Annotated in this window: 47 protein-coding genes, 3 tRNA genes and 1 pseudogene (1 of these 51 running past the window's edge); 18 read left to right on the top strand and 33 right to left on the bottom strand. The window is 65.0% G+C overall.

Going from position 1 to position 57443, the window contains the following annotated elements:
• Window positions 1-1226, top strand: the 3' portion of a protein-coding gene (locus tag Q4610_RS11615) for an ABCB family ABC transporter ATP-binding protein/permease (RefSeq protein WP_304536118.1). The gene continues 619 nt to the left of window position 1, outside the view; 1226 of the gene's 1845 nt are visible here — the last part of the coding sequence; the start codon falls outside the window, past its left edge; it ends in the stop codon at window positions 1224-1226.
• Window positions 1227-1317: 91 nt separating this feature from the next.
• Here Q4610_RS11615 and Q4610_RS11610 read toward each other — a convergent pair whose 3' ends face one another.
• The 3 genes from Q4610_RS11610 to Q4610_RS11600 form a co-directional block, all read right to left on the bottom strand.
• Window positions 1318-1935, bottom strand: coding sequence for a hypothetical protein (locus Q4610_RS11610; RefSeq protein ID WP_304536117.1), 618 nt, complete (start codon window positions 1933-1935; stop codon window positions 1318-1320).
• A gap of 62 nt (window positions 1936-1997) precedes the next feature.
• Window positions 1998-2399 carry an acyl-CoA thioesterase gene (locus Q4610_RS11605; RefSeq protein ID WP_304536116.1) on the bottom strand — a complete coding sequence of 134 codons (402 nt, stop codon included), beginning with the start codon at window positions 2397-2399 and terminating at the stop codon, window positions 1998-2000.
• Window positions 2399-4471: a S9 family peptidase gene (locus Q4610_RS11600; protein WP_304536115.1), complete on the bottom strand. Its 2073-nt coding sequence runs from the start codon at window positions 4469-4471 to the stop codon at window positions 2399-2401. Before Q4610_RS11600 ends, Q4610_RS11605 begins: the two co-directional genes overlap by 1 nt.
• 113 nt (window positions 4472-4584) lie before the next feature.
• Between Q4610_RS11600 and Q4610_RS11595 the strand changes: the two genes are divergently transcribed.
• Window positions 4585-6366 carry an aminopeptidase P family protein gene (locus Q4610_RS11595; RefSeq protein ID WP_304536114.1) on the top strand — a complete coding sequence of 594 codons (1782 nt, stop codon included), beginning with the start codon at window positions 4585-4587 and terminating at the stop codon, window positions 6364-6366.
• A gap of 3 nt (window positions 6367-6369) precedes the next feature.
• Here Q4610_RS11595 and Q4610_RS11590 read toward each other — a convergent pair whose 3' ends face one another.
• Window positions 6370-6534, bottom strand: coding sequence for a hypothetical protein (locus Q4610_RS11590; RefSeq protein WP_304536113.1), 165 nt, complete (start codon window positions 6532-6534; stop codon window positions 6370-6372).
• 90 nt (window positions 6535-6624) lie between these two features.
• Between Q4610_RS11590 and Q4610_RS11585 the strand changes: the two genes are divergently transcribed.
• Window positions 6625-6699 (top strand) — tRNA-Thr (locus Q4610_RS11585).
• A 482-nt stretch (window positions 6700-7181) separates the two neighbouring features.
• Here the strand turns inward: Q4610_RS11585 and guaA are convergent.
• The 8 genes from guaA to rpsM form a co-directional block, all read right to left on the bottom strand.
• Entirely contained in the window at window positions 7182-8741 is a 1560-nt protein-coding gene (gene guaA, locus Q4610_RS11580) for a glutamine-hydrolyzing GMP synthase (protein ID WP_304536112.1), read from the bottom strand.
• A gap of 43 nt (window positions 8742-8784) precedes the next feature.
• The gene (locus Q4610_RS11575; RefSeq protein WP_304536111.1) at window positions 8785-10032 is read right to left on the bottom strand and encodes a TCR/Tet family MFS transporter; all 1248 of its coding nucleotides are present in this window, start codon (window positions 10030-10032) and stop codon (window positions 8785-8787) included.
• Between the two features lie 156 nt (window positions 10033-10188).
• The gene (locus Q4610_RS11570; protein WP_304536110.1) at window positions 10189-10812 is read right to left on the bottom strand and encodes a hypothetical protein; all 624 of its coding nucleotides are present in this window, start codon (window positions 10810-10812) and stop codon (window positions 10189-10191) included.
• A gap of 109 nt (window positions 10813-10921) precedes the next feature.
• Window positions 10922-13084, bottom strand: a complete 2163-nt coding sequence (locus Q4610_RS11565; RefSeq protein WP_304536109.1) for a prolyl oligopeptidase family serine peptidase — start codon at window positions 13082-13084, stop codon at window positions 10922-10924.
• 106 nt (window positions 13085-13190) lie between these two features.
• Window positions 13191-13613 (bottom strand): 50S ribosomal protein L17, encoded by a 423-nt coding sequence (rplQ, locus tag Q4610_RS11560; protein WP_304536108.1) that lies wholly within the window; start codon window positions 13611-13613, stop codon window positions 13191-13193.
• A 122-nt stretch (window positions 13614-13735) separates the two neighbouring features.
• The gene (locus Q4610_RS11555) at window positions 13736-14797 is read right to left on the bottom strand and encodes a DNA-directed RNA polymerase subunit alpha (RefSeq protein ID WP_304536107.1); all 1062 of its coding nucleotides are present in this window, start codon (window positions 14795-14797) and stop codon (window positions 13736-13738) included.
• A 120-nt stretch (window positions 14798-14917) separates the two neighbouring features.
• On the bottom strand, window positions 14918-15307 hold the full coding sequence (rpsK, locus tag Q4610_RS11550; RefSeq protein ID WP_004208752.1) for a 30S ribosomal protein S11: 390 nt from the start codon (window positions 15305-15307) through the stop codon (window positions 14918-14920).
• Between the two features lie 76 nt (window positions 15308-15383).
• A complete protein-coding gene (gene rpsM / locus Q4610_RS11545; protein ID WP_304536106.1) occupies window positions 15384-15752 on the bottom strand; it encodes a 30S ribosomal protein S13 in 369 nt (122 codons plus the stop codon).
• A gap of 277 nt (window positions 15753-16029) precedes the next feature.
• Between rpsM and Q4610_RS11540 the strand changes: the two genes are divergently transcribed.
• Window positions 16030-16593: a hypothetical protein gene (locus Q4610_RS11540; RefSeq protein WP_304536105.1), complete on the top strand. Its 564-nt coding sequence runs from the start codon at window positions 16030-16032 to the stop codon at window positions 16591-16593.
• 469 nt (window positions 16594-17062) lie between these two features.
• Here Q4610_RS11540 and Q4610_RS11535 read toward each other — a convergent pair whose 3' ends face one another.
• The 7 genes from Q4610_RS11535 to Q4610_RS11505 all read right to left on the bottom strand — a co-directional run bounded on the left by Q4610_RS11535 (window position 17063) and on the right by Q4610_RS11505 (window position 23451).
• Window positions 17063-18424 (bottom strand): sensor histidine kinase, encoded by a 1362-nt coding sequence (locus tag Q4610_RS11535; RefSeq protein ID WP_304536104.1) that lies wholly within the window; start codon window positions 18422-18424, stop codon window positions 17063-17065.
• The gene (locus Q4610_RS11530; protein ID WP_304536103.1) at window positions 18421-19140 is read right to left on the bottom strand and encodes a response regulator; all 720 of its coding nucleotides are present in this window, start codon (window positions 19138-19140) and stop codon (window positions 18421-18423) included. The genes Q4610_RS11535 and Q4610_RS11530 overlap by 4 nt, the downstream gene beginning before the upstream one ends.
• Window positions 19141-19288: 148 nt before the next feature.
• Entirely contained in the window at window positions 19289-19924 is a 636-nt protein-coding gene (locus Q4610_RS11525) for an EF-hand domain-containing protein (protein WP_304536102.1), read from the bottom strand.
• Window positions 19925-20054: 130 nt separating this feature from the next.
• Window positions 20055-20708 (bottom strand): methyl-accepting chemotaxis protein, encoded by a 654-nt coding sequence (locus Q4610_RS11520; protein WP_304536101.1) that lies wholly within the window; start codon window positions 20706-20708, stop codon window positions 20055-20057.
• Window positions 20709-20778: 70 nt separating this feature from the next.
• The gene (locus tag Q4610_RS11515; protein ID WP_304536100.1) at window positions 20779-21996 is read right to left on the bottom strand and encodes an argininosuccinate synthase; all 1218 of its coding nucleotides are present in this window, start codon (window positions 21994-21996) and stop codon (window positions 20779-20781) included.
• Window positions 21997-22135: 139 nt separating this feature from the next.
• Window positions 22136-23098, bottom strand: coding sequence for a hypothetical protein (locus Q4610_RS11510; RefSeq protein ID WP_304536099.1), 963 nt, complete (start codon window positions 23096-23098; stop codon window positions 22136-22138).
• A 155-nt stretch (window positions 23099-23253) separates the two neighbouring features.
• Window positions 23254-23451, bottom strand: coding sequence for a DUF4169 family protein (locus Q4610_RS11505; RefSeq protein WP_304536098.1), 198 nt, complete (start codon window positions 23449-23451; stop codon window positions 23254-23256).
• Window positions 23452-23540: 89 nt separating this feature from the next.
• Between Q4610_RS11505 and Q4610_RS11500 the strand changes: the two genes are divergently transcribed.
• Complete coding sequence (locus Q4610_RS11500) at window positions 23541-24527, top strand: LacI family DNA-binding transcriptional regulator (protein WP_304536097.1); 987 nt, start codon at window positions 23541-23543, stop codon at window positions 24525-24527.
• Between the two features lie 14 nt (window positions 24528-24541).
• On the opposite strand, the gene Q4610_RS11495 is transcribed toward Q4610_RS11500, so the two are convergent.
• The 4 genes and pseudogenes from Q4610_RS11495 to Q4610_RS11480 all read right to left on the bottom strand — a co-directional run bounded on the left by Q4610_RS11495 (window position 24542) and on the right by Q4610_RS11480 (window position 29521).
• Window positions 24542-24615, bottom strand: a tRNA-Gly gene (locus Q4610_RS11495).
• Window positions 24616-24895: 280 nt separating this feature from the next.
• A pseudogene (locus tag Q4610_RS11490) lies at window positions 24896-26935 on the bottom strand (TonB-dependent receptor).
• Window positions 26936-27042: 107 nt separating this feature from the next.
• Complete coding sequence (locus tag Q4610_RS11485; RefSeq protein ID WP_304536096.1) at window positions 27043-28443, bottom strand: porin; 1401 nt, start codon at window positions 28441-28443, stop codon at window positions 27043-27045.
• Window positions 28444-28552: 109 nt separating this feature from the next.
• The gene (locus Q4610_RS11480) at window positions 28553-29521 is read right to left on the bottom strand and encodes a PQQ-dependent catabolism-associated beta-propeller protein (protein ID WP_304536095.1); all 969 of its coding nucleotides are present in this window, start codon (window positions 29519-29521) and stop codon (window positions 28553-28555) included.
• Window positions 29522-29664: 143 nt separating this feature from the next.
• Between Q4610_RS11480 and pedF the strand changes: the two genes are divergently transcribed.
• The 4 genes from pedF (at window position 29665) to Q4610_RS11460 (ending at window position 33614) form a co-directional block, all read left to right on the top strand.
• Window positions 29665-30093 (top strand): cytochrome c-550 PedF, encoded by a 429-nt coding sequence (pedF, locus tag Q4610_RS11475; protein ID WP_304536094.1) that lies wholly within the window; start codon window positions 29665-29667, stop codon window positions 30091-30093.
• A gap of 5 nt (window positions 30094-30098) precedes the next feature.
• Entirely contained in the window at window positions 30099-30965 is an 867-nt protein-coding gene (locus Q4610_RS11470; RefSeq protein ID WP_304536093.1) for a substrate-binding periplasmic protein, read from the top strand.
• Window positions 30966-31076: 111 nt separating this feature from the next.
• On the top strand, window positions 31077-32819 hold the full coding sequence (locus Q4610_RS11465; protein WP_304536092.1) for a methanol/ethanol family PQQ-dependent dehydrogenase: 1743 nt from the start codon (window positions 31077-31079) through the stop codon (window positions 32817-32819).
• A gap of 12 nt (window positions 32820-32831) precedes the next feature.
• Window positions 32832-33614, top strand: coding sequence for a response regulator (locus tag Q4610_RS11460; RefSeq protein ID WP_304536091.1), 783 nt, complete (start codon window positions 32832-32834; stop codon window positions 33612-33614).
• A 25-nt stretch (window positions 33615-33639) separates the two neighbouring features.
• Here Q4610_RS11460 and Q4610_RS11455 read toward each other — a convergent pair whose 3' ends face one another.
• From Q4610_RS11455 to Q4610_RS11430, 6 genes are all read right to left on the bottom strand, one after another.
• Window positions 33640-35868, bottom strand: a complete 2229-nt coding sequence (locus Q4610_RS11455; RefSeq protein ID WP_304536090.1) for a hybrid sensor histidine kinase/response regulator — start codon at window positions 35866-35868, stop codon at window positions 33640-33642.
• Window positions 35865-37007, bottom strand: a complete 1143-nt coding sequence (locus Q4610_RS11450; protein WP_304536089.1) for an FIST N-terminal domain-containing protein — start codon at window positions 37005-37007, stop codon at window positions 35865-35867. Before Q4610_RS11450 ends, Q4610_RS11455 begins: the two co-directional genes overlap by 4 nt.
• Before the next feature lie 85 nt (window positions 37008-37092).
• Window positions 37093-37497 (bottom strand): DUF779 domain-containing protein, encoded by a 405-nt coding sequence (locus tag Q4610_RS11445; protein WP_304536088.1) that lies wholly within the window; start codon window positions 37495-37497, stop codon window positions 37093-37095.
• Between the two features lie 108 nt (window positions 37498-37605).
• Window positions 37606-39126 carry an aldehyde dehydrogenase gene (gene adh / locus Q4610_RS11440; RefSeq protein ID WP_304536087.1) on the bottom strand — a complete coding sequence of 507 codons (1521 nt, stop codon included), beginning with the start codon at window positions 39124-39126 and terminating at the stop codon, window positions 37606-37608.
• 46 nt (window positions 39127-39172) lie between these two features.
• Entirely contained in the window at window positions 39173-39592 is a 420-nt protein-coding gene (locus Q4610_RS11435; protein WP_304536283.1) for a pseudoazurin, read from the bottom strand.
• 116 nt (window positions 39593-39708) lie between these two features.
• Window positions 39709-40251: a rhodanese-like domain-containing protein gene (locus tag Q4610_RS11430; RefSeq protein ID WP_304536086.1), complete on the bottom strand. Its 543-nt coding sequence runs from the start codon at window positions 40249-40251 to the stop codon at window positions 39709-39711.
• Between the two features lie 82 nt (window positions 40252-40333).
• On the opposite strand from Q4610_RS11430, the gene Q4610_RS11425 reads away from it, so the two are divergent.
• Together Q4610_RS11425 and Q4610_RS11420 are read left to right on the top strand one after the other, a co-directional pair.
• The gene (locus tag Q4610_RS11425; protein WP_425262557.1) at window positions 40334-41146 is read left to right on the top strand and encodes a quinoprotein dehydrogenase-associated SoxYZ-like carrier; all 813 of its coding nucleotides are present in this window, start codon (window positions 40334-40336) and stop codon (window positions 41144-41146) included.
• Window positions 41143-42096 carry a quinoprotein relay system zinc metallohydrolase 1 gene (locus Q4610_RS11420; RefSeq protein ID WP_304536085.1) on the top strand — a complete coding sequence of 318 codons (954 nt, stop codon included), beginning with the start codon at window positions 41143-41145 and terminating at the stop codon, window positions 42094-42096. Before Q4610_RS11425 ends, Q4610_RS11420 begins: the two co-directional genes overlap by 4 nt.
• A 257-nt stretch (window positions 42097-42353) precedes the next feature.
• On the opposite strand, the gene Q4610_RS11415 is transcribed toward Q4610_RS11420, so the two are convergent.
• The 4 genes from Q4610_RS11415 to paoA form a co-directional block, all read right to left on the bottom strand.
• Window positions 42354-44684 (bottom strand): TonB-dependent receptor, encoded by a 2331-nt coding sequence (locus tag Q4610_RS11415; RefSeq protein WP_304536084.1) that lies wholly within the window; start codon window positions 44682-44684, stop codon window positions 42354-42356.
• 82 nt (window positions 44685-44766) lie between these two features.
• Window positions 44767-46974: an aldehyde oxidoreductase molybdenum-binding subunit PaoC gene (gene paoC, locus Q4610_RS11410; protein ID WP_304536083.1), complete on the bottom strand. Its 2208-nt coding sequence runs from the start codon at window positions 46972-46974 to the stop codon at window positions 44767-44769.
• Window positions 46971-47927 carry an FAD binding domain-containing protein gene (locus Q4610_RS11405; protein WP_304536082.1) on the bottom strand — a complete coding sequence of 319 codons (957 nt, stop codon included), beginning with the start codon at window positions 47925-47927 and terminating at the stop codon, window positions 46971-46973. Before Q4610_RS11405 ends, paoC begins: the two co-directional genes overlap by 4 nt.
• Complete coding sequence (gene paoA, locus Q4610_RS11400) at window positions 47924-48553, bottom strand: aldehyde dehydrogenase iron-sulfur subunit PaoA (RefSeq protein WP_304536081.1); 630 nt, start codon at window positions 48551-48553, stop codon at window positions 47924-47926. The genes Q4610_RS11405 and paoA overlap by 4 nt, the downstream gene beginning before the upstream one ends.
• A 315-nt stretch (window positions 48554-48868) precedes the next feature.
• Here paoA and Q4610_RS11395 point away from each other — a divergent pair.
• The 7 genes from Q4610_RS11395 to Q4610_RS11370 all read left to right on the top strand — a co-directional run bounded on the left by Q4610_RS11395 (window position 48869) and on the right by Q4610_RS11370 (window position 57302).
• Window positions 48869-48943: transfer RNA gene (locus tag Q4610_RS11395), tRNA-Gly, on the top strand.
• A gap of 245 nt (window positions 48944-49188) precedes the next feature.
• Complete coding sequence (locus Q4610_RS21820; protein WP_425262556.1) at window positions 49189-50181, top strand: YkgJ family cysteine cluster protein; 993 nt, start codon at window positions 49189-49191, stop codon at window positions 50179-50181.
• Between the two features lie 328 nt (window positions 50182-50509).
• Window positions 50510-51703, top strand: coding sequence for a DUF932 domain-containing protein (locus Q4610_RS11390; RefSeq protein WP_304536080.1), 1194 nt, complete (start codon window positions 50510-50512; stop codon window positions 51701-51703).
• A 130-nt stretch (window positions 51704-51833) separates the two neighbouring features.
• Window positions 51834-53921 (top strand): ParB/RepB/Spo0J family partition protein, encoded by a 2088-nt coding sequence (locus Q4610_RS11385; RefSeq protein ID WP_304536079.1) that lies wholly within the window; start codon window positions 51834-51836, stop codon window positions 53919-53921.
• Between the two features lie 67 nt (window positions 53922-53988).
• A complete protein-coding gene (locus tag Q4610_RS11380; RefSeq protein WP_304536078.1) occupies window positions 53989-54507 on the top strand; it encodes a hypothetical protein in 519 nt (172 codons plus the stop codon).
• Entirely contained in the window at window positions 54494-54709 is a 216-nt protein-coding gene (locus tag Q4610_RS11375; RefSeq protein WP_304536077.1) for a DUF6117 family protein, read from the top strand. The genes Q4610_RS11380 and Q4610_RS11375 overlap by 14 nt, the downstream gene beginning before the upstream one ends.
• Window positions 54710-54752: 43 nt before the next feature.
• Window positions 54753-57302 carry a strawberry notch-like NTP hydrolase domain-containing protein gene (locus Q4610_RS11370; RefSeq protein ID WP_304536076.1) on the top strand — a complete coding sequence of 850 codons (2550 nt, stop codon included), beginning with the start codon at window positions 54753-54755 and terminating at the stop codon, window positions 57300-57302.
• Window positions 57303-57443: the final 141 nt, after the last annotated feature.

The following is a 57443-nucleotide window of genomic DNA, read 5'->3' as shown; positions in this document are numbered from 1 at the left end:
GCGACATGGTGGACATGGACACCAACGCCGTTGCGCATGCCGTCGATAGCCTGCTGAATTTCGAGACGGTCAAATATTTCGGCGCCGAACAGCGCGAAGCGACCCGCTATGGCACGGCCATGCGGCGCTACGCCCGCGCGGCGGTGAAGAGCGAGAACAGCCTTGCCTGGCTCAATATCGGCCAGTCGCTGATCACCAACCTGATGATGGCGGGCGCCATGGCCTATACCGTCTGGGGCTGGAGCGCCGGAAAATTCACAACCGGCGACGTGGTGCTGGTGAACACTCTTCTGGCCCAGCTTTTCCGCCCGCTCGACCTGCTCGGCATGGTCTATCGCACCATCCGGCAGGGTCTGATCGACATGGAGGCGATGTACAAGCTGATCGACACGCCGCAGGAAATTGCCGATGCGGATGGCGCACCGGATCTGCAAGCGCGCGGCGGCGCCGTCCGCTTCGACCATGTCCGTTTCGGCTATGACCCGGAACGCGAAATCCTGCACGATGTCAGCTTCACCGTGCCAGCGGGCCGGACGCTGGCGATCGTCGGGCCATCGGGCGCGGGCAAATCGACCATCGCCCGCATCCTGTTCCGCTTCTATGATATACAGGGTGGGAAGGTCACGATCGACGGGCAGGATATAGCGGGCGTGACGCAGGCGTCGCTGCGCGCCGCGATCGGCATCGTGCCGCAGGACATGGTGCTGTTCAACGACACGGTGGGCTATAATATCGGCTATGGCCGCGAAGGCGCGAGCCAGCAGGAGATCGAGGCGGCGGCCAGGGCGGCATCGATCCACGACTTCATACTCAGCCTGCCGCAGGGATACGACACCCGCGTCGGCGAACGCGGCCTTAAATTGTCGGGCGGTGAGAAACAGCGTGTCGCGATCGCCCGCACGCTGCTCAAAGATCCCCCGGTGCTCGTGCTGGACGAGGCGACCAGCGCGCTCGACAGTCGCACCGAAACCGAAATTCAGACCGTGCTGCGCGACATGACCGCCAAGCGCACGACATTGGTGGTGGCGCACCGCCTGTCCACCGTGGTCGACGCGGACGAAATCATCGTGCTGGACAAGGGCGTGATCGTGGAACGTGGCCGTCATGCCGATCTGGTCAGGGCCAACGGGCTTTATGCGCTGATGTGGACGCGCCAGGCGGCAGAGCGGGAAGCGGTTCCGGTCGAGCCGGGGATCGCAGACATATTCGAAATGGTGGATCGCTGAGTGACACCACGCCACCCGGCGATCCACGGTAGTTTATTGATTTTACGCGATTTCCCAGGCATCAGATGATGTCATCTGATGAGAAATCTCTCTAGTTCTGCGTCGTGACCGTGGTGGTGGTTCGCTCTGCAACCGTCGCGCGCGGCGCGGTGGTGGTTGTCTTGCGCACGATCTTGCGCTTGGGCGCACTGCTGCGCGCCGTGGCGGGCGCAGCCTTCACCGTTTCGGTCGTCACCGTCGTGGTGGCTGGCTTGGCGGCGGCGAGGGCGGCGGCATTACGCGCTGCCTGTGCATCGGCGGCGGCGGAGGCGGCGGCCTGCTCGGCGATAGCGGCGCGGGCGTTGGCGGCATCGGCCTGCTGCTGGGCATTTACCGTGGCTTCGGCCTGAACCTGCGCGTTGGCGTCCATGCGCTGCTGGCCTTCACCGATCGCGGTGTCGGCGGCCTGCTGCGCGTCGAGCGCTGACGCGATCGCCTTCTGCTCCTTGCCACTCTTCAATTCTTCCTGCGCCAGACGCAGGGCGGCTTGCGCCCGCGCCATCAACTCAGGCGAAGCGTTGAGCTTCGCGGCTGCATCGACCTTGCCCTGCGCCTGGGCGATGGCGGCCAGAGCGCGTTCCTCGTCACCGGCAAAGGCCGGGGTGGCGGTCAGGCTAAGGGCGGTAGCGGCCAGCAAGCCGCCCATGGTAGACCCGAAGATATTCTTCATATTTCTCTCCTGTCACTGAAGATGACGGGCAGAGAAACGTGTGCCTTTGTCTGTAAGTTCCTTTATCTGGCGTTCAGGAAAGGGGCAGCGACTTGTACGGGCACCCGCATCAGGCGCCCCGTTTCCTTCTCGATCATTGCCCAGGTCGATCGTGCGGCGACCTTTACCTTGCCATCCGGCCCAGTGAATTCGATCAGCCGGTCGAACCGGGCGCCGCGCGGCGGATCGGGAATCCAGGTACGCGCCGTCACCGTCTCCCCTGCCGTTACATTGCCGCGATAATCGATCTCGTGCCGGGTCACGACCCAGATATAGGCATCGACATGGGCAGGATCGGCATCGCGCGTCCAGTGCTCGACCGACACCTGCTCCATCCATTGCACCCACACCGCATTGTTCACATGACCCAGCACGTCGATATGTTCAGGCAGCGCCATGATCTGTTTGGTGAAGGGGGACGCCATCAGTTCGCCATGCCCAATTGCCACAGGATGAAGGCGAACTCCTCCGCCGTCTCATGCAGGCTTTCAAAGCGCCCTGACTTGCCGCCATGACCCGCGCCCATATTGGTCTTGAGCAGCAGCATATTGTCGTCGGTCTTGGTCGCTCGCAGCTTCGCCACCCATTTGGCTGGCTCCCAATAGGTCACGCGCGGATCGTTCAGGCCCGCCGTCACCATCAGCGGCGGATAGTCCTGCGCCTTGACATGGGTGTAGGGATCGTAAGACCGGATCGTATGGAATGCGGCTTCATCCGCGATCGGATTGCCCCATTCGGGCCATTCGCCCGGCGTCAGGGGCAGCGTCTCGTCCAGCATGGTGTTGAGCACGTCGACAAAGGGCACATGCGCCACCACCGCGCCCCACAGGTCGGGGTCGGAGTTGATCACCGCGCCCATCAGTTCGCCGCCGGCCGATCCGCCCGAAATGCTGATCCGGCCCTTGGCCGTATAGCCGAGATCGATCAGCCTCTTGGCCACATCGACGAAATCGGTGAAGGTGTTGACGCGCTTGTCCAGCTTCCCATCCAGATACCATTGCTGGCCCAGGTCATCGCCACCGCGGATATGCGCCAGCGCAAAGGCGAAGCCGCGATCGAGCAGCGACAGGCGACTGGTCGAAAAGCCCGGCTCCATCGCCAGCCCATAGGCGCCATAGCCATAAAGATGCAGTGGCGCGCTGCCGTCGCGGGGCAGGCCGGCAGGATAGACGATCGATACCGGGATTTGCGTGCCGTCGCGCGCCGCGATCATCAGCCGCTCGGTGGCATAGCGGCTGGCGTCATAGCCTGACGGGATAGCCTGGACCTTCAGCACCTCCAGTTCACCTGTTTCCAGATGATAGTCGTAAATGGTGTCAGGCGTGACCATCGATTCATAACCGATCCGCAACCGGGTCACGTCATATTCGGGATTGTCGTCCAGGCTCGCCGAATAGCTGGCTTCGGGGAAAGGGATGCGCTTTGGCGTATGGGTCGCGTAATCACGCAGTTCGATCTGGTCCAGCCCGTCCTGCCGTCCTTCGGTGACGTAAAAGCCTTTGAAGAGCGTGAAATCGGTCAGATAGAAATTTTGCGAGGGGGCGATCACTTCCGTCCACTGGTCGGGCGCGTCGAGCGTCGCCTTCACCAGCCGGAAGTTGGGATCCGTGTCGTTGGTCTTGATGTAGAGTGTGCCCTCATGCTCATCGACATCATATTCGCGGCCCGGCTTGCGCGCCGCGACCAGTAACGGCTTGGCGGTGGGGTCGTCGGACGGGATCAGCCAGGCTTCGCTCGTCACATGGTCGCCGGTCGCGATGACGATCCACTTTTCCGAGGAGGTAAGGCCGATCGAGACACGGAACCCCTCATCATCCTCGTGGAACAGCTCGACGTCGCTCGCCACATCTTGGCCCAGCCAGTGCAGCCGCGCATTGTCGGTCCGCCAGTTTTCGTTGGCAAGACCATACAATAATCCCCTGCTATCCGCCGTCCACACCAGCGACGATAATGTGTCGGGGATCACCTCAGGCAGGGTTTCGCCGGAAAACAGGTCCTTGATCCGCGCCTCGAACCTCTCCGACCCGTCAGTGTCGATCGCGTAGGCAAGGTAGCGGCCATCCGGGCTGACCGACATCGCGCCTAGCCGGAAATAGTCATGCCCCTCCGCCAGCGCGGGTTCGTCCAGGATCAACTGGTCATCACCGCCATTAACCGGCTTGCGATACCATTTGCGATATTGCGCGCCGGTTTCGAAGGCGCGCCAATAGATATAGTCGCCATCCTTTTGCGGAACCGACTGGTCATCCTCCTTGATCCGTCCCTTCATTTCCTGGAACAGCGTGTCGAGCAGGGGCTTGTGCGGCGCCATCGCCTTCTCGAACCAGGCGTTTTCCGCCTCCAGATAGGCGAGCACCTGCCTGTCCTGAACGTCGGGATAGTTCGGATCGCGCAGCCATGCGTAAGGATCGTCCACCGTGACGCCATGATGCGTGAAGCTGTGCGGGCGGCGCTCCGCGACAGGGGGCAGGGGCGTAGGCTGCATGTGATCGGTCATCAATTATCCATGGGTTTATACAGGGCCATGCGCTGGCATAAGCGCGCTTGCCTCTCTATGTTGTCGGCATGATGGCCGACGCAAGAGGCCCGACATGATCCAAGGGAAATTTGATGTCCAGTTATGAAGATCGCCTCAAGGCCCTGCGCGCGCAACTTGTGCGTCAGAGGCTCGATGGTTTCGTGGTGCCGCTGACCGACGAGCATATGAGCGAATATGTCGGCGCCTATGCCCAGCGGCTCGCCTGGCTGACAGGATTTCAAGGGTCTGCGGGCAGCGCCGTGGTGCTGCCGGAGGAAGCGGCGATTTTCGTCGACGGTCGTTATACGCTGCAAGTGCGCGAGCAGGTGGACGGCGCCCATTGGCAATATGAAAGCGTACCCCAGACATCGATCGCCGCCTGGCTGAAGGATCATGCCGGGCAGGGCGCGCGCATCGGCTATGATCCCTGGCTCCACACTCGCGGCTGGGTCAGCCAAGCGACGCAGGCACTGGCCCTGAAAGGGGCGGAACTGGTCGCGGTCGACACCAACCCTGTCGATGCCATCTGGCCCGATCGCCCGGCGCGCAGCGGTGCCAAGCTGGTGGTGCATGACGATCGCTTCGCCGGTCAGTCGGCGGCGGAAAAGCGTGCCGCGATGGCGGACTGGCTGACGGAGAAAAAGGCCGATGCGGTGGTGCTGTCCGCGCTCGATTCGATCGCCTGGACCTTCAACATCCGGGGCAAGGATGTGGATCGCACCCCCGTCGCGCTTGCCTATGCTATCGTTCATGCCGATGCCACCGCCGACCTTTATGTCGCGCCGGAGAAAATGGATGAGGCTGTCGCCCAGCATCTGGGCAATGCGGTGCGGGTCAGGGACGGTGTGAACTTCGCGACGGCGCTCCGGGATTTCGGCGGAAAAACGGTGGTCGCCGATCCTGAGCGGGCTGTCGCAGCGATCTTCAATCATCTTGATGAAGGTGGCGCGACCGTGCTGTCGCTGCGCGATCCTGCCGTCCTGCCCAAGGCGATCAAAAATGCCACCGAAATCGCCGGTCACAAGGCGGCGCAGGCGCGCGATGGCGCGGCCTTGAGCCGCTTTCTCCACTGGATCGCGGTCGAAGCGCCCAAGGGTGGCCTCACCGAATTGGACGCATCCGACCGGCTGGAAGCCTTCCGCAAGGAAACCGGCCTGCTGGAGGATCTGTCGTTCGACACGATCAGCGGCGCGGGGCCGAACGGCGCGGTGGTCCATTACCGTGTCGAGGAAAAGACGAACCGCCCGATCGAGACGGGCACGCTGTATCTGGTTGATTCGGGTGGCCAGTATCGCGATGGCACCACTGACGTTACCCGCACCGTGGCGATCGGCACGCCCACCGAAGAAATGCGCCGTCGCTTCACACTGGTCTTGAAAGGCCATGTCGCGCTTGCCCGCGCCATATTCCCGAAAGGCACGCGGGGCGGCCAGCTTGATGTCCTCGCGCGGCAATATCTCTGGGCCGAAGGGCTGGATTACGCCCATGGCACCGGCCATGGCGTCGGCAGCTTCCTGTCGGTGCATGAAGGGCCGCAGCGGATCGCCACATTCGGTGGCGGCGATGAACCGCTCGTGGCGGGCATGCTCCTCTCCAACGAGCCGGGCTATTACAAGACCGGCGAATATGGCATCCGCATCGAAAATCTGGTGCTGGTCGAGGAACGGGCGATCCCCGGCGCGGAAAAGGCCATGTTGGGGTTCGAAACATTGACCTATGCACCGCTTGATCGTGCCCTGATCGCCACCGACCTGCTGAGTGGCGACGAGCGCGCCTGGATCGACGCCTATCATGCCAGGGTGCTGGCCCTGGTCGCCCCGCAACTGGAGGGCGATGCGGGCGTCTGGCTCCAGGCTGCGTGCGCGCCTCTCTAAGGATCAGTCCTTGGGTTTTTCGGGAGGGGGCGGCATCGCTTCCTCCCGCGAAGCCTCCCGCATCTGCGCCTTGCGCCGGCGCAGATTGTCGCGCAACGCCTGCGCCAGTCGCGCCTTTTTCTCATCCTGTGTTTCAGTCATGTCCGGCGCATAAGCAAAATGTGCCATCGGCCGCAACCCGCCTTGACATCGGGCCGGGGGGCGGCCATAGGCCCGGCCTCCGAAGCGCGAACAGCGGCTTCGGGCGAAGAAAAAAGTGCTGCCGTAGCTCAGTGGTAGAGCGCATCCTTGGTAAGGCTGAGGTCGTGAGTTCAATCCTCACCGGCAGCACCATTTCTTCCTTTATTCAAAATCGCTTAAGGCTGCTGTGCTGCTGCTGACTGTCTTGTGTTAGCGCTTATGTCGCTTGCGACCGCGAAGAAGGCCGCACGCGCCGACGCTTTTCGTTTCCTGGAAGCCGCGCTTTTCGCGCTGCGCCTCCTGTGAAGGGGCGCGAGCCTCAGCAATAGCGCGCCGCGCCTCGGTCAGCTTCTCACACAGCCCACTATATCGCCAGCCTGTAAACGGGCCTGGCGCATCGCTCATTGTTCCAGGTTTCCCAATATGTTACTGGAAAAGGACGCCGGCATAGGCGCTGATATGCCTGACGCTATCCACATGTTTGCGATGAGAAAAAAAGTCCATCCGGTCGCTATGCCGCCACCCCGACGGTTTATCCCCGACAGGTGGCAAAATATGGCGAAATTTTTCCTGTATTTTTAGTGATTTGCGTCTCATCCGCAGCGTAGTTTCGAATACGCCCGGATGGACAAGAATCATTCCCACTCGATCGTGCCCGGCGGCTTGCTGGTGAAGTCGTAGACGACGCGGTTGATGCCCTTGACTTCGTTGATGATGCGGGTCGCGACGCGGCTCAAGAAGGCGGCGTCGAAGGGATAGATGTCGGCGGTCATGCCGTCGGTCGAGGTGACGGCGCGCAGGGCGCAGACGCTGTCATAGGTGCGCAGGTCGCCCATGACGCCCACGGTGCGGACCGGCAACAGCACGGCGAAGGCCTGCCAGATCGCGTCATAGAGCCCGGCATTGCGGATTTCCTCCAGATAGACGGCGTCCGCCTTGCGCAGGATGTCGCAGCGGTCCTTGGTCACTTCACCGGGGATGCGGATCGCCAGGCCAGGGCCGGGGAAGGGGTGGCGGCCCACGAAAATGTCGGGCAGGCCCAGTTCCTTGCCCAGCACGCGCACTTCGTCCTTGAACAGTTCGCGCAACGGCTCGACCAGTTGCATGTTCATGCGTTCGGGCAGGCCGCCGACATTGTGGTGCGACTTGATCGTCACCGAAGGGCCGCCGGTGAAGGACACGCTCTCGATCACGTCGGGATAGAGCGTGCCTTGCGCCAGGAAATCGGCGCCGCCGATCGTCGCGGCTTCCTCCTCGAACACGGCGATGAATTCGCCGCCGATGAACTTGCGCTTCTTTTCGGGATCGGTCAGGCCCGCAAGGCCGCCCAGGAAACGCTCCTCCGCGTTCACATGCACGAGCTTGATGCCATAATGTTCGCGGAACAGGCTGACCACCTGTTCGGCCTCGCCCAGGCGCATCAGGCCATGGTCGACGAACACGCAGGTCAATTGGTCGCCGATCGCTTCGTGGATGAGGACCGCCGCCACGGCGCTATCGACGCCGCCCGACAGGCCGCAGATCACCCGGCCTTCACCCACCTGGGCGCGGATGTCGGCGATCTTGGTCGCGCGGAACTCTGCCATGGTCCAGTCGCCGGCCAGGCCGCAGACATGGCGCACGAAATTGGCGAGCAGCTTGCCGCCATCGGGGGTGTGGACGACTTCGGGATGGAACTGGGTGGCGTAGAACCGCCTGGCTTCGTTGGCGGTGACGGCGAAGGGCGCGCCTTCGCTGGTCGCCACCACCTCGAAACCGGGGGCGAGCTGCGTCACCTTGTCGCCATGGCTCATCCACACCTGATGGCGCTCGCCTTCGTTCCACAGGCCGTCGAACAGCGCGCAGCTTTTCTTCACCTCAATGAAGGCGCGGCCGAATTCGCCACTCTCGCCGCCTTCGACATTGCCGCCCAGCTGCTGCATCATCGTCTGCTGGCCGTAGCAGATGCCCAGCACCGGAACGCCTGCGTCGAAGATCGCCTGGGGCGCGCGGGGGCTGTCGTCCCACATGACCGACGATGGCCCGCCCGACAGGATCACCCCCTTGGGCTGCATCCGGGCAAAGGCCTCCGCTGCGCTGTTGAAGGGGGCGATTTCGGAATAGACGCCCGCTTCGCGCACGCGGCGGGCGATGAGCTGCGTCACCTGGCTGCCGAAGTCCACGATGAGAATGGAATCCTGAAGGGGCAGCGTCATCGAATCGCCTTTATGTCGAGCGGTGGAAGGGATTCGCGCCCGGTTAGTCGCCCTGTCCCGATATGTCCAGTTGCGGCTTGAACTGCCGTCCCGCCCGCCAGCCGATCAGGGCCGCCAAAGCCAGGACAGCGCCCGCGATCAGAAAGCCGCTGCCGATGAAGGGTAGCGTGGGGCGGGGGCCGGCCGACAGGGAATAGATGGCGCCGAAAAATAGTGGGGAAATGATCCCCGCGATCGCGCCAACACTGTTGTTCGCGCCCTGAAGCTGGCCCTGCTCGGATTCGGAAACATGCTGGGTCATCAGCGACTGGATCGTCGGCATGGCGAGGCCCCAAAGCGCATTGGGCAGCATCGCGGCCACGAACAGCCAGCCAGTGGGGGCCAGGCCCATCGCGGCAACGCCGATCGCGCCAAAGCAGAGGCCCACGACCATGGTGGTGCGGTCGCCCAGCCGTTTTACCACCGGGCCGACGAGCAGGCCCTGCACGCCCATGTCGAGCAGGCCGACCAGCGCCAGCAACGCCCCGACCTGCCACGCCCCCCAGCCATAACGGTCGCCGGCGTAGAGGACGAAGATGGCGGAAAAGATGTGATGGGCGAAATAGAGGAGGAAATTGCCGACGGCGAGGTTGGAGAGTTCCGGGTGGGAACGCAGGAGTTTCAAGGCGCCGAAGGGATTGGCGCGGTGCCAACTGAACGCCATGCGCTTGTCCGGGGCGAGCGATTCGGGCAGGACGAACAGGCCATAGACGAAGGCGAGACCGGACAGGGCGGCTGCGGCCCAGAAGGGCGCGCGCAACGAAATCTCGCCCAGTACGCCGCCGATCAGCGGTCCGGCGACGAAGCCGGCGCTGAAGGCCGCGCCAATCAGGCCATAGCCTTTGGCGCGCTCTTCGGGTGGAGTGATGTCGGCCATATAGGCGAAGGTCGAGGTGAAGCTGGACGAGGTGAGGCCGGCCAGAATGCGGCCCACTGCCAGCCACCAGAGATTGGGGGCGAGCGCCATCAGCACATAGTCGAGCGCCAGCCCCGCGACCGAGATCAGGATCACCGGGCGGCGGCCGAAACGGTCGGACAGCGAGCCGATCAGCGGCGAGCAGACGAACTGCATCCCGGCCCAGAGCGCGACGAAGAGGCCGTTCCACATGCCCGCGGCCGCGCTGGAGCCGGACAATTGCTCGATCAGTTGCGGCAGGACCGGGATGACGATGCCCATCGACATGACATCGAGCAGCGCGGTGATGAGGATGAAAGCGATCGCAGCGGTGCGGCGGGTGGCAGGGGCGGACATGGCGGTGGGGCTATAGAGACGCAACGCCGTTGCCAAGGGGCACGGTGGCGAAGGTCGCGAATGTCACAGGGACGCGGCGGTCATGCGGTGATGACGTAATGTCCAGGCGACGGGATGAAACGGCACAGCGCGATGACGGAGGCAGGGACGGTTCCTTTACTGCATCGCAACGTCCCGGCTGAGATAGACGGTGGCGACGCGGCCGTTTTTCATTGCGCAGGTGAAGCGATGGATCGTGCCGGTGGCGGCGCGATAGCTGGCGTGGACTTCGACCTCGCCATCGATATTGTAGCTGCCGTCCGGGGTCGCGCGGGGGGCGTCGATCTGGCGGACTTCGGCATAGCCGCCATTGCGGTTCTGCGCCTCATCACGGGCGGCGATGGCGCAGGCGTCGGTCATGCCCTCGTCCTGCGCCGCTATGTCGGAAAAGTCGGCGTCGTCGCGCGCGGACGTATCGGTGCGAACATTGGCGCCATAGCCAGTGCCGCTGGCGGGGGACGGTGCATCAAGATCGTCGCTGCGCCCGGCCTGTGCCTGCTTGTCCTTGTTGAGGGATGAGGCGACGATCGCCACCGCGCCGACGATCGCCGCGACGCCGATCGCGTCACCCAGACCAAAGCCGTTACCGCGACGATGATGATGCCGGTCCCAACCACCATGGCGGTCCCAGCCACGGTCATAGCCATAGCGCGGACGCGCCTCAGCCGCCGTGACACTACCCAGAAACAGCCCCGCGCTTACCAGCGCTCCGGTCATCCAGCGTGCCTTGGTCCCGATCATGCCTGTGTCTCCTGCGATGGATGGAGGCATAAGGGCGGCAGGCTGTCGGGGGGCTGAACGAAAGCGGCGGTGAGACAGCACGATCAAGGCATTCCCTACCCCTCCCGGTTCATTCCGGCCTGGCTCTGATCGTCAGGCCAGTGAACCTGGCTGCAAAGGCATAGCTGTCGGCATATTCGTCGATCAGCTTGTCGACCGGCTTGCCCGATCCATGGCCTGCCCGGCTTTCGACACGGAGCAGGCGGGGTTTGGTGCCGAGGTCGGCCGCCTGGAGCGCGGCGGCATATTTGAAGCTGTGGGCGGGCACCACCCGGTCGTCAGTGTCGGCGGTCGTCACCAATATGGCCGGATAATCCCTGCCCCCCGCGATGTTGTGGTAGGGCGAATAGCCGTAGAGCAGCGGGAAATCCTGGGCCTTGTCGGGCGATCCATAATCGTCGATCCAGTAGCGGCCGGCGGTGAAGCGGTCAAAGCGCAGCATGTCCATGACGCCGACCGCCGGCAGCGCGGCGGCGAACAGGTCGGGGCGCTGGTTCACGACCGCGCCGACCAGCAGCCCGCCGTTCGATCGCCCCTCGATCGCGAGGCCGTCTGCCGGGGTATAGCCATTGGCCTTGAGCCATTCGCCTGCGGCGATGAAATCGTCGAACACATTCTGCTTGTTGGCGCCGCGCCCGGCATCATGCCAGGCTTTGCCATATTCGCCGCCGCCGCGTAGATTGGCGATGGCATAGGCGCCACCTTGTTCCAGCCATGCCATGCGCGTCGCCGAATAGCCGGGCGTGAGGCTGATGTTGAAGCCGCCATAGCCATAGAGGATGGTCGGCGCGGCGATGGCGCGGTCGGCCAGTGTTTTCTTGCGCAGGATGGTGATGGGGATCAGCGTCCCGTCCTTCGACGGGTAAAAGCGGTGTTCGACACCGAAGGCAGCGGGGTTGAAGGGCAGGTCGGGCTGAGCGAACAACTGATATTGCAGGGTCGTCGTGTCGAAACGATAGATGCTGGACGGGGTGACGAAACCGGAAAAGCTGAAGAAGGTTTCAGGATCACCCGCCCGCCCGCCAAAGCCCGCCGCCGTGCCAACGCCGGGCAGGGGCACGTCGCCGACCTTGCGCCCGTCCAGTTCGACCAGTTCGGCGACAGTCTGGGCCTGACTCATATAGGCCAGGATCATCCGGTTGCCGACCAGCGAACCACCGGCGAGCGTTTCCGCCCGTTCGGCGACGACCGGCTTCGCCCTGCGGCGCGGACGGGCGGCGTCCAGCGTCACCACGCGCATATGGGGGGCATGATCGTCGGTCAGGAAATAAAGGGTCGCTCCATTGCCGCCGATCAGCCGCCAGTCATGGGCCAGCCCCTTGACCAGCAGGCGTGGCTTTACCGGCCCGCCGGTCAGTTCAGCGACATGGAGTTCACGGCGCGGATCGATACCCTGAAAGCTGCTGATGATCAGCCAGCGACCATCGGCCGTGACCTGCGCCTGATGGCTGAGCAGTGGCCGGTCGGGCGTGGCATAGACGATCTGGTCCTGCGTCTGCGGCGTGCCGATGCGGTGGTGGAAAATCTGCTGGTTGGCATTGGCGGAACGAAAAGCTTCCCCATCCTGTGGCGGCGCGAAGCGGGAGTAGAAAAAGCCTTCACTTTGGCCGTCCCAGGCGATTTGGGAAAATTTGACCCATTCGACCGCGTCGTCCAGCACCTTGCCGTTGTCGACATCGAGCAGTTTGAGCGTCCGCCAGTCGCTGCCTGCCTGCTGCACGGCATAAGCGAGGTAGCGGCCGTCGGGTGAAGGCGCCCATTCGGCGAGCGCGCTGGCGCCGTCCTTCGCCCAGTCATTGGGGTCGAGCAGCAGGCGTTGCGGGCCGTCCAGCCCTTCGCGGACATAGAGCGGGGTCTGGTTTTCCAGCCCCTTGTTATAGCCGTAGAAATAGCGGCCGCCTGCCTTGCGCGGAACGGTGTAGCGACCGTGCGAGAGTAGCGCCTGCATCCGGCTTTTCAGTGTCGCGCGGCCGGGCAGGTCGTCGATATAGCGGCGGGTGAGCGCGTTTTCCTGAGCGACCCAGTCGCGCACCGCAGGGTCGGCGCGCAGGTCGTTTTCCAGCCAGCGATAGGGATCGGCGACCTTTACGCCGAAATGATCCTCGACCAGGTCCAGCCGTTTGGCGACCGGATAGCGCAGGCTCTTGCCGCTCGCCTCGATCGCTGCGCCGTCGGGCCGCGCAGCAGCGGGCGTCACTGCCAGCAGCAGCAGGATCAGGGCAGCGGCGCGCATCCTCTCTTGTGTCACTTTTCCAAACAAAACAGGCCGCGCCTCCCTAGGGAAGCGCGGCCTGTTCGTAAAGCGCCGGTCCTGTCAGAACGGGACGGGACCGATCAGATCAAGCCTCTTCCAGCTCGTCATCGGCACCCTGGACTGGTCCCGAATCCTGGCCCTTGGCGGACACGTCGCGGTCGACCAGCTCGATGACAGCCATCGGCGCAGCGTCCGATGCGCGGAAACCGGCCTTGATCACGCGGGTATAGCCGCCGTCGCGATCCTTGTAGCGTTCGGCCAGCACGTCGAACAGCTTGGTCAACTGAACATCGTCCTGAAGGCGCGCATGGGCCAGGCGACGGTTGGACAGGCCACCCTTCTTGGCAAGGGTGATCAGCTTTTCGACGTAAGGACGCAGTTCCTTGGCCTTGGCGGTGCCGGTCAGGATCTGCTCATGCTTGATGAGCGAGGCTGCGAGGTTGCGCAGCAGCGCGTTGCGATGGCCGGTGCTGCGCTGCAGCTTACGATGACCAACCTTGTGACGCATGGTAACTTCCTTCGTTCGTTAAGGGACCGTGTGAGGTATCCCAGACCTGGCGGCAAATAGGGGGTGCCGCCCAAAACCCCAGCCTGTCGCCCCGGTTTTTGCCGGGGGCGACGGATATTGGATCAGCCCAGCAGTTCCTGTTCGAGCTTCTTGGCCATTTCCTCGATATTTTCCGGCGGCCAGCCGGGGATGTCCATGCCCAGGCGCAGGCCCATGGACGACAGCACTTCCTTGATTTCGTTCAGCGACTTGCGACCGAAATTGGGGGTGCGCAGCATCTCGGCCTCGGTCTTCTGGACCAGATCGCCGATATAGATGATGTTGTCGTTCTTGAGGCAGTTGGCCGAGCGGACCGACAGTTCCAGTTCGTCCACTTTCTTGAGCAGATAGCGGTTGATCTGGTTGGTGTCGCTTTCGCCTTCCGACGCGGCAGCGGCGGTGTGTCCCGCGGCAGGGGCGGCGGCAGGCAGTGCGTCCTCGAAATGGACGAACAACTGGAGCTGGTCCTGAAGGATGCGGGCGGCATAGGCCACCGCATCTTCGGGCGTGACGGTGCCGTCTGTTTCGAGCGTCAGCGACAGCTTGTCATAGTCCAGTTCCTGGCCGACGCGGGTGTTGTCCACCTTGTAGGCGACCTGGCGGACCGGCGAGTAGAGCGCATCGATCGGAATGAGGCCGATCGGGGCGTCCGCCGGGCGGTTGGCGACGGCCGGAACATAGCCCTTGCCGATGTCGGCGGTCAGTTCCATGTTGAGCGTCGCACCCTGGTCCAGATGGCAGATCACCAGTTCGGGGTTCATCACTTCGATGTCGCCCACGACGCTGATGTCGCCTGCCTTCACCACGGCCGGGCCGGTGGCGGAAAGCTGGAGCCGCTTGGGGCCTTCGCCTTCCATCCGCAGCGCGACCTGCTTGATGTTGAGGACGATGTCGGTCACGTCCTCACGCACGCCGGCGAGCGAGGAGAATTCATGCAGGACATTCTCGATCTTGATCGAGGTGACCGCCGCGCCCTGGAGCGAGGAGAGAAGAACCCGGCGCAGCGCGTTGCCGAGCGTCAGGCCGAAACCGCGCTCCAGCGGCTCGGCGACGAAGGTCGCCTTGCGCTTGCCGTCGCCCGACGCCTTGATCTCAAGGCTGTTGGGCTTCTTCAATTCCTGCCAGTTCTTCATGTTGACAGTCATGTATTTCCCCTGGGGATGGGCCGGAACGCTTTGATATCCTGAACCCGACAGGACGATCCGGCGATGCAAACGGGAAAACGGGCGACGCGTCCGCCGCCCGCTATTAAAAGCTGCTGCGTGTCAGACGCGGCGGCGCTTGGACGGACGGACGCCGTTATGCGGGATCGGCGTCACGTCACGGATCGATGTGATGTGAAAACCGACGGCCTGCAACGCGCGCAGGGCCGATTCACGGCCCGAACCGGGGCCTTTCACTTCGACTTCAAGGGTGCGCACGCCATGTTCGGCGGCCTTGCGACCGGCATCTTCAGCGCAGACCTGGGCGGCATAGGGAGTCGACTTGCGGCTGCCCTTGAAGCCCATCATGCCGGCCGATGACCAGGAAATCGCATTGCCCTGAGCGTCGGTGATGGTCACCATGGTGTTGTTGAAGCTGGCGTTGACGTGCGCGACGCCGGCCGAGATATTCTTGCGTTCGCGGCGCTTGATGCGCTGGGGTTCGCGTGCCATTTTGATCTAATCCTACTGAAATCGTTCAAAAGCAGAAGTCGCCGGAGGGTCATGCCGGAGCGATGACCCTCAACGATTACTTCTTCTTGCCAGCGATCGGCTTCGCCTTGCCTTTACGGGTGCGCGCATTGGTATGCGTGCGCTGACCGCGAACCGGCAGGCCCTTGCGATGACGCAGGCCGCGATAGCAGGCGAGATCCATCAGGCGTTTGATGTTCATCGCGGTTTCGCGACGCAGATCGCCTTCCACGGTCAGGCCGGCGTCAATCGCCTCGCGAATCTGGAGGACTTCGGCATCCGACAGGTCCTGAACGCGACGGCTATGGTCAATGCCCAGCTTGTCGGCGAGGTCCGCCGCGGTCTTGCGACCGATGCCGTGAATATAGGTGAGCGCGATGATCACGCGCTTGTTGGTCGGGATATTGACACCCGCAATACGTGCCATGGTATTATAATCTCCTGCTCCACAGGACGGACGAGCCATCCTATCTCAAAGCGTCAAGCCGGATTTCCCTGGCAAGGAAAAGCGACCAATTACATGCCCCCCAGACGCAAAAAAGACGGCCAGTGCATGAAGCACCGCCGCTCGCCAGCGTGTTGGGGAGGACGGCCCTTAACGATTCGGGAGAAAAGTGTCAATTGCCCTGCGGCCGGCCGCATCGTGTCGGCGGCTCGGCCCTTTTCGGGTTGAGCGGGGCGGACGGGTCCGGCATGGAGGCGCCATGCGTCCGATCCCGTCCCTTTCCGTCCTGGCACCCGCGCTTGTCCTGCTGGCCTCCTGCGTCGGACCGGCGCCGCAGCGACCGGGGGCAACGCCGACACCCTCCGCCGCGCCATCGCGGCCCGCGCCTGCACCGTCGCCACAGCCCGCGCAACCCGTGCCGGTCGCCACTGAATGGCAATATCGGGCGGTGGCGCCGGGTGCGTGGACATACCGCCCCGAAGCGGCAGGCGCGATCGCGACCTTCGGTGCGGGCGGGGCCGATGCGCGGCTGACGATCGGCTGCGACCGGGCCAGCCGGCGGATCAGCCTAGCGCGGTCCGGGGCGGGGCAGGGTGCGATGACGGTACGGACCAGCTATGGCGCGACAAGCTGGCCGGCGGTGTCGGCGTCGTCGGGCGGGGCGGTGGCGCAAATCGTCGCCTTTCGCGCGGCGTCCGACCCGGTGCTGGACCAGATCGCCTATAGCCGGGGCAAATTCGCGGTCGAGGTGGCCGGGCAGGAGATGCTGATCGTGCCAGCCTGGGCCGAAGTCGCGCGGGTGATCGAGGATTGCAGGGGATAAGCTTTTGCGATCCGGCGACGCGGACGGGAAAGTATGATTCCAAAAAAGAAAATTACAAGTCTTGATCATGGAATGCGTCTGATTCACACTCCCTCTCGTGGCCGGTCAAAGGCACTATCGAAGCCGGCCACGCGGGCTTCAACTAGCGAAAGGAGGTGATCCGATGTCTCATGGTTCAGCAATGGGGTCGGTCAAGTCCATTCGGGGAATGCGCCGCTGAGCGACGCCGCTGCGTCGCCCCCTTCAGGATCACTGGAAATCTGCGTGCCAACAGACAGGCCGTTCCCAGCTTCGTGAAGGGATAGCGCGAATATATCTTCCCCTTGGGCGGTGCTTCTGGCCGCTGACCATGTCAATGATGGGCCGTCGGGGCTTTCTGCCCGGCGGCCCCTCTCATGTGCGATATGGGTGACGGCCTGTTCCATCCATGCGGCGCCAAAGTGGATCAGGCATGGCGTGTTTGCCGCCTTCAGGCCGGCAGTATCAGGCTCGCCTCCAGTCCGCCTTCGGGCCGGTTCACCAGCCGCAATGCGCCCTGATGCTCGGCCATGATCGCGCGGACCAGGGCCAGCCCTAGTCCTGCCCCGCCGGTTTCGCGGTTGCGCGACCCTTCCAGCCGGGTGAAGGGTTCCAGCATTTCGGCCATGCGGGCGGGCGCGATGCCCGGCCCTTCGTCGGATACCGCAATGCGGATCATGCCCGCTTCATGGTGCACCGACACATGGGCGCGCTCGCCATAGACGATCGCGTTTTCGATCAGGTTGCGCAGCGCGCGGCGAATCTGCCGGGCGCGCACGAAGGCAACGGCACGATCGCTGTCGACCATGTCCACCGGCGATCCCAATTCGACGAAATCTTCCACCACCGCATCGGCCAGCGCGGCAAGATCGACCTTCTGCGCCGTTTCCGTGCTGCGCCCGGCGCGGGCGAGTGAAAGGATGTCCTCCAGCATCCGGTTCATCTCGTCGATGGTTTCAGACATGCGGGCACGCTCGCCGTCATCCTCGACCGATTCAGCGCGAACCCGCAGCGAGGCGAGCGGCGTGCGCAGATCATGGCCGATCGCGCCCAGCATGCGGTCCTTCTCGTCGAACATGGCGATGATGCGCGCGCGCATCGCGTTGAAGGCCAGGGTCAGGTCGCGCACGTCGCCGGGGCCGCGCTCGTCCACCGGATCGGCCGCGCCGGTGCGCGCGAACTGCTGGGCGGAGGCGGTCAATTGTCGCAATGGCCGCGCCAGGCGGATGCCGATCCAGAGCAGGGGCAGGAGGACGATGATGTAGAGGATCAACGTCTGACCCACCAGCCAGCCGCCAAAGCGCGGCGGTCGGTCGACGCCGCTGCGTGCCTGCGCCACGACCCATTTGCCCGGTTCATATTCGGCCGCCAGGGTCAGCAGACCGACACGATGATCATGGGGCCTGTCGCCATTGGCGCGCATACGGATTCGCTCCCAGCGGCGGATCGGCATGATTTCGCTGTTCTCGACCACACGCACGGTCAGGATGCGCAGGCCGATGTCCTGGAACATGGCCGTGGCGCGGCGTTCGATGTCGGGGCGCGGCTGCCCGGAGAGCGATGGCGTGCCGATCACGAAGCGGGGGCGCATCCGTTCGCGCTGTCGTGACCGTTCGACCCGGCGCTCCGTGCGATTGTCGAGCGCATCGACAATGCGATAGACGGCGGGCGCGGTCCGGGCGGTCAGTTCCAGCCGCTGCCGTTCCCGCAGCAACAGGCCGAAATTGATCGCCTGCGCCACGAACAGCGCGATCGCGACCAGTGCGATGATCTGCCCGACCAGGCTTTGCGGCCACAGGCGCAACCATTTCACAGTTTACGGACTTCCGCCGACAATGTGTATCCCCCGCCCCATACCGTCTTGATGAGGGACGGGTTCTTCGGGTCCGGCTCGATCTTCTTGCGCAGGCGACTGATCTGGTTGTCGATCGCCCGGTCGAAGGCGTTGGCCTCCCGTCCCTGGGTGATGTCGAGCAACTGGTCGCGGCTCAATATCTGGTTGGGTCGGGTGGCGAAGGCCAGCATCAGATTATATTCGGCGGTCGACAGCGGCAAGGACACGCCCTCGCTATCCACCAGCGTGCGCTCCTGCGCCTTGAGCAGCCAGCCGGCAAAGGCGTAGCTGGCGCCGTCAGGCGCGGTTACGCGCTGGCCGCCGGTGGCGACACGGCGAAAGATCACCTTGATCCGGGCGACCAGTTCGCGGGGGGAAAAGGGTTTGAGGACATAATCGTCCGCGCCCATTTCCAGGCCGACGATGCGGTCCGTCTCTTCGGTGCGGGCGGTCAGCAGGATGACCGGGATTTCGCTCGTTTCGCGAATATGGCGGCACAGCGACAGGCCATCCTCGCCCGGCATCATGATGTCGAGGATGACCAGATCGATCGCGCTGGCATTGAGGCGCAGTCGCGCTTCGGCGGCATTGCCGACAGCCGTGACGCGAAAGCCGTTACGGCCCAGATATTGCGCCAGCGGTTCGCGGATCGAACGCTCGTCATCGACGAGCAGGAGATGGGGACGGTCGCTCATGCTGCCTGTCTGTCACGGGTTGCAGGGGGTTGGAAGGGCGAAGGCGTGAAGGGGGGCAAGCCTTCGCCCTTCCCGGTCGGGTGGCTGGCGGCGCGGAGCCAGGGGGAGAGAGGGAAAACCCCGCGCCGGCCGCCACCCGGTTGCCGGATCAGTTCTGCGGCGGCGCCTTGCGCCATGCGCCGCGCATCGCCTGGCGCGCGGCCTTCATTTCGTCGGCGGTGACGAAGCCGTCCTTGTCCGTGTCCGCGCGGTCGAACATCGCCGTCGCGCCGGCGGTGAACTCGGCCTTGGTGATGACGCCGTCCTTGTTCGCCTCGCCCATGCCGCCGAAGCCGCCATGGCCCATCATGCCGCCGCGACCGGGACCATGATGGAAGCGCCCGCCCCGGCCCGGCGCGTCAGGACCGCCCGGCCCGCGCAGTTCAGCCCGCCGGTCGGCGCGCGCCTGATGCGCGGCGGCGAATTCGGCCTTGCTTATCTGGCCATTTTTGTCGGTATCCAGCGCGACGAAGCGGGCATCCTGCCGCTGCTGGCGCATCGCATCCCGATCCTTCTGGGTGATCTGGCCATCCTTGTCGGCATCCATCCGGGCGAAGCGGGCATCGAGCGCGGCGGTCAGTTCCGCCTTGCTGATCTTGCCGTCCTTGTTGGTGTCAGCCATGGCCATCAGGCCGCCGCGCCGGCCACCTTCGGCGCCGGGCTGGGCATAGGCGAGGTGGGTCGCCGCCAGGCCGCCGACGAACAGCGATCCGACCGCGACCGTGGTGAAGAATTTACCGAGCATGTCTGCTTTCCTTTTCAACTATCTCATGAACGACGGATCGCCGTTCTTGAAAACGCTTATGAAAGGAAGTTGTCCCGCAGATATGTCAGGCAGTCCGCTCAAATGTCGCAATTTGTAACGGCTGTCGGGGTCAGCCCGCAATGATGGCGCGCGCCCGGCTGGTGGCGGCCTGGGTATCCACCGCAAGTTTTTTCACCTCGGCCGCGACCACGGAGAAGCCCCGTCCGGCGTCGCCCGCGCGGGCCGCCTCGATCGATGCGTTGAGCGAAAGCAAATTGGTCTGGCGCGCGATGCCGTCAATGGCATCCACGATCGCGCTGACTTCGCCCAGCACATGCTCTACAACGGCGCGACGATCGCTTTCCTGCTGGCGCATCTGCTGCTCTGTTTCCTCCCGCGCCGCGATGGCGCGATGTTCCGCGCTGATGTCGTTGGCGAATTTGATGACGCCGACCTGCCTGCCATCGGGGCCGAAAATGGGGTTGTAGCTGCCCCTGATCCAGACTGGCCGCCCCTTCGCATCCAGCCGGGAATAGGCGCCCGTATCGAAATGGCCGGTCAGGAGATGCGCCCAAAATGCCAGATATTCAGGCGATTTTGCGTAAGCGGCATCGCAGAAAATGCGATGATGCTGGCCCTCGATCTGATCGAAGCGATAACCGAACAGGGCCAGGAAATTGTCGTTGGCGCCAGTAACGCGGCAATCGCAGTCGAAGGTTATGATCGCCGTCGATCGATCCATCGCTCTCCAGATGGAATTGGCTTCCAGTTCAAGTCCTTGCATGGCACGTCTCCATTATGGATGCTATGCCGTGCAAAGGTTAAGCGGTTGCTAACCCTCTGATTTGCCGGGATCAGCGATCGCGACGACCCAGAAGGCGCAGGCGGAGCGCGTTGAGCTTGATGAAGCCCGCCGCGTCGCGCTGGTCATAGGCGCCGGCATCATCCTCGAACGTCACGACCTTTTCGCTGTAGAGCGAGTAAGGCGATTTGCGGCCCACGACATGGACGCCGCCCTTGTAGAGCTTGAGGCGGACGGTGCCCGTCACCTTTTCCTGGCTATAGTCGATTGCCGCCTGGAGCATTTCACGCTCCGGGCTGAACCAGAAGCCGTTATAGATCAGCTCGGCATATTTGGGGGCGAGTTCGTCCTTCAGATGCGCGGCGCCGCGATCGAGCGTCAGTTGCTCGATGCCGCGATGGGCGAGATGATAGATGGTGCCGCCCGGCGTTTCGTACATGCCGCGCGACTTCATTCCCACGAAGCGGTTTTCGACCAGGTCGAGGCGGCCGATGCCATGCTTGCGGCCATACTCGTTCAGGGTTTCCAGCAAGGTCGCGGGCGACATGCCCACGCCGTTGATCGCGACGCCATCGCCACGTTCGAAATCGATGGTGATATATTCGGGCGCGTCGGGCGCGTCCTCCGGGTTCACCGTGCGCGAATAGACATAGTCCGGGGTTTCTTCCCACGGATCTTCCAGCACCTTGCCCTCGGACGAGGTGTGCAGCATGTTCGCGTCGGTCGAAAAGGGGCTTTCGCCGCGCTTGTCGCGCGGAATCGGGATCTGATGCTTTTCGGCAAATTCGATCAGCTTGGTGCGGCTGGTCAAATCCCATTCCCGCCACGGCGCGATCACCTTGATGTCGGGGGCCAGGCCATAATAGCCCAGTTCAAAGCGGACCTGGTCATTGCCCTTGCCGGTCGCGCCATGGCTGACGGCATCGGCGCCCAGTTGCTTGGCGATTTCGATCTGGCGCTTGGCGATCAGCGGCCGGGCGATCGAGGTGCCAAGCAGATACAGACCTTCATAAAGCGCGTTGGACCGCATCATCGGAAAGACATAATCCTTCACGAATTCCTCGCGCAGGTCGTCGATGAAGATATGTTCTTCCTTGACGCCCATCAGGCGGGCCTTGGCGCGGGCCGGCTCCAGTTCCTCACCCTGTCCCAGGTCGGCGGTGAAGGTCACGACCTCGCAATTATAGGTCTGTTGCAGCCATTTCAGGATCACGCTGGTGTCGAGGCCACCGGAAAAGGCGAGGACGATGCGGTTGATCTTGTCTGACATGGGCAGCGACTCTTTTCGTGCAGGAAGGACGCGATGATTGGTGCGCGCGCCCGGTATCAGGCAAGCCGCCAAAGCGCAACCGGACAGAGAAAGAGCCGGGCGTGGGGACGCCCGGCCCAGTCAGGGATCGCGGATGATTTTAGCGGGTGCGCGGTTTCAGGCTGCCGGGCCGGGGCGCCTGTCCGCCGAAGCGATAGACGGTCTGGCTGCGGTCCGGCGCGGCTGCCGCGACCGGATCGGCATGGATCGTCTGTGGCGCGGGGTGCGGCGCGTGGGCCGCGGCCTGTTGCGCGATCAGGAATTTGGCGCGGCGCAGGCGCTTCGTCCGGGTCGTGAAAGGATTGTCGGCGCTGGGCGGCGCAGCGACCATGGCTTCGAGCGTCGAGTCCGACAGGGCCGACGGCGGGGTGGTGGCGAGCGCAGGACGCGAGGGAGCCTGCGGCATTGTCGCAAGCGGGACAGCGAGTGGAACAGCTTGCGCGTTAATCAGCGGATCGGCGATCACCGCTTCTTCCGGGTTGCGGCGGCGTGCCAGAGCGGCGCCACCCAGACCCAGGAGCAGCAGCGCGCCGCCGCCCAGGGCCCAGAGCAAAGCGTCATCACGGCCTGACATGGCGGTGGCTGGCGCAGGCGCAGCCTGCGTCGGCGTATCGGCAGCGGGCGTGGCTGTTGTCGCGGGAGCCGGCGGGGTGATCGCCGGGGTCGTGGTTGCCGGCGTTACTGCCGGTGTGGGAGCGCGGTCAGCTATAGTTGGGCGGTCGGCCGGGCGGTCGGGCCGGATGGGGGATGCGGCCTGCGAAGGCCTTGATCCAGGAGCCTTGGCCTGCTCGGCCTCAGCCGCAGCGGTGGCGGCGGCGATGCGTTCTTCGACCGGCGGCGTTGCCTGTACCATCGGCTGGCCGGGCGTGAAGGACGGGGTGCCGGCGGGGGTGGCCGTGGCTGGCACAGAAGCCGCCTCGACCGGCGCCGCCTCGACCGGGGCAGTCGGCATCACGGCAGGCGGAACCATCACGGTCTGCGCGAGCAGCGGAGTTGCACTGAGGGCCAGAACAGCGGCAATCGCGGCCCTGGCGGGGCGGATGGAGCGAGTATCTTGTGTCATAGCGGAAGGTCAACCATCGAAACAATCAATTGACCTCATCCCGATCCTTTGAATCGCGATGAAATGTGCCCGGATGTAGATGTGATGAACAGAATGAACGTCCATTCATCTCCGCGCATGAACGCTATATTTACAGATCAGGCAAAAATGAAAATCTATTCATCTTCCCCATCCAGGTGATCTTCCCGATAGGCAGCATTCAGTTGGGATGCTTTTCTTTCTTCTTCGGCGCGATCGGCTAGGCGCTGCGCCTTTGTGCGCCCGAATGTGACGCGGTTCGCCGCTGCTTCTCGTGCCTTGTCGATCCGCTGCCTGGCTTTGCGGGCCTGCCGCAGGTTGATGATATTGCCCATGGCCGCATCATAGAAGCTGTCGCCCTGTCTTGCCAAGAACCCCGTAAACTGCGCATGACAGCCTTTTCCCGCATGTTGAGCCAGGATCCATGACGAGCATCCACGACGTTGCCGCCCTAGCCCAGGTTTCGATCAAGACCGTCTCGCGCGTCGTCAACAAGGCGCCTAATGTCAGCCCGGCCCTGCGTGATCGGGTGCAGGCGGCGATCGACCAGCTTGGCTATCGCCCGAACCAGTCGGCGCGTCGGCTGGCCGGCGGCAGGTCGTTCATGATCGCCTTCCTCTACAACAATCCCGCGCCGGGCTATGTCAGCCGTATCCAGATCGGCGCGGCCTGGCGCTGCCGCGAACTGGGCTATCATCTGGTGGTCGAACCGATTTCGCCCGGTGGCGAGGAGCGGTTCGAAGTGCTGGACCGGCTGGTTGCGGCGCTGCGCCCCGATGGCGTGCTGCTGGTGCCGCCGCTGTCCGACGACAAAGAGCTGCTGGCGCGGCTGGCGGAGATGAGCCTGCCCTATGCCCGCATTGCCGGTGCGGGCGAAATGCCGGGCTTCACCATCCAGACGCCCGAACAGGCTGGAGGGCGGATGGTGGCCGACCATCTTCTGGGTCTGGGCCATCGCCGCATCGGCGTCATCACGCCGCCTTTGACCCACCATGCCGCCTTGCGCCGCGTCGACGGCTTTCGCGACGGCCTGGCGGCGGCGGGCCTGGCGATCGACGATGACCTGTTCGTGCAGGGCCATTTCGATTTCGCCTCCGGCATCGAGGCAGGCGAGGCGTTGCTGGCACTGCCGCAGCCGCCGACCGCGATCTTCGCCACCAATGACGAAATGGCCCTGGGCGTCCTGACGCTGGCCCACCGGATCGGACTGCGCGTGCCGGAGGATCTGTCGGTGGCGGGATTCGACGACACCAGCGCCAGTCTCACCTCCTGGCCGCCGCTCACGACCGTGCGCCAGCCGCTGGAGGACATGAGCCGCTGCGTCATCGACGCGCTCGCCAGGGGACCGGCGGAGACGCCGGACTTTCAGTTCACGCTGATCGAACGGGGGAGTTCGGGGCCGCTGGCCTGACGCGACCGGGCGGCTGGAGCGGGTAGCGGGGATCGAACCCGCATCACAAGCTTGGAAGGCTAGTGCTCTACCATTGAGCTATACCCGCAACCCATTGGAATAGTTCGGAATTATTTGGCTTTTCCACGGCCATTCCGAATATATTCCGATCGTCATTCCGACTTCGTATGTGTCGGGCGGATAATCGAGCCGATCGCCGCCGTCAACCTTGTACAAGGATGCTCCAAACGCTTTGTCGCTGCCGGAAGGATGGCATCCTGTGGCGCGCCTTGTTCCCGCGCTGCCAGGGCCGCATGCTGGATCGAAGAGGGCAAAGGCGACGCTGTTGGCCGGCAGCAGGCAGTCAGGATCACCGCCGCCCCATGGCGTCACCCCCCGAAACTGACCCCGATCCAGAGCGTGCGCGGCGTGCCGAGGTCGGTGGAGGCAATGCCGTTGCTCGTGACCTGTCGTGTCACGACCTTCTCATCGAACAGATTCTCGCCGCGTGCGACCAGACTGACGCCATGGCCGACCGGCAGGCGCGCCACCGCGTCCAGCGTCAGCGCATCGGGCAGCACATCCTTGTGCAGATCATCTTCATATTGCTTGCCGACATAGCGCAATGTGGTCGACAGCGAAGGGCCGTTCGCCGGCGCCCAGGCCAATGTGCCGCTGGCGGCGTGACGGGGCGCCTGCGCGGGGGAAAGCCCATCCAGTTTCAGGCTGCTGGCTTCGTGCACGATGCTGTGGCTGTAGGCGTAGCTGGCGGACAGTCTGAAATCGCCCAGCGTTGCCGCTGCCGTCAGTTCGATGCCCTTGGCGACGATCCGGTCCACATTCTGGCGCTGGCGCACATTGTCATTGCCGGGGGTGGTGACATTGGCGATGGCGTCGTCCAGCCGGTTGTAGAAGGCGGTGGCGGACAGGGTGACGCCCTTTGTCGGGGTCAGGTCGATGCCGGCTTCCGCGCCCTTCAGCTTTTCCGGGTTGAGCGCTGCATTGGCATCGGTCCTGACCGGAAATACCACGAACGGCCGATAGAGTTCATTGAGCGTCGGCAGGCGGAAGCCGCTATAGGCCGATGCCCGCAGCGCGATGGCGTCACTGGCGCGATAGAGCGCACCGATCCGGCCGGACATTTCCCAGTCCGACCGGGACGCGAAAATATCGTTCCTGACTGTCGCACTGGTCGGCGCATTGACCTCCTTGTAGAAAGCGTTGCGGATCGACCAGCGATCGGCGCGCACCCCGCCGGTCAGCACCAGCCGGCCCAGCGTCCAGTCATCCTCAACGAAAAGGCCGGTCGTCCACTGGTCGCCCCCCGCATGGCGCAGGAAGGTGCGCGGATTGGCCGCGATATTGGCGTTATAGGCGTCCTCATACATGTCGCCGGTGGCGAAGCGGGTATCGATGCCCAGCCGCAGCACATGGTCCGGCCCGACCGGCGGGCGGAGTTCGATCTTGCCGCCGATTCCGGTGGACGGCGTGTTGCGCTGGTCCAGCGACCTGCGAAAGCTGGATGAGGAGACGACGATGTTGGAGAAGTTGCGCGCCTGGATATAGGCCAGCGCATCGACCTGCCAAGGCCCGCGATGGATGTAGCGGATGCTGGCATCCTGTCCCTGGCTCATGCTGTCGGCCCCGGCGAAACGGAGCGTGCGATGATCCTCGAACAGGGTCGCGCGGAATTGCAGTTCCGATCTGGTGGAGAGCGGCGTGACCGCGCGCAGGTTAGTGGACCAGCCATCATAGGCGGCGGGCACGGTGGCGGCGACGCGCTGGTCCCTGGGCGTGGTCTGGAACCCGTCGCCCCGGTCCCAGCGACCCGACAGCGAGACTTAGCCGCCACCCAGATCCTGGGTCAGGCCAGCAGAGACTTCGGTTGCATCGCGGCTGCCGTACAAGGCGCTGGCGGAGACATCGGGCAGTTGCGCGCGCGTCGCGCTGGCCAGTTCGATCGTCCCGGCCACCGCACCCGCGCCGAACGCGCCGATGCCGCCGCCGCGCGTGACCCGCACCACGGAAAGCCGTTCGGGCGCCAGCGCGCTGAAGGGGATATAGCCGAAGAAAGGATCGGCCACCGGCACGCCGTCCAGCAGCACCAGGGTCCGGCTCGACGCATTGCCGCCCAGCGCGCGCAGGGTCGCGCCCTGGTTGGAGGGATTGGAGGAACGGCTGTCCGACCGGCGGAATTGCTGGAAGCCCGCGACATCGGCCAGCGCGCTTTCGATCCGCCCCGATGCGCTGTCCATCAGCCGCTGCCGGTCGATCACCACCGACCCATAGGCCGGCGTGCCGGGCGGCAGGTCCAGCCCCGCGCCGGTGACGATGATCTGCGAAGCGTCGCCCGGCGCGTCATCGGGCGCCTGGGCCAGGGCCAGCGTCGGTACGGACAGCAAGATAGCAGGCAATATGACAGATTTCATGGCGATCCCCTCGACGCCCCTCTCCTTATTTTCCATGCCTTTTGCAAATGGAAAGGGGCCGCCCCCTATTAGGATGCGGCCCCCGTTTCGTGACATAGTTCCTTGGGTCAGAAGAACAGGATCGCCCCCGCCGCGATCGCGTCCGATGTCGCCTTGTTGCCGTTATGCGCCTGCGACTTGCTGGTCACATATTCGCCCAGCAGCGTGACCCAGCTATTGAGGCCGTAACGGACCTGTCCGACCCAACTGCTGTTCTTGTCCACCAGCGTCGGATTGGCCAGCGCATCGGCGGCGTTGGCATAGTCGAGATTGCTTTCGCCATAGCTGCCGCCGACCGAGAATTTCCCGAAGGTGGCGAGTCCCTGCAGGTAGAAGCCGTGGCTGTCGCGCCTGTTGCCCAGGCCATCGGTATCGAACAGGTTGAGCGCGGTGGTGCCCAGGCCCGATGCGTCATAATAGGTGCCGACCACCGTGACCGGCCCGAACGTGACCTTCGCGCCCGCGTCCCAGCCCCAGCCGGTATAATCGGGGCCGGCATCGACATTATGCTTTTGCGTCACGCCCGACACCCACAGACGGGTGCCGACATCGCCGAATTTGCCGTCATAGACGAACTTGGCCTGGAAACCGGGCTGCCTGTTGGTTTCGGCCGGGCCTGTCAGCGAGGAGAGTGGTTCGAAAATGCCGACGCTGGCGGTGAAGCCGCTGAAACTGGGCGTGGTGTAGGTGATCTGCGGCTGGAAATCGGTGTAGATATAGCCGGTGCCGATGCGGCCCAGCGTGGTGTTGGACGGGGCGACATTGCCCGCCGGGGTGCCCGATGACAGCAGGGTGATATCGTTGAGGATCGCTTCCGACGCGAACAGGCCGATGTCGCGGCCGATCTTCACCTCGCCAAAGCCCGCCCGGCCAAAGGTCAGGTAGGTCTGGCGGAAATCGATGCCGGCGGTCTGGAGCGCGCGGGGATTGCCGGCGCTGTTGGCGCCGCCGCCGGCCGCATAGTTGACCGAATTGATGCCCGGATACATGCCGAAATGCGCGCCCACATCCCATCCGCCCTGCGTCGTCATCGCCTCGACCTTCAGGAAGCCGGGGAGCAGGCCGTTGCGCACCGCCGAACTGCTGCCGCCGACGGTCGCCACGCCGCCTGTCACGGTCGTCGTCGCGCTGGGCGTATCGCCATTGTCATGGACATAGAAGCCGTTGACCGAGCCGGAGAATTTGAGCGTCACATCGCCCATTTGCAGGCCGATGCCGCTTTGGGTCATGCGCACGAAACCGGCGCCCCCCGATGCGTCCGGCGTCACCGCCGGGGCGGGGGCCGCCGCGACCTGTGCCGCCTCGGCATTCTGTCCCTTCACCAGTTCCTGATATTCCTCGTCGGTCAGAATGCCCTTTTCGTGCAGCCGCTTCAGCAGGTCCGCGGTGGTGCCGGCCATGGCCGGCGCTGCGGTGGCGGCGAGCAGCAATGCTCCAGCCGCGCTCATCAGGCGCAACGTCCCCTTCATATCATCCTCCTCTGTTCCGCCGACTTGTCTCCGGCTGGGCGGACAGTGGGGCGGAAGGGGAAGGCGAGAAATTGGACTTAGGTTCTCGTTCCTTCGGACGACAGGCGAATCAGGGTGCGGCGACAATGCCCCATGGCGCTGCGCCGACCGCGATGGTCCGGACTGCCGCACCCCTGGCCAGGTCGATCACGGAAACAGTGTCCGAAAGGCCATTGGCGGCATAGGCGCGCGTCCCGTCGGCGCTGATCGCGACATGCCACACCCGCTTGCCGACCGGCACATAGGCTCGCACCGTGCGGGTCGCCACATCGACCAGCGCGACATGGTCGGCCCGGCCCAGCGCGATCACCGCCGTCCTGCCGTCGGGCGTGAAACGGATGCCGCAGGGCAGGATGCGATGATCGGGGATGCCGGGAATGGTAAAGCGCAGCGTTTCGGCCACATGCCGGCTGGCGGTGTCGATGATCTGCACCGTGCCGCCCACTTCCGCCGCGACCCATAATTGCCGGCCGTCAGCGGTAAATTCGACATGGCGGGGGCGCAGGTCGGTGGGGGTTTCGTCCACCATCGCCCTGGCCGCGACATCGATCCAGTTGACGACATTATCCTCTTCGGACGTGACCGCGACCCACCGGCCGTCAGGGCTTTGCGCCACGCCCTCCGGCTCGCCGCCGACATCGACCTGGAAAGCCACGGTACGGCTGGCCAGGTCGATGGCGGTCAGCGCGGCGTCATCCTCATTGGCGACGAACAGGGTCTTGCCGTCGCGCGACAGGAAGAATTGTTCGGGGTCTTGGCCGGACGGCAGTTCCGCCACCAGCTTGCCGCTTGCCCGGTCGATCACCTGCACCGCATGGTCCAGGCTGGCGCACAGATAGATATATCGGCCGTCCTTCGACACGGTGATGCCGCGCGGGCGGCCACCCACCGCCCAGGTCGCCGTCACCGCGCCCGATGCGGCGTCGATCACGCTGACGCTGTCGCCGCGCTCGTTGGAGACATAAAGGGTTTCGGCGAGGGCATTGGCCGGCGCCGCTGCGGGCAACAGCAGCAGCCCGGCGATCATGATGCGCTTCATATCCTCTCCTGTCCTGACCTTCTCCCAAGGGTCTATACGCAGCCTGTTCCCTGCGGGATTGTACCAATGGCCAATGGGGGCGCGGCGCGCCTATGCCTACACTGACCGGAGTCAGGGGAAAACCGACCGGGTGAGGATGTGGAATGAGAAACATGGGTAGGGCCGCGTTGCTGGGCGCCATGGCCATATTGGGCATGACCGCGACAAGCGCATTGCTGGCGCATGGCGATGTCACGCCGCAGGCGGTGGATACGTCCGCCTTGCCGGACATCGGCGACGCCTGGCTGGAAAAGAATCCCTATAGCGGGAATGCCAAGGCGATCGAGATCGGCCAGTCCGCCTATGGCCAGAATTGCGCGCGCTGCCACGGTCTGGACGCCGAATCCGGCGGCATCGCGCCGGACCTGCGCTATCTGGAGGCGGGCGAATCGGGCGACCAGTGGTTCGCCGAACGGTTCCGCCACGGCTCCAGCCATGACGGCAAGGTCTATATGCCGCCCTTTGGCGACGTGTTGGGCCAGAAGGCCGGCTGGGCGATCCGCGCCTGGCTCGAAACCAAGCACGAAGGCTGATCGCGATGCTCAGCCGTCGCGCATGGATGGGCGGGGCGGGGGCGGCACTGGCGCTCGGCCTGTTTCCCGGACGCAGCGATGCCGCGCCGCTGGCGAAGGTCAAGGCGCTCGGCACGCTGCGGGTGGTGGTCTATCAGAATAACCGCCCCTGGTCGTGGGAAGAAGGCGGCAAGCTCGTGGGCCTCGATGTCGATCTGGCGCTGGCGATCGCGGGCAGGCTTGGCGTGCGTGCCGATATCGCCCAACTGGTCGCCGACGAAAGCGTCGATGACGACCTGCGCAACGGGGTTTGGAAGGGCGGGCTGCTGGGCTTCACGCCCGGCGACCTGATGCTGCATGTGCCGTTCGACCGCAGTTTTGCCGCGCGCAACGATCAGGTCGCGATCATAGCGCCCTATTATCGCGAAAGTTTCGCGCTGGCCGGGGTCGGTGGCGCGGTGCCGCTGGAAGGGATGCCGACCGAATGGCGTGGGCGCCGGCTGGCGGCGGAACTGGACAGCATTCCCGATTTCTACCTGATCGGCGCCTTCGGCGGCATATTGACCAGGGACGTGATCCATTATCCGACCGGGTCGGAGGCTGTGGCGGCCGTGACCGGGGGCAAGGCCGACGCCGCGCTCGCCAGTCGCGCCCAGATCGAGGAACAGCTCCATCGCGCGGGCGACGGCGCCAGCCGGATCGCGCTGCGCAAGGGGCCGTTGCCCGCCTTCACCTCGCCCGGCTGGGACATTGGCATGGCGGTCAAGGAAAACAGCCGTACGCTGGGCGACGCGGTGGAGGAGATCACCACCGCCATGGCCGCCAGCGGCGAGATGAAGGCACTGTTCGCGCGCCATGGCGTCACCTGGACCCCGGCGCACGCGGCGGGGTGAAGGGCGACCGTCAGTGGCCCGACCGAAGGTTCAATTGCTGCGCCCGCCGCGCAGCATAGTCTGCACATAAACGGGGGGCGTAGAGCGCCCGTTCAACAAGGGAGGATGGTTATGAAGGGACCGATCATGCGCGCGCTGTCGGGCGTTGCCGCGATGACGCTGGCGATGGCGGCAACGCCGCTGGTGGCACAGGGCGGGCCGACCGACGCGGATCTTATGAACGACGCCGCATCGACCGGCGACGTGCTGACCTATGGCATGGGGCCGCAGGCGCATCGCTTCAGCACCCTGAACGCCATCAACAGCGGCAATGTGGCCAAGATGGTGCCCGCCTTCTCCGCCTCGCTGGGTGGCGAAAAGCAGCGCGGCCAGGAAGCGCAGCCGATCGTCTATGACGGCACCATCTATGTGACGGGCAGCTATTCGCGCCTGTTCGCCTTCGATGCGCGCACCGGCGAGGAAAAATGGCAATATGACGCCCGCCTGCCCGATGGCATCATGCCCTGCTGCGACGTGGTCAACCGCGGCGCGGCCATTCATGGCGACAAGATCATCTTCGCCACGCTCGACGCGCGCCTGGTGGCGCTCAATCGCCACACCGGCAAGGTGATCTGGAACAAGCAGATCGCGGACTATAAGGAAGGCTATAGCGCCACCGCCGCGCCCTTGATCGTCAAGGGCATGGTCATCACCGGCAATTCGGGCGGCGAATTCGGCGTCGTCGGCGCGGTCGAGGCGCGCGATGTCAACACCGGCGAGCTGATCTGGCACCGTCCCGTGATCGAAGGCCATATGGGCACGCTCAAGGGCAAGGATAACGGCATCACCGGCAAGCTCAACGCGACCTGGCAGGGCGACCTGTGGAAGAGCGGCGGCGGCGCGACCTGGCTGGGTGGCACCTATGACCCGGAAACCAACCTGCTCTTCTTCGGCACCGGCAACCCCGCGCCATGGAACAGCCATCTGCGCCCCGGCGACAATCTCTACACCGCATCGACACTGGCGATCGACCCGGATACCGGCGTCATCAAATGGCATTACCAGACCACGCCGCATGACGGCTGGGATTTCGACGGGGTGAATGAATTCATCCCATTCGACGCCACGATCAACGGCAAGCCGATGAAGCTGGGCGCGAAGGCCGACCGCAACGGCTATTTCTTCGTGCTCGACCGCACCAATGGCAAGTTCATCAGTGCCAGCAAGTTCGTGATGCAGACGACCTGGGCCAATGGCTTCAACAAGGCGGGCAAGCCCAATTACATCCCCGAAGGCCGTCCGCCAGCCCCCGGCGATGCCAAGGGCAAGCCGGTCTTCGCCTCGCCATCCTTCCTGGGTGGCAAGAACTGGATGCCGATGGCCTACAGCCACGACACCGGCCTGTTCTATATCCCGTCCAACGACTGGGGCATGGACATCTGGAACGAGCCGATCGCGTACAAGAAGGGCGCGGCCTATCTGGGCGCGGGCTTCACCATCAAGTCGATCGCGGAGGACCATATCGGTGCGCTGCGGGCGATGGACCCCAAAACCGGCAAGATCATGTGGGAATATAAGAACAAGGCGCCGCTCTGGGGCGGGGTGCTGACCACGGGCGGCAACCTGGTGTTCACCGGCACGCCCGAAGGCTTCCTCAAGGCGTTCGACGCCAAGACCGGCCAGGAACTCTGGAAATTCCAGACCGGGTCCGGCGTGGTCGGATCGCCTGTCACCTGGGAACAGGATGGCGAACAATATGTCGCCGTCATGTCCGGCTGGGGCGGCGCGGTGCCCCTGTGGGGCGGCGAAGTCGCCAAGTCGTTCAAGGACATCAACCAGGGCGGCGCGCTCTGGGTGTTCAAGCTGCCCAAATAAGGAATTGATATCATGATCGTCATGGGACGTGGACATTATGCGCAACCGGCCCCGGCCATCCCGCCCGGCGCATTGCGGCTTGCCACGTCCCATGATGTGTCCGATCATCAGCGGCAGGGGCAGGATATGGGGCAGTATATGGGCGGGGAAGCGGTCATGGAACGGGTGCTGATCATCGACGATCACCCGTTGGTGCGCGACGGGTTGCGCAGCGTGATCGCGATCAGTTTTGACAATATCGAGATTTTCGAGGCCGCCAGTCTGGAAGAGGCCGTCGCAACGCTGGAAAAGCAGGATAATTTCGACCTCATCCTGCTCGACCTCAACATTCCCGACGTGCGGCGGCTGGACGGCCTCAAACTGCTGCGCGACCGTTTCCCGATCCTGCCGGTGGTGATGGTGTCGGGCGCGTTCGACCGCGCCATCGTGCAGGAGGCGCTGGCCGCCGGTGCGGCCGGCTTCATCCCCAAGTCGCTGAAGCGCAGCGCCATCGTCGACGCGCTGCACCGGGTCGTGTCGGGCGAAATCTACCTGCCCGAAACCATGGGGGAGGGGGCTGCGCCGTCAGCCGAAGAGGACGATATTGCCCGCCGCATCGACAGCCTGACCCCGCAGCAGAAGACGGTGCTGGGCCATCTGGTCAACGGCCGCCTCAACAAGCAGATCGCCCACGACCTCAACGTGTCGATGACCACGATCAAGGCGCATGTGTCGGCCATCCTCCAGAAACTGGGCGTATTGAGCCGCACCCAGGCGGTGATCAAGGCGAACCGGGTGCATTTCGGCGCGGATTGAACGGAGCCGCGCCACAGGTCTTTGGCTATTTCAGCATGGTCCGCAGCAGCGCGCGCAACTGGGCGGGCTTGACCGGCTTGTTGAGCAGCGGGATGCCATGTGCGTCGAGCCGCGCCTTCAACTCCTTGCCCCGGTCGGCCGAGATCATGATCGCGGGCACCATCACGTCGAAATGCGCCCGCAACCGGGCCAGCGTCGCTTCGCCCGTCTCGCCGTCATTCAGATGATAGTCGATCAGGATGATGTCGGGCGCCTCGCCTTGCGCGAACAGCCCGGCTGCGTCGGCAAAGCCGCCCGCGGCCAGCACCGTGCAGCCCCATCCGCCCAGCAGTGTCCGCATCCCCGTCTGGATCGCGCGTTCATTGTCGATCACCAGTATGTTCAATCCGCGCATCGATCGGTCGCGGCCGGGCGTGTCCCAGGCGTTGGCCTGCTCGGCCACCGGCTCGCCCACCGGCAGGTCGATCGCGAAGGTAGATCCCTTGCCCGGCGCGGATTCCAGCGTCACCCGATGGCCCAGCATGTCGCTGGCCCGCTTGACGATCGCCAGGCCCAGCCCCTTGCCGCTGGTGCGTGTGTCGAGCCGGCGAAACTCCTCGAACACCAATCCCTGCTTGTCGGCCGCGATGCCCGGTCCGCTGTCGATCACGCGTACATTGACACTGTCCGCGCCTGCCCGGCATTCCACCGTCACCGATCCCTGCTGGGTATAGCGCAGCGCGTTGGACAGGAAATTCTGGAGGATGCGCCGCACCAGCCGGATGTCCGACCGCACCCAGAGCGGTTCGCTTGCGATCTGGAGCGTCAGTCCGCCGGCCCGCGCCACCGGGGCGAACTCCACGCGCAGGGTGGCGAGCAGCGTGTCGAGCCGGAAGTCGCCGATTTCCGGCTGGATCGCGCCTGCGTCGAGCCGGCTGATCTCCAGCAGCGCCTCCAGCAGATCCTCGACCGAATCCAGTGCGGTCGATGTCTGGTTGACCAGCGCGCGGGTGGGCAGCGCCAGCCGCCGGTCGCCCAGCGCCGCGACGAACAGCCGGGCCGCGTTCAGCGGCTGCAACAGGTCATGGCTTGCTGCCGCCAGGAAACTGGTCTTGGACAGGTTGGCCTTTTCCGCCGCGGTCTTGGCGTCGCGCAACTGCCCCTCGATCGCGCGCCGCTCGGCGACTTCGGCGCGCAGTTCGGCGGTACGTTCGGCAACCCGCCGCTCCAGCGTTTCGGCCGTTTCCTGCAAGGATGCCTGCGCGCGCAGCATGTCGGTGACATCGGTGAAGCCGATCACCTGCCCCCCGCGTTCCAGCGTGGTGCTGCGCAGTTCGAGATGGCGGTCGCCGGCGGCAACCAGCGCATGGCGCGGCGCACCCGGCTGATCCCCGCGCCAGTCCAGGCACCCCCTGTCCGCCATCCCCAGCCGATCGCGGCAATAGGCTATCAGCGCGGCATGGGTGGCGCCTTCCTGCGCCCAGTCGTCGGGCAGGCCCAGCAGATGCTGCAACGCCCCGTTCCAGGCCGCGACCCGCCCCTGGGGGTCGAACAGGCATACGCCTTCGGACAGATTATCGAGGGTCGATTGCAACACCAGATTGCGTTCGGCCAGTTCCAGCGCCCGGTTGCGGGCGTCCTGCGCCTTCACCTCCGTAATGTCGGTATAGATGCCGACAATGCCGCCCTCGCTGGTGCGCAGTTCGTTGATCTGGACCCAGCGCCCGTCGGCCAGCGCCTGGACATGGCCGCCATCGGCGACGCTGTGGCGCGCCAGCCGGTCCGACACCCAGCGGTCGGGCGCGACCACGGACCCCAGCGGCTGATGATGGGCGGCGGCGAGGCGGGCGACCTCCTCGAACGACAATCCTTCGCGGATCTGCGCCGCGATGTCGGGCCAGAAGCCCAGATAGGCGTCGTTGAACAGGACCAGCCGGTCCTCCGCATCGAACAGGACGAAGCCTTCGTTGATCGAATCGATCGCGTCGCGCAGCCGCACCTGCGCGGCGTCGGCGCTGGCATGGGCTTCCGCCAGGTCGGCATTGGCCTTGGCCAGCCGGCCCAGCGCATCCTCCAGCTCCATGGTCCGTTCGCGCACCATCGCTTCCAGCGTGATCGCGGTTTCGAACATCGAAAAGGCGTTGCCCGCCATGTCGCTCGACCGTTCGACCCGGTCGATCAGCGCGGCGTTGATCTTGCGCAGCTTGCGGTTTTCCTCGCGCAGGCTGGCCACCTCGCCATCGCTGCCGACCGTGGGAGGCGCCCCGCCCGTCATCGCCCGATCGCCAGCCCGCTGAATGTCTGGTTGACGTGCAGCGCATGATATTGCTCGCCATAGGTGTTGAAACCGATCACGCGATGGCGGCCGTACAGTTCGGACACGGCGCGGCCGATCTGGCGCTGTTCGGCATCGATGCGGTTCAGCACGCAATCGAAGGCGATGATCCGATCGACCTGCCCGACATGGGCGGCAATGTCGGTGAACATCGCCTCCATCCCCATGATCCGGTCGACCGGCTCGCCCACCGTCAGCACGATTCCTATATCGATCGCGCAATAGAAGGTCAGGCTGCCGTCCGGGTTCGCGCTCTGGATCGACCGGACATGATAGTCGCCCCCCGCGCGCACCATCGGCGGGTGCGCGGCGTAGAAGGCCAGGCCCAGCTCTTCCCCGGCATGGCCGGCCAGCCGCAGATATTCCTGCGCCGCCGGTTCGGCATTGATTTCCGTCACGATCCGGTCCTGCGGGATCGCGCCGGTCACGACCATCTTCGCCGCGCCGGGGCGATAATGCTGCGCCTTGAACACATGGATCGGGCGCGGGGTGGACAGGATCGCGATCACCGCCGCGCGCCGATGGAAGCGTCCGCCCTGGAAGATCGCGGTTTCGCGAAAGGCCAGGCCATCGCCGGACGATCCGCCGATCAGCGGAATGTCGCCCAGCGCATCCTGGATCGTCATCGTCAGCAATTCCTCCCGATGGGACAGGCCATCGACCAGGAACAGCGCGACATGGTTGACCCGGTCGCCCAGATGGCGGCTGTCGCGATCGGCCACGGCGGCCAGCGAGCGGATCGCTTCCCGCGCGGCGACCGGGTCGAAGGCGTCGATATCGTCGAAAATATGGGATGTCAGGTGGAAGGCGTCGGCCGGGAAAGCGATGACGCTCAGGCTGTCCTCGTCATAGCCCGCCTCGGTCAGTTCGCCCGAACTGGTGCAGCCGATCGCGACGATATGCTCGCTGTGCCGGTTGACCGCGCGGGCCAGCGCATCGCGGTCGAAACGGTGGGAGCAGAAGAGCAGCATCCCGGCCAGCGGCGCATCGCCCAGTTGCCGCGCAACGTCCGCCATCGCCACCGCCGGATCCGGCGAATGGCTCGATGCGAAGCCGATCTCCGACGCTAGCATGGTCATGTCCCTCTCCCCCCACGGCTTCCCTGATTTTATGAGGGTTATGCACCGCCTTGCGCCCGATTGTCATCCAGGCAAATCCGGCATCCTATTGCGTCACGGCGTCTCCGCGCGGCGGTTCTGCGGCCGCGTCCAGCAGGGCATTTTCGGCATCGCTGAATATCCGCGACCGCACGATGAAGCGCACGCCTTCGGGGCTTTCCAGCGACATGCCCGCGCCCCGCCCCGGCACCACGTCGATCGTCACCTGGGTATGGCGCCAATAGGCGAACTGCGCCGCGCCGATCCACACCGGCACATCATCTGCGACATGGCCAAGCAGCACGTCCTGCGCCCCGGTCCTGAACTCGCCGCGCGGGAAGCACATCGGCGCGGACCCGTCGCAGCAGCCGCCCGACTGGTGGAACATCAGCGGCCCATGCTTTTGCGCCAGCCGGCGCATCAGCGCCTGCGCCTGCGACGTCGCCAATATCCGTGGGGGCAGGTCCGTCATGATCATCCTCCTGGAAACGACGATGCGGCGGGCATCGGGGAAAGGATGCCCGCCGCCGTCGAAGGCCTGCAAAGAGGAATCCGCCTTCGACGAACCTGTCATGTGGCGTCAGAAGAAACCGAGCGCCTTGGGGCTGTAGCTGACCAGCAGATTCTTGGTCTGCTGATAATGGTCCAGCATCATCTTGTGGTTTTCGCGGCCGATGCCCGACTGCTTGAAGCCGCCGAACGCGGCATGGGCCGGATAGGCGTGGTAGCAGTTGGTCCAGACGCGACCGGCGTGAATGCCCCGGCCCATGCGATAGGCGCGGCTGCCGTCGCGGGTCCACACGCCCGCGCCCAGGCCATAGAGCGTGTCGTTGGCGATGGCGAGCGCTTCGGCCTCATCCTTGAAGGTGGTGACGGCCAGCACGGGACCGAAAATCTCCTCCTGGAAAATCCGCATCCTGTTGTGGCCCTTGAGGACGGTGGGCGTGACATAATAGCCCTCGCTCAATTCCCCATCCAGATGGGCGCGCGCGCCGCCGGTCAGCAGTTCCGCGCCTTCGTTGAGGCCGATCTCGATATAGGAAAGGATCTTTTCGAGCTGGTCGTTCGACGCCTGCGCACCGATCATGGTGGCGGGGTCGAGCGGGCTGCCCTGCTTGATCGCCTTCACCCGCGCGATGGCGCGTTCGATGAACTTTTCGTAGATCGATTCCTGGATCAGCGCGCGGCTGGGGCAGGTGCAGACTTCGCCCTGGTTGAGCGCGAACATCGCAAAGCCTTCCAGGCATTTGTCGAAATAATCATCGTCGGCGTCCATCACGTCGGCAAAGAAGATGTTGGGCGACTTGCCGCCCAGTTCCAGCGTGACCGGGATCAGATTTTCCGACGCATATTGCATGATGAGGCGGCCGGTCGTCGTCTCGCCGGTGAAGGCGATCTTGCTGATCCGCTTGTTCGACGCGAGCGGCTTGCCGGCTTCCACGCCGAAGCCGTTGACGACGTTCAGCACGCCGGGCGGCAGCAGGTCGCCGATCACTTCGAGCAGCACCAGGATCGACATGGGCGTCTGTTCGGCGGGCTTCAGGACGATGCAGTTGCCCGCGGCCAGCGCCGGGGCCAGTTTCCACACCGCCATCAGGATGGGGAAGTTCCACGGGATGATCTGGCCGACGACGCCGAGCGGTTCGTGGAAATGATAGGCGATGGTGTCATGGTCGATTTCGCTGATCGAGCCTTCCTGTGCACGGACACAGCCCGCGAAATAGCGGAAATGGTCGATGGCCAGCGGAATGTCGGCATGGGTCGTTTCGCGGATCGGCTTGCCGTTGTCGATCGTTTCGGCCATCGCGATGAGGTCCAGATTGGCCTCCATCCGGTCGGCGATCCTGAGCAGGATGTTCGACCGATCGGTGGAGGATGTCTTGCCCCAGGCGTCCTTCGCCTTGTGCGCGGCGTCCAGCGCCAGTTCGATGTCGGCCGCGGTGCCACGGGCGATCTTGCCGACCACCTGGCCGGTGACGGGCGAGATATTGTCGAAATAGCCGCCCTCGACCGGGGCGACCCATGCGCCGCCGATATAATTGTCATATTGGTCGCGGATCAGCGTCTTTCCCGCGAAACGCTCTATCGCCTGTTGCAGCATCGTTCCTGACTCCCGATTGGAATATAGATTATCGAAAAATGACGGCTTATTTCACCTTCGCGAGCGCGGCGGTCATGCGCTTGGCGGCGAAGGGTGGCAGCTTGACGGCCTTGGCGGCGGCGATGTCGGCCGGCGTCACCTTGCCCACCTGCACCAGCGCGACCATGCCCATCGAATAATGCGGCATGCATTTGATGCCATAGAGGCCCGGCTTGGTGACGGTCATCACCGCCTCCTTGTTCATGACCCCTTTCATCGGGGTCGCACCGGCAGGCAGCATGTTGCCCATGGTTTCGGCATTATGGCTGGCGTCGGTCGGCTTGAAGCGGATGGTGTCGCCGGGCGCGGCCTTCACATAGCCGGGTTCGAACACCATCGCGCCGTCCGCGCCCTGATTCTTCATGTGGACGACGATATCCCTGGCGGCGACAGGCAGCGAAAAGGCGAGAGCAGCAGCGGTCAGCATGCAGGCCGGGATGCGCAGGTCGGTCACAATCACTCTCCATGGAATCGAACGGCTTGTTCGCCGGATCATCCTGAGAGTGGGGCTACAGCGGCCCGTCGCACAATTGATCTTTGGTCCTATGGAGCGACCCCGCCCTGCGGGACGACGCGGGAAAGCGGGCGATGCATGTCGGTCCAGCCATCGGTGCCTTCGGCCAGCCACCAGATATTGGTATAGCCCTGCGCCCGCAGCCGCCTGGCCGCGTTCCAGCCCATCCAGCAATCAGAACGGCAGAACAGGATCAGCATCGCGTCGCGTCGCCCCCGCGTCAGCCGGGCGATCCCCTGCGCGAACCATGGGCCGATGCCCGGCGCCAATATGCCGCGCCCCGCTTCCGGGAACCAATGCGCGCCAGTAATCGAATCATGCGGCGCGGCCAGCCGCCAGCGCCCGTCCGCCGCGCGATGGCCGCCTTCGGCGGGCAGCACGTCGATGAACAGCGCGTCGCGCCCCGGCCGCAACTGTGCCGCCGCTTCCGGCGCGATCCGCCCGACGCCGGGCGGCGGCTGTCGCACCGGCGCGCGATAATGGGCGATGCGATAGCCGGCCGCGTCGAACAGCGCGTCCTGCGCGAAAGCGGGCGGCGTCGCCAGCAGCAGGGCGATCAGGATCAGGCGCATCTCTTCACTCCCGGCAAACGCGACCCAAGGACCAATGGTAAGCGACATGGGAGGAGAATAGACCCCGACTAAAGGGAGAAGGATGGTGCGAAGGCAGGCAAGCCTTTGGGTCGTGTTCGCCCTGGCATGGGTTGCCGCCGATGCCGGGGCGACAGCGCCTGAACGGACAATGGCCGATCCATTGGGATCGCCGATGTGGGCCGCCCATGCCCGCACCCTGTTTGGCGATGATCCCGTGCGGTTCGACCCGCGCGTGAAGGTCGTCTTTCCCATGATCGCGGAAAATCAGCGCGCCTTCCCGGTCGTGATCGACGCCCGCGCGATTGCCGGGGTGGTCCGCATGCTGTTGCTGGTCGACCTCAATCCCATTCCGGTCGCGATCGACTATCGCCCGGTGCACGCCGCGCCCTATGTCGCGACCCGGATCAAGCTGGACCAGCGCACCCCGGTGCGTGGCGCTGTGCAACTAGCCAGCGGGGCATGGCTGGTATCGGGCGGCTGGGTCGATGCGGCGGGCGGCGGCTGTTCCGCCCCGCCGGTCAGCCGGGTGAAGGGCGACTGGGCGCAGCATCTGGGCGAGATGCGCGGCGAAGCCTGGCCGATGGCCGGTGGCCTGGCCCGTCTGCGCCTGCATGTCCGCCACCCGATGGACACCGGCCTGGTCGACAATATCGCCACCTATCATCTCGAAGCGCTGCGGGTGAAGGATGCAGGCGGCCGGATGCTGGGCGAGATGGATATCTGGGCGGCTGTCGCCGAAGATCCCGCGATCACGCTGATGGTCGAGGGCGGAGCAGGGGATGCCTTCACGGTCGAAGCCCGCGACACCAACGGGCGCGATTATCGCGCGCTGTTGCCCATGGCGCGCCAGTCGCCCATGCCGGGTGGCCGATGATCCTGTCGCGACGGTCCCTGCTGGGCGGCGTGGCGGCGCTGGGGGCGCTGGCGTCGAAGCCCGCGCGGGCCGCCGACTATGCGATCATGCCCGAACCGATCGGCGAGGGGTTGTGGCTGGTGCGGGGGGCGGATGCGCCGATCGCGGCAGACAATGGCGGCGCCATCGCCAATATCGCGATCATCGCCACGCCGGCGGGCACGCTGCTGTGGGATTGCGGCCCCTCCATCCGCTATGCCCGCGCGCTGCGCCAGGTCGCCGAGCAGTTGACCGGCAAGCCGGTCGTGCGGGTCTATGTCAGTCATCTTCATCCCGATCATGGGCTGGGCCTTGCCGCCTTCGACCCCGCGATCGTGGCGGCGCTGCCGGGCACGATCGACGCGTTGCGGGCGCAGGGGCAGGGCTATGCCGATGGCATGTACCGGCTGCTGGGCGACTGGATGCGCGGCACCGACCTGGTGCTGCCGGGGCGGACGATCGTTGCGGCAGAGGAGGCGTTCGGCGGCCGGACGCTGCGCCTGCTGGCGCTGTCGGGCCATAGCGCGGCGGACCTGGCCCTGATCGACCCGCAGAGCGGCCTGCTGCTGGGCGGCGACCTGGTCTTTCACGATCGCGCGCCCAGCACGCCGACCGCCGACCTTGGGACATGGCGCGCCAGCCTCGACCGGCTGAAGGCGCTGCCCCATGGCGGGGTCGTGCCGGGCCATGGCCCGTTCGATCCGGGCGGCAGGGCGGCGATCGACCAGACACGCGACTGGATCGACTGGCTGGACGCGACGCTGACCCAGGCGGTGCGCGATGGCATCGACATGGTGGAAGCGGGCGAGATCGCGATTCCCGGCCGTTTCGCGACCATGGCGGCGGCGCGCTACGAAGTGCAGCGCAGCGTGGCGCACCTCTATCCCGCGCTGGAGGCCGCGCTGCTGCCGCGCGTGGATGTGCGCGACTGACCGAGGCCGGCCGCGCGTTATGTGAAACAGCGAGTGGTACAGCTATTGCCCATTTTTCGGAGTTCAAGCCGTTGTTACATAAGGATTTATTCTGTTGCATGCGGTCAGGGTGAACGCACTTTCCAGAATTTTCCTTTATAATCAATGGTTTGATATGAAATTGGCTATGCTGCTCCTTGCAAGCCGCAGGGTCCGATGACGCGAATATGATAGTTCGCTGCGCTCGCAAGGGCGAGGCAAACAGAGGTCATCGGACCCTAAAAGCGTGCCTTCAGGCCGACCTGCCAGCGGCGTGGCGCGCCGGGGCCGTAGGCGCGGGGGTTGGAAGCGTCGGGGGCTTCGGACAAGGCGATCTCGTCCACTTCGCTGAAGGTGCCGAAGGTCGCATAGCGGCGACCCAGCGCATTGCCGAGCGTGCCGAACAGGCTGATCCCCCGCACCAGGTCCACGCTCGCGCGCAGGTTGACGACCGCATAGCCGCCCAGCTTCGCATTGTCGTTGCCCTCGTCGCCGACCAGATACTGGCCCGACCGCGCGATCACATCGCCCCCTGCCGACCATCCCCTGCCGGCATAATCGAGGGTCAGCGTGGCGCTGTGCCGGGGGATGCCCGGCAGCCGGTCGCCGCGCCGGACGGCGATCAGCCCGTCCGCATCCGCCGCCGGATTGGCGGGGCTGGAGAGGCTGAGCGGCGCGCGATAGGTCGCGTCGGTGAAGGTGTAGCTAAGGCCCGCGCGCCATCCGCCCCGGCTGGCGCGCAGGGTCGCTTCCACGCCCTGCCGCCGCGTGCTGCCGATGTTGCGGAAATAGGCGCGGCCGCGGATTTCGGAGGCGACATACTGGATGTCGTTGCGATTGTCCGTGCGCCAGGCCGACAGCAGCCAGTCGATCGCGAAGCCGCCGCTTTGGGCATGGCCCTTCGCGCCTGCTTCCCAGCTTTTGGCGACCACCTGCTTCAAGGGGGGATCGGCGACGAAGAAATTGGTCAGGCTGCACGGCGCGTTCTCGTCGGCGCAGGACAGTTCGGCCGGGGTCGGTACGCGGTTGCTTTGCGCATAGCCCGCGCGCAGCGTCAGCCCGTCCGACAGGGCATAGTCCAGTTCGATGCCCGGATTGATCCGCTGGAACCTGTGACGGCCGTTCAGCGCGGTGCCGATCTGGTCCAGCATGACGATGCGGGCGTGATTGTAGCGCAGCGCGACTTCTGCCGACAGGCGCGGCGTGATCGGCAGGCGGTCCTGCACGAACAGGCCCCAGTAATCGGTGTGGGCGATAAGGCCCACCGGCGCGATCGCGCCATCCGCCTGCACGATGACCGATCCCAGCCCGTCGACGCTGCGATCGTCGGTCAGCGCCCCCAGTTCGGTCGATGTGCCGAACCGGGTGCGGCTGCTGTCGTAGCTGAACCCCAGCGCAAAGACATTCTCCCCCGCGCCGGTGGCGCGCCGGTCGATGATCTGCGCCAGCGCGCCCATCGCCCGCGTCGCGGTGCGTCCGCGGTTGAGCACGCCATAGCCATCGCCGCCCAGCGTGTCGGCAATGGCGTTGCCGGCGGCATCGGTCAGGACGGCCTGTGCCTCTTCCCCGTCATCGTCGCCGACGGTTTCCAGGCAGACAAAGCCCTCTGCCGCCGCGCACCCTTCAATGTCCGCCGCGTCGCCATTGACCGTGCGCAGCGTCAGTTTCTGCGCGTAGAGCGTGGCTTCGATCCGGCTTGTGTCCGACAGCGCGACCCAGGGGTGCAGGCTGATGCGGCCATAGCGGCTGCGGCTGTTGTCGGGCCAGGTAAACACCGCGCGCCGGTCCGCCGCCAGCAGTTCCACCGGCGACACGCCATTGCCGGTCAGGTCGGTGTCCGCGCCCACGAATTTCAGGTGCAGGCCGCCCTTTGCCGTGTCGAAGCCGATATCGGCATAGCCATTATAGAGGGTGGAGGGCGAATGATCGCGCCAGCCATCGTCGCGCGTATATTGGACCGCGCCGAACGCGCTCCAGTCGCCCCAGGCCGCGCCGCCCGCCACGCTCGCCTCCGTCGTGCCGAACCGGCCGCGCGACAGGCTGGCGTCCAGCCCCGGATCGCTCAGCCCGGTCTTGCTGTCGATGACCAGCGCGCCGCCCAGCGCATTGAGGCCATAGACGGCGCTCTTGTCGAGCAGGCTGACGCCCCGGATCGCCGCTTCGGGCAGCAGGTCGAACTGCACCGTGTCGCCAAAGGGCTGGTTGAAGCGCGCGCCGTCCAGATAGACGGCGATGCCCTGCGCCTGTCCCTGAAGCGGCGAGGCGACGAAGCCGCGATAGACCAGATTGGGCTGCCACGGGTTGTTCTGCGCATCCTGCAGGGTGACGCCCGCGAAATTGCGGGTCAGTGCGCCCAGGAAATCGGGACTGCCATTGCGGCCGATATCGGCGGCGGTCAGCGTCAGCGCGTCGTCCATGTCGACCCCGCCGCCCGGCGCGGTGACGATGATCGGCTGGCGTCCGGTGTCGGCCGCATCGGGCGCCACATCGGGCGCCTGCGCGCAGGCCGGGCCAGCGACCCACGCGCATCCCGCCAACCATCCCGCCAACAGTGCCGCCATGCCCTTCATGCCTTGTCCTCCCGTCCTTTTATCGACGGAAGGCTAGGGGCGGGGGCGGGGCGGGGCCATTATACCTTGGGTCGGGTCGCCCTCAGGCCGCCTGCGCTTTCAACAGCTTGTCGATCGTCAGCGGATAGTCGCGCAGCCGGATGCCCGTGGCGTTGTAGATCGCATTGGCCACCGCCGCGCCCGCGCCGCATATGCCCAGTTCGCCCACGCCCTTCGCCTTCATCGGCGAGCTTTTGTCGTCCAGTTCGTCAATGAACAGCACGTCCTGCGGCGGGATGTCGGCATGGACCGGCACCACATATTCGGCCATGTCATGATTGACGAAGAAGCCGAAGCGGGTGTCGACCTCCAGCGATTCCATCAATGCCGCGCCCACGCCCATGGTCATCGCGCCGATCACCTGGCTGCGCGCCGATTTGGGGTTGAGGATGCGCCCGGCGGCAAAAGCGCCACCCATGCGGCGGATGCGGACTTCCGCCGTGTCGATGTCGACGCCCACTTCGCAGAAATGCGCGCCGAAGGTCGCCTGGGCATAGCGTTTGTCGAGATCGCCATAATCCATGCTGTCCTGTGCCCAGACGCCTTCGCGCCCGGCCAGCGCGGCGAGCGTCCGCGATTCATTGTCGTGGCGGATCAGGCCATCCTCGAACTGGGCCTGATCGGCGGGATAGCCCGCCTTCTCCGCCAGCTTCGCGCGCAGCGCCATGGCGGCGGCATAGACCCCGGCGGTCGCGCTGTTCGCGCCCCACTGGCCGCCCGATCCGGCCGATTCGGGGAAACGGCTGTCGCCCAGCCGCACCGTGACCCGATCCAGCGGCACGCCCAGCATTTCAGCAGCGGTCTGGCCGATGATCGTATAGCTGCCGGTGCCGATATCGGTCATGTCGGTTTCGACGATGACCTTGCCGGTCGCGTCCACGCCGATCCGCGCGCCCGATTTGCCGACCAGATTGTTGCGGAAGGCCGATGCCATGCCCATGCCGACCAGCCAGCGCCCGTCGCGTACCTGTGCAGGCTTCGCCTTGCGCCTGTCCCAGCCGAAACGTTCGGCCCCGGCCCGCAGGCATTCCACCAGCTTGCGACTGGAAAAGGGGCGCTGGGTTCCGGCTTCGGGATCATATTGCACATCGTTGCGGATACGCAGTTCGACCGGATCGACGCCGCAGGCTTCGGCCAGTTCGTCCATCGCGACTTCCAGCGCGAGCAGGCCGACCGCTTCGCCCGGCGCGCGCATGGCGTTGCCTTCGGGCAGGTGGAGCGTCGCCAGCCGGTGCGCCGTCATCCGGTTCGCCCCGCGATAGAGCAGCCGGGTCTGCTGCGCCGCGGTTTCCGGCCCGCCGCCGGGCAGATCGCCCGACCAGACTTCATGCCCGATCGCGTCGATCACCCCGTCCTTGTCCGCGCCGATGCGGATACGCTGGATCGTCGCGGGCCGGTGGGTGGTGTTGTTGGGAATCTGGTGCCGGGCGAGGGCAACCTTGACCGGCCGCCCGACCTGTTTCGCGCCCAGCGCTGCCAGCAGCGCATCGGCGCGCAGGAACAGCTTTGCCCCGAACCCGCCGCCGACATAGGGCGAGACGAGGCGCACATTGGCCTTGGCAATGCCCAGCGTCCTGGCCATTTCGCCCACGCTCCAGGCAATCATCTGGTTCGATGTCCACAGCGTCAGCCTGTCGCCATTCCAGGCGGCGGTGGTGGCGTGCGGCTCCATCATCGCATGGCTATGGTCGGGCGTGGTGTAGTGCTGGTCGATCCTGACCGCCGCCCTTGCAAAGGCGCCGTCGAAATCCCCCACGGCCGTGTCGGGCGCGCCGCCAAAGTCGCCTTCCGGTGGCTTGACCGCATTGCCCCGCTCTGCCGCCAGGTCGAACTTGCCGTCCTGCGGCATATAGTCGATCCGCACCCGCCTGGCGGCATCGCGGGCATTTTCGAACGTGTCGGCGATGACCAGCGCCAACGCCTGGTCATAATGGTCGACCTGCGGCCCGCCCAGCAGGGGGGCGGTGTTGAAATTCCCCTTGCCCAGCTTGCCCGCATTGGCGTGGGTGACGATACCCAGCACACCGGGCGCGGATTCGGCGGCGCGCAGGTCCATCGCCGCGATCCGCCCCCTGGCGATGGCGGACCCCACGATCCAGCCATAGGCGGCGTTGGGGGCGGCGTCGTGCCGTTCATAGGCATAGGGCGCGGTGCCCGTCACCTTTGCAGGGCCATCGATGCGATCATGCGGGATGCCGATCACCCGGCCCTGGTCGATCGGGTTGGTGCCGGCTGGCGTATCGAACTTCATGCCCGTGCCTCCCGCTGGCGATAGACGGATGCGAGCGTCCGTTCGACCAGCATTTTCTTGAAATCATTATGATGGGTGGTGCGGGCGCCGGCCAGCGCGGCTTCGGCCACCGCCTTTGCCCCGCGCCCGGCGGCGGCGTCGGCCGCTTCCACCCGCCACGGTTTCGCGCCGATCCCGCCAAAGGCGAAGCGCGCCGTCCCGTCCTTGCCGAACACCGCCGCCACGGACACCAGGGCAAAGGCGTAGGAGGCGCGGTCGCGCACCTTGCGATAGACATGGGTGCCGCCGATCGGCCTGGGCAGCGTGACCGAGGTGATGATCTCGCCCGGCTTCAGCACCGTCTCCTGCTGCGGCGTGTCGCCGGGCAGCAGGTGGAAATCGGCGATCGGGATGGATCGCCGCGCGCCATTGGCGTCCATGGTGTCCACTGCGCTGTCCAGCAGGCGCATCGCCACGGCCATGTCGCTGGGATGCTGGGCGATGCAGGCGTCGCTGACGCCGAGGATGGCGAGGCTGCGGCTCATCCCCTGCAACGCGCCACAGCCGCTGCCCGGCTGGCGCTTGTTGCACGGCATCCGCGTGTCGTAGAAATAGGGGCAGCGGGTGCGTTGCAACAGGTTGCCGCCGGTCGTCGCCTTGTTGCGCAACTGGCCCGATGCGCCGGCCAGCAGCGCGCGGCTGAGCACCGCATAGTCGCGCCGCACCCGCCTGTCGGCGGCAAGATCGGTATTGCGCACCAGCGCGCCGATGCGCAGCCCGCCGTCGGGCGTTTCCTCGATCCGGTCCAGCCCCAGATGATTGACATCGATCAGGTGGGTGGGCGTTTCGATCTGCAATTTCATCAGGTCGAGCAGGTTGGTGCCGCCCGCGATGAAGCGCGCGCCCTGCACGGACGCGGCCGCCCTGGCCGCCGCCTCCACGCTGGTCGCGCGTTCATAGGTGAAGGCCTTCATGCCTGTTTCTCCCCCGCCACGTCGCGCATCGCGGCGATGATGTTGGGATAGGCGGCGCAGCGGCAGATATTGCCGCTCATCCGCTCGCGCAGTTCCGCCTCGTTCACCGCCACATCGTCCAGGTCCGCCGTGACATGGCTGGGGATGCCGGCCTCGATCTCCTCCAGCACCGCGACCGCCGAACAGATCTGCCCCGGCGTGCAATAGCCGCACTGATAGCCGTCATGGACGATGAACGCCTTCTGCATCGGGTGCAGCCGGTCCGGCGTGCCCAGCCCCTCGATCGTCGTGACGCGCTCGCCATCATGCATCACCGCCAGCGTCAGGCAACTGTTGATCCGCCGTCCTTCGACGATGACGGTGCAGGCGCCGCACTGGCCATGGTCGCACCCCTTCTTGGTCCCGGTCAGGTGCAGATGTTCGCGCAGCATGTCGAGCAGGCTGGTGCGCGGGTCGACCGGCACATGCACCTCGCGGCCGTTGACGGTCAGTTCGACGGGAATCATCGGCGCTCCTTTGCCGGTCCTGGGGGCGGCAGCCTGGGCCTGCGACAGGATGGCCGGGGCCGCGGCGAGGGCGGCGCCCCCCTGCAACATTCCCCGGCGCGTGACATGATCGGTCGGCATCTGGCGCTCCCTGCTGGTCTGGGGTGACTACGAAGATCGACGACAAATGATCCCGCCGCGAGAATGAAGATCGTGAAAGAGCGTAGCAGATGTACGGCACGGGCCAAGCCGGGCAATGCGGTTCATCCATGCGGCATGATTCGTCCAGCCGACCGCCGGGGAAGGCCCCGCCGGCCATCTGGCACCGGGAAAATGGCGGTTTTCCGGGCGATGCATGAGAATTTCATTTTTGTGCAATTCTTCCCTTGCCGATCCAGGAAAGCGCTGCTAGTTCCCCGCCACCCGCCGAGAGGGACACATCCTCCGGCCGCCAGAGCGGGCGTAGCTCAGGGGTAGAGCACAACCTTGCCAAGGTTGGGGTCGAGGGTTCGAATCCCTTCGCCCGCTCCAGTTTTCTCCCAGAAAACCAACATCTTTTAGCAAACAAGTGGGCAGCTCCCGCTGGAGACAAGGCTCTCGCCGAAAGCCATTGTCTCCATATTGTCTCCAATTTTGGGCGAAGTGTCGCAAAGGTTCGGTAGCCCCGGCGTAGGGCACAGATTTATCGTGCGCTGGTGTAACCTGCCCGGTCGTTGACGCGAATTGCGTCAGGGCGCCCAGATTCGGCTGCGGTGCCTTGAACGGCCCGGTGAGCAATGGACATCCATTTCGAGTGCACTCAGTGTGGCAGGTGTTGCCATGGGTTGAGGCTGACCCTTTGTGTCGACGAAGCGATCGCATGGGCACGAAATGGCGATACGGTACAGATCCTGACCGAAGCCCTGCCTTGGAGCGAGGGTGACGCGGACGCGAATTCGCACGCCGAATACGAGAAGGGTCGGTCGGTTCCCGCAACGAGTGGTGAGGCGATGATTCGGATCGCCACAATCCTGGTCGCCTTTCATCCCGGACCGTGCCCACATCTGCGTCCTGACATGCGGTGCGGAAACTATGCAGAGCGACCTCGAATTTGTCGCATATACCCGCTCGAGAGCCGACCTTTCACAAACCTGTCGGTAGAGCGAAAGCTCTGCCCGCCGGAGGCATGGACTTCCGGACACGCCCTGCTCATGGATGGTGACCTGATCGTCGACCTTGAGGGTGCCAACGTCGTTGCCGAACACCGGCGCGCACTTTCCGATGATGTGCCGGTCGTATCAGCAGCCTGTGCGACTCTCGGCATAACCACGGCGGCGTTCGCTAACGAAGGCCTGGCTGTGCATGTCCCTGAGCCCTCGGCTCTTGTTGCAGCCCTCCAATCTGCAAAAAAAAGCCCCCAGCCATGTGCCAGGATTGGGCCATTGGACCGTATTGACCAACCGCCAATCGACACATGCGATATTGGAAAGTGCAGGGTGCACCTCGTTGCTCGTTTCCAGAGGCGACGACTATCTCGGTTCATTCCCGGACGAACATTGAGGCGTTGTCGGTCAGGGGCAGTCGCCATGGCGCTTGCTCCCGCCGGGAAGTGCAGGTGCGATTCTGTGTTACAGCGCCGCAAGTCGCAAAGGACCTCGATCTTTCATGCAGCCTGCCGGTTGAAAGGATGCCGGGGAAGGCCTTCCCCTGACCAGGAGCCGCCACGCTGTCTCCTGCTACCCCTTCTGCGGGGACACCCCGCAACACCCCGAGAAGCGGAGCGGGGCTGACGACGCGCTCTGTCCCGCGGGCCTTGCGCCCCGCTCCTGAGGGCGCGGCTCTTGGCAAGGAAGGCCCCGCACGCACTCTGAAGCGGCGCACATGGTTTCATGTGCAGGCATTGAAAGCCGACAAGCCCCGGCATTCCGCCTGCACGAGCAAGGTGACGATTGCCGCCTCCTTTCAGGGTGCGGTTTCCATTTGGGGTAAGCTCGCTGGCCGCTCGCGCGATTCTGAGCGACGCAATGCGATGATGAGAGTGAGAGGGTGGCGGGCTTCGCCGTGACGGGATGAGGGTCGAGAGAGAGGCTCGCGGCCGCCCGTCATGGAGATTTCCCCATGAACATGCAGGTTCTCGAAGCGCGGCGCGATGTGAGCGGCGGGTATAAGGTCGATGTCTCGCGCGGCTCCCGCGTGGGTCGGGTCTCGTCGGAGTGGTTCTCGCGGCCCGACGACGAGCGGTTCCTTTCGCTGAACGAGCTGGCCAGCTCCGTGCGCGGCCGGTCTGATCGCAGCCGGACCCGCGTCGTCGAGACCGCGCGCATCCATGTTGAGGCGAACCGCAACGATCCAGAACGCCTGGCGCTGATGCTGCCTGGGGCCGATGCCCCTGTTCAGCCAACCCACTGGAGCTTCGGCCAACTCGCGAGCCAGGTCGGCGCACCCGCCGCCTATCTGCGGCAGCTTCCCGCGCCACTTGCCGCGATCAATCTGCAGTATGGTTTGACCTCGAACCGGACCGAACAGATCAAGACCCTCGAAACCGACAACGGTCGGCTCGAACTGCGCGCGGTGACCGGTCCTGACTACGGCCGGATCTATGATCATGAACTGGTCGAAGCCGTGCAGAAGATCGCCGGCAACGGCACCGGCGACACCCGCTGGAAGGTGCCGGGCGTGCTCGACTGGTCGACCAGGGTCTACAATCCGATGGTCGATATCTCGAAGGATACGACCACGCTCTATGCCTCCGACCGCGACGTGTTCCTGTTCCTGGTCGATGATCTCAACCCGATCGAAGCCGGCCGCCTGCCCGACGGATCGCCCGATCTCTACTTCCGGGGGTTCTACTGCTGGAACTCCGAGGTTGGCGCGAAGACGCTCGGCATGGCGAGCTTCTATCTGCGCGCGGTTTGCCAGAACCGGAACCTATGGGGCGTCGAGGACTTCGAGGAAATCTCGATCCGCCACAGCAAATACGCCGCCAACCGCTTCGCTCACGAGGCGGCACCGGCCTTGCTGAACTTCGCCAACTCCTCGCCGCAGCCGTTCATCAACGGCATCAAGACCGCGCGCGAGCGCATTGTCGCCCGCACCGATGAGGAACGCGGCGACTTCCTGCGTCATCGCGGTTTCTCGAAGGCCGAGACCGGCAAGATCATCGAGACCGTACTCGCCGAGGAAGGCCGCCCGCCAGAATCGATCTTCGATTTCGTGCAGGGGATCACCGCGCTCGCCCGGGGCAAGGCGCACCAGGACGCCCGGCTCGAAATGGAAGGCAAGGCCAAGAAGTTGCTCGACCGGGTCCACTGAGCCCGGCCAATCCAGTCTGTTTCTCCGCGCGTGGCGCTGCCTTCTCCAGAGTGAGAGGGCGGCGCTTCGCTTCGTGACGGGTCGGGGCCTGAGAGAGAGTCTTTCAGGCGGCCCGTCATGGAGAACCACCATGACCAAGCAATTGCCCAAGCTCGTGCTCAGTTCCTCGCGCGACATCCCCTTCAACCAGCTGTTGCTGAGCCAGAAGAACGTCCGGCGTCTGAAGGCGGGCCTGTCGATCGAAGACCTCGCCGACGACATCTACCACCGCACCCTGCTTCAGAGCCTCAATGTCCGGCCGGTCGTCGGCGAGGATGGCCAGGAAACCGGCATGTTCGAGGTCCCCGCTGGCGGCCGCCGCTTCCGGGCGCTCGAACTGCTGGTGAAGTCGAAGCGGATGGCCAAGGACCAGCCGGTCCCCTGCGTGGTGCGCGAGGCCGGCATCGCCGAGGAAGATTCACTCGCCGAAAACGTCATGCGTGTCGGCCTGCATCCGCTCGACCAGTTCCGTGCCTTTACCGCGCTGATCGACGCGGGGCTGTCGGAGGATGACATCGCAGCCCGCGTCTTCGTCTCGGTCTCGACCGTGCGCCAGCGTCTGCGGCTTGCCTCGGTCGCACCCAGCCTGCTCGAAATTTATGGCGAGGACGGAATGTCGCTCGAACAGCTCATGGCCTTCACGGTCAATGAGAACCATGCGCGCCAGGAGCAGGTCTGGGAGCAGCTCAGCCAGACCTACCAGCCCTCGGCCCACCAGATCCGCCGCATGCTGACCGAGGATGCCATTCCGGCCAACGACCGCCGGGTGCGGTTCATCGGGCTCGACGCCTACACCGAAGCAGGTGGCTATGTGATGCGCGACCTGTTCTCGTCGGACCAGGATGGCTGGCTGCAAGATCCGGCGCTGGTCGAACTGCTGGTGAACGAGAAGCTCTCGGAGATCGCACAGGAGATCGGCGCCGAAGGCTGGAAGTGGGTCGAAGCGGCGATTGACCTGCCTTACGGCTGCGAGCGCCGCAAGCGCCGGATCACTGGCACGACCGTTCCTCTGACCGACGAGGAGCAGGCTCAGCTTGATGCACTGGTCGAGGAGTATGACGGCCTCGGCGAGCAGTATCAGGACGGCGGCGACCTTCCCGACGAGGTCGATGCGCGACTGACCGAGATCGACGCCCACATCACCGTACTCACCCAGCGTCCGGTCACTTACGATCCTGAGGAACAGGCGCGCGCGGGCGTGTTCGTTTCGCTGTCGCACGACGGGCGGTTGCGGATCGACCGGGGCTATGTCCGCCCGGAAGACGAGCCCGTAGTGGAAGGCGAGCAAGCCGAAGCCGCTGCCGTCGCCAATGGCGCCCCGACCGGAACGACCGTGACCGTGGGCGGCCAGGCGCAGTCCAGCGAAGAGGTCGACGATGAGGACGACGCCATCCGTCCGCTGCCCGACCGGCTCGTGTCCGAACTGACCGCCGAGCGCACGCTGGCGCTGCGGGATGCTCTGGCCAATGCGCCCGATGCTGCGTTCGTCGCCCTGCTGCACGCGCTGTGTCTGTCGGTGTTCCGCTCGCATGTGCAGGCAGGCTGCGTGCAGATCGGCGTCACCCAGGCTTGGCTTGGCAATGCCGCCCCGAACCTGCGTGAGACGGTGTGGAACCAGTCGATCCAGGAGCGGCACGAGCAGTGGGCCGATCGGCTTCCCAGCGAACCCGATGAGCTGTGGTTGGCACTCGCGGCCATGGCACACGAGGAGCAGATGGCCCTGCTGGCCCATTGCGTCAGCCAAGGCGTCAACGCGCTGTTCGAGGCGACCAAGGGCTACGACGGACGGATATCCGCGCACGGCATTGCGCAGCGGATCGCTGCTGCCGATGCCTTGGCGGCAGTGGTCGGGCTCGACATGGCCGAAGCAGGCTGGACGCCGACGGTCGACAACTACCTCGGCCGCGTCACCAAGCCCCGGATCATCGAAGCGGTGCGCGAAGCCAAGGGCGACGCCACGGCTGTGCTGATTGAGCATCTCAAGAAGGGCGACATGGCCCGCGAGGCCGAACGCCTGCTTGCAGGCACGGGCTGGCTCCCGGAACCGCTGCGACTGCCGCAAGCCGAAGCGGAGCCCGAGACCGACGGGCAAGTCGCCGATCTGCCCGACTTCCTCGCCGAAGATGGTCAGTTCGATCAGCACGAGCATGACGACGCTTACGCAGTCGCTGCCGAATGATGCCCATGCGCGGGGCAGCCCGTGCGCCGTCCCGCGCCCATTTTCCCGACATTGAAGGAGCCAGGTGATGGCTGACTATATGACACCGACGGTGGTCGAGCCGTTCATTCCGCTTGCCGCCATGCTGCCGATCGAACGCCTGTTCCTCGCGCAGGTCTTCGACGAAGAGGTTGCTGACGAGGCCGCTTACTATTTCAGCGAGGACGGTGCATGCGACCTGATCTCGCTTTCCGCCGAGGAAGTCCGCGTGGCACTTGATGCGGCCACGCCCGAAACCAGCCGTCTGGCGCAGAAGCTGATCGACGAACAGCCCGACGCGATTCTGGGCGAGGATGACATCGAGCTCGACATGTGCGGTGATCTCTGGCCCGACGTTCTGCAGGATATCGTGCGCCGCTCGCTCGTCCTCGACCATCTGACCGTCACAATGGCGTTCACCTGCTCAAAGATGCGCCCCGACGGCTTTGGCGGTCTTGCCATGCTGATCACAGGTGCCGCGATCCGGTCTGAATCTACCCACACCCTGTTCGACCGCTTCTACTCCGAAGCCTCAGCCAACGGGGAGATCAAACATGGCAATCCCTGACTACGCCCGCACCAACTTCGAGACGCTGGTGAAAGCTGCCAAGGCCGGTGATCTCGCTTTGATGGAATGCACGGAGGTCGGGAGCGGCGAGACCCGCTACGTCCTCTGTGCTGTCGGCCGCGATGATGGCGATTACGTCATGACCCCGTTCGGTCATCTCGCCCCCGGCAACCCTTACGACGCCTATATCCCGCCCGCCTGACCGGCGGCGCATTCTTCCAACCCATTCCTGAAGGATCAAATCCATGACCAACTCGCTTGTTGCGGGTGCCTCCGCGCGCCCGCTTGGCCAGCCCTGCCCACAGCAGACCGCTGCCTCCATCATCTGTGCCGCCCAGGACCTGCTCGGCCACCTTGCCGCCGGTCGCAGCATCGGCGCGCCCGCCATCCGCACCGCTATGCAGTCGGCGTTCGGCGCGAGCGATGCTGTGGGCGCCTGGGACTGGAAGACTGCCTACGAAGCGGTCGAGGTCGCGCAGCTGCTGTTCATGCGGCGCTATGGCCCGGCCATCCATTCCAAAACCGCAGATCCGTTCGAACGGCTGAAACTGGTCGAGCGGATCGCCCGGCTTACACCAACGCAGACCAGGCGCAGCGAGGAGATGCAGGCCTTCCAGCAGTTCTCGACGCCCTTGGGGCTGGCCTGGGTCGCGGGCTATGCTGCGGGATTCGTTCCGGGCGAACTGGTGCTTGAACCATCGGCAGGCACCGGCCTGCTCGCAGTGATGGGCGAGGTGGCGGGGTGCAGGCTGGCGCTCAACGAGGTCGCCGACACGCGTGCCGCGCTGTTAGCCGAACTGTTCGGAAGCGATGCTGTGACCATGCACGACGCAGCACAAATTCACGACCGGCTCGATACCGCGCTCGTGCCGAGTTGCATTGTGATGAACCCGCCCTTTTCGACCGCACTCAATGTTAAGACCCGCGTTGCCGATGCGGCATTCCGGCACCTGTCGTCGGCCGTCGCTCGGCTTGCCAAGGGCGGACGGCTCGTTGCCATCACCGGCGCGAACTGTGCGCCCGATCATGCGGTATGGCGCGCAGGGTTCGAACGATTGCAGGAACAGGCACGCGTCGTGTTTACCGCGGGCGTTGCAGGCAGCGTCTTCACGCCGCACGGCACCTCGGTCGACACCCGGCTCACCGTGATCGACAAGATCCCCGCCGCCGATCCCGCCAAATTCCCGGCCTCGCCCGGCATGGCATCTGACCTCGCGATGCTGCTCGGCTGGCTGGTCGACAGCCTCCCGCCGCGCTTGCCCGTCGCATCGCCGAAGCCGCTGACACCGATGGCTGGCAGCACGCGCAGGTTCCCTGTCCCCGCCAAGCCGCACATTGCAGCAGTTCCAACGCCCGAGCCGAGCGGCGTTCCGCTCATATACGAGGTGATCGACTGGACGGCACCGAGCGACGGCCAACTCGCCGACACGCTCTACGAGCCTTATGCGCTTCAATCACTTCGGATCCCCGGCGCGCAACCGCACCCGACGAAACTGGTCCAGTCCGCAGCCATGGCCTCGGTCGCGCCGCCAAAGCCGAGCTATCGCCCGCACCTGCCGCAAAGCTTGGTCGAACGGGGCATGCTGTCTGACGCCCAGCTCGAATCCGTCATTTACGCCGGGGAAGCGCACAGTCAGCATCTGGCGGGCAATTGGACCGTCGATGCGACCTTCGACAAGATCGAAGCCGCGCCCGACGATTGCGAGAGCGCCGTCGCCTTTCGCAAAGGCTGGTTCCTCGGCGACGGCACTGGCGCGGGCAAAGGCCGCCAGGTCGCGGGCGTGCTGCTCGACAATTGGCTCAAGGGCCGCAGGCGCGCGGTCTGGATCTCCAAGTCCGACAAGCTGCTCGAAGACGCCCAGCGCGACTGGCGCGCGCTCGGCCAGGAGCCTTTGCTGATCCAGCCGCTGTCGCGCTTCCGGCAGGGCACACCGATCCGGCTCGATCAGGGCATCCTTTTTACGACCTATGCCACGCTACGCTCCGACGCGCGGGAAGGCAGGGTTTCCCGGGTCCAGCAGATCGTCGATTGGCTCGGAGCCGACTTCGATGGAGTCATTGTCTTCGACGAGAGCCATGCCATGCAGAATGCCGGTGGTGGTAAGTCCGAACGCGGGGATGCGGCCCCATCGCAGCAGGGCCGTGCCGGGCTGCGCCTGCAGCACGCGCTGCCCGAAGCTCGCGTCCTCTACGTCTCGGCAACCGGTGCAACTACGGTCGAAAACCTCGCCTATGCCCAGCGGCTCGGTCTCTGGGGCGGTGCGGACTTCCCGTTCGACAAGCGCACCGATTTCGTCGCAGCAATCGAAGCGGGCGGGGTTGCGGCGATGGAAGTGCTGGCCCGCGACTTGAAGGCGCTCGGGCTCTATGCGGCCCGGTCACTTTCTTACGAAGGCGTCGAATACGAACTGGTCGAACACCAGCTGACATCCGACCAGACGCGCACCTACGACGCCTATGCCGGCGCGTTCGAGGTGATCCACAACAACCTCGATGCCGCGCTCGAAGCCTCGAATGTCACCAGTAGCAGCGACGGAACGCTCAATGCGCAGGCCAAGTCTGCCGCGCGCTCCGCCTTTGAAAGCGCCAAGCAGCGCTTCTTCAACCACCTGATCACCGCGATGAAGACCCCGACGCTGATCCGGTCGATCGAACAGGGGCTGGCCGATGGGCACGCCTCGGTGGTGCAGATCGTTTCGACCGGTGAAGCTTTGCTGTCGCGGCGGCTTGCCGACATCAATCCCGGCGAATGGAACGACATCCAGTGCGATGTCACGCCCAGGGAATATGTGTAATGTGGAGCTCCACATTACACATATTCTTTGCAGTCGCAGTTTATGTCGAGCGTGCCGGCGAGAGACGCAGGTTTCCTTCGGTTTTCCATGATTTCACTCCAGATAATTACGGTTCCCTCGACCTGAACAAGTCGAAGGAAC

It is taken from the genome of Sphingobium cyanobacteriorum (assembly GCF_030580935.1).
GTDB lineage: Bacteria > Pseudomonadota > Alphaproteobacteria > Sphingomonadales > Sphingomonadaceae > Sphingobium > Sphingobium cyanobacteriorum.
Note: the sequence above shows the minus strand (reverse complement) of the source record. Positions and strands in the feature narration are given on the sequence as shown.

Excerpts from the sequence above, each read along its gene's own strand:
- Q4610_RS11610 (WP_304536117.1), bottom strand. The coding sequence starts at position 1,935 with ATGAAGAATATCTTCGGGTCTACCATGGGCGGCTTGCTGGCCGCTACC.
- Q4610_RS11605 (WP_304536116.1), bottom strand. The coding sequence starts at position 2,399 with ATGGCGTCCCCCTTCACCAAACAGATCATGGCGCTGCCTGAACATATC.
- Q4610_RS11600 (WP_304536115.1), bottom strand. The coding sequence starts at position 4,471 with ATGACCGATCACATGCAGCCTACGCCCCTGCCCCCTGTCGCGGAGCGC.
- Q4610_RS11595 (WP_304536114.1), top strand. The coding sequence starts at position 4,585 with ATGTCCAGTTATGAAGATCGCCTCAAGGCCCTGCGCGCGCAACTTGTG.
- Q4610_RS11590 (WP_304536113.1), bottom strand. The coding sequence starts at position 6,534 with ATGGCACATTTTGCTTATGCGCCGGACATGACTGAAACACAGGATGAG.
- guaA (WP_304536112.1), bottom strand. The coding sequence starts at position 8,741 with ATGACGCTGCCCCTTCAGGATTCCATTCTCATCGTGGACTTCGGCAGC.
- Q4610_RS11575 (WP_304536111.1), bottom strand. The coding sequence starts at position 10,032 with ATGTCCGCCCCTGCCACCCGCCGCACCGCTGCGATCGCTTTCATCCTC.
- Q4610_RS11570 (WP_304536110.1), bottom strand. The coding sequence starts at position 10,812 with ATGATCGGGACCAAGGCACGCTGGATGACCGGAGCGCTGGTAAGCGCG.
- Q4610_RS11565 (WP_304536109.1), bottom strand. The coding sequence starts at position 13,084 with ATGCGCGCCGCTGCCCTGATCCTGCTGCTGCTGGCAGTGACGCCCGCT.
- rplQ (WP_304536108.1), bottom strand. The coding sequence starts at position 13,613 with ATGCGTCACAAGGTTGGTCATCGTAAGCTGCAGCGCAGCACCGGCCAT.
- Q4610_RS11555 (WP_304536107.1), bottom strand. The coding sequence starts at position 14,797 with ATGACTGTCAACATGAAGAACTGGCAGGAATTGAAGAAGCCCAACAGC.
- rpsK (WP_004208752.1), bottom strand. The coding sequence starts at position 15,307 with ATGGCACGCGAACCCCAGCGCATCAAGCGCCGCGAACGCAAGAATATC.
- rpsM (WP_304536106.1), bottom strand. The coding sequence starts at position 15,752 with ATGGCACGTATTGCGGGTGTCAATATCCCGACCAACAAGCGCGTGATC.
- Q4610_RS11540 (WP_304536105.1), top strand. The coding sequence starts at position 16,030 with ATGCGTCCGATCCCGTCCCTTTCCGTCCTGGCACCCGCGCTTGTCCTG.
- Q4610_RS11530 (WP_304536103.1), bottom strand. The coding sequence starts at position 19,140 with ATGAGCGACCGTCCCCATCTCCTGCTCGTCGATGACGAGCGTTCGATC.
- Q4610_RS11525 (WP_304536102.1), bottom strand. The coding sequence starts at position 19,924 with ATGCTCGGTAAATTCTTCACCACGGTCGCGGTCGGATCGCTGTTCGTC.
- Q4610_RS11520 (WP_304536101.1), bottom strand. The coding sequence starts at position 20,708 with ATGCAAGGACTTGAACTGGAAGCCAATTCCATCTGGAGAGCGATGGAT.
- Q4610_RS11515 (WP_304536100.1), bottom strand. The coding sequence starts at position 21,996 with ATGTCAGACAAGATCAACCGCATCGTCCTCGCCTTTTCCGGTGGCCTC.
- Q4610_RS11510 (WP_304536099.1), bottom strand. The coding sequence starts at position 23,098 with ATGACACAAGATACTCGCTCCATCCGCCCCGCCAGGGCCGCGATTGCC.
- Q4610_RS11505 (WP_304536098.1), bottom strand. The coding sequence starts at position 23,451 with ATGGGCAATATCATCAACCTGCGGCAGGCCCGCAAAGCCAGGCAGCGG.
- Q4610_RS11500 (WP_304536097.1), top strand. The coding sequence starts at position 23,541 with ATGACGAGCATCCACGACGTTGCCGCCCTAGCCCAGGTTTCGATCAAG.
- Q4610_RS11485 (WP_304536096.1), bottom strand. The coding sequence starts at position 28,443 with ATGAAGGGGACGTTGCGCCTGATGAGCGCGGCTGGAGCATTGCTGCTC.
- Q4610_RS11480 (WP_304536095.1), bottom strand. The coding sequence starts at position 29,521 with ATGAAGCGCATCATGATCGCCGGGCTGCTGCTGTTGCCCGCAGCGGCG.
- pedF (WP_304536094.1), top strand. The coding sequence starts at position 29,665 with ATGAGAAACATGGGTAGGGCCGCGTTGCTGGGCGCCATGGCCATATTG.
- Q4610_RS11470 (WP_304536093.1), top strand. The coding sequence starts at position 30,099 with ATGCTCAGCCGTCGCGCATGGATGGGCGGGGCGGGGGCGGCACTGGCG.
- Q4610_RS11465 (WP_304536092.1), top strand. The coding sequence starts at position 31,077 with ATGAAGGGACCGATCATGCGCGCGCTGTCGGGCGTTGCCGCGATGACG.
- Q4610_RS11460 (WP_304536091.1), top strand. The coding sequence starts at position 32,832 with ATGATCGTCATGGGACGTGGACATTATGCGCAACCGGCCCCGGCCATC.
- Q4610_RS11455 (WP_304536090.1), bottom strand. The coding sequence starts at position 35,868 with ATGACGGGCGGGGCGCCTCCCACGGTCGGCAGCGATGGCGAGGTGGCC.
- Q4610_RS11450 (WP_304536089.1), bottom strand. The coding sequence starts at position 37,007 with ATGACCATGCTAGCGTCGGAGATCGGCTTCGCATCGAGCCATTCGCCG.
- Q4610_RS11445 (WP_304536088.1), bottom strand. The coding sequence starts at position 37,497 with ATGACGGACCTGCCCCCACGGATATTGGCGACGTCGCAGGCGCAGGCG.
- adh (WP_304536087.1), bottom strand. The coding sequence starts at position 39,126 with ATGCTGCAACAGGCGATAGAGCGTTTCGCGGGAAAGACGCTGATCCGC.
- Q4610_RS11435 (WP_304536283.1), bottom strand. The coding sequence starts at position 39,592 with ATGCTGACCGCTGCTGCTCTCGCCTTTTCGCTGCCTGTCGCCGCCAGG.
- Q4610_RS11430 (WP_304536086.1), bottom strand. The coding sequence starts at position 40,251 with ATGCGCCTGATCCTGATCGCCCTGCTGCTGGCGACGCCGCCCGCTTTC.
- Q4610_RS11425 (WP_425262557.1), top strand. The coding sequence starts at position 40,334 with ATGGTGCGAAGGCAGGCAAGCCTTTGGGTCGTGTTCGCCCTGGCATGG.
- Q4610_RS11420 (WP_304536085.1), top strand. The coding sequence starts at position 41,143 with ATGATCCTGTCGCGACGGTCCCTGCTGGGCGGCGTGGCGGCGCTGGGG.
- Q4610_RS11415 (WP_304536084.1), bottom strand. The coding sequence starts at position 44,684 with ATGAAGGGCATGGCGGCACTGTTGGCGGGATGGTTGGCGGGATGCGCG.
- paoC (WP_304536083.1), bottom strand. The coding sequence starts at position 46,974 with ATGAAGTTCGATACGCCAGCCGGCACCAACCCGATCGACCAGGGCCGG.
- Q4610_RS11405 (WP_304536082.1), bottom strand. The coding sequence starts at position 47,927 with ATGAAGGCCTTCACCTATGAACGCGCGACCAGCGTGGAGGCGGCGGCC.
- paoA (WP_304536081.1), bottom strand. The coding sequence starts at position 48,553 with ATGCCGACCGATCATGTCACGCGCCGGGGAATGTTGCAGGGGGGCGCC.
- Q4610_RS21820 (WP_425262556.1), top strand. The coding sequence starts at position 49,189 with ATGGACATCCATTTCGAGTGCACTCAGTGTGGCAGGTGTTGCCATGGG.
- Q4610_RS11390 (WP_304536080.1), top strand. The coding sequence starts at position 50,510 with ATGAACATGCAGGTTCTCGAAGCGCGGCGCGATGTGAGCGGCGGGTAT.
- Q4610_RS11385 (WP_304536079.1), top strand. The coding sequence starts at position 51,834 with ATGACCAAGCAATTGCCCAAGCTCGTGCTCAGTTCCTCGCGCGACATC.
- Q4610_RS11380 (WP_304536078.1), top strand. The coding sequence starts at position 53,989 with ATGGCTGACTATATGACACCGACGGTGGTCGAGCCGTTCATTCCGCTT.
- Q4610_RS11375 (WP_304536077.1), top strand. The coding sequence starts at position 54,494 with ATGGCAATCCCTGACTACGCCCGCACCAACTTCGAGACGCTGGTGAAA.
- Q4610_RS11370 (WP_304536076.1), top strand. The coding sequence starts at position 54,753 with ATGACCAACTCGCTTGTTGCGGGTGCCTCCGCGCGCCCGCTTGGCCAG.